The organism is Phenylobacterium terrae, from assembly GCF_042681205.1.
GTDB lineage: Bacteria > Pseudomonadota > Alphaproteobacteria > Caulobacterales > Caulobacteraceae > Phenylobacterium > Phenylobacterium terrae.
The window spans coordinates 164521-217803 of the sequence record NZ_JBHUEY010000012.1; the positions used below are offsets into that span (position 1 = coordinate 164521).

General features: G+C 65.1%; 69 protein-coding genes (1 of these 69 only partly in view). 50 read left to right on the plus strand and 19 right to left on the minus strand.

The genetic code is table 11. The annotated features are described in order from the left end of the window. Positions 1-18: 18 nt before the first annotated feature. The 5 genes from rodA to ACFSC0_RS20295 form a co-directional block, all read right to left on the minus strand. A complete protein-coding gene (gene rodA, locus ACFSC0_RS20275; RefSeq protein WP_377281774.1) occupies positions 19-1170 on the minus strand; it encodes a rod shape-determining protein RodA in 1152 nt (383 codons plus the stop codon). Further along, a complete protein-coding gene (gene mrdA, locus ACFSC0_RS20280; protein ID WP_377281775.1) occupies positions 1167-3164 on the minus strand; it encodes a penicillin-binding protein 2 in 1998 nt (665 codons plus the stop codon). The genes rodA and mrdA overlap by 4 nt, the downstream gene beginning before the upstream one ends. Before the next feature lie 4 nt (positions 3165-3168). Beyond that, positions 3169-3684, minus strand: coding sequence for a hypothetical protein (locus ACFSC0_RS20285; protein WP_377281776.1), 516 nt, complete (start codon positions 3682-3684; stop codon positions 3169-3171). Next, on the minus strand, positions 3681-4865 hold the full coding sequence (mreC, locus tag ACFSC0_RS20290) for a rod shape-determining protein MreC (RefSeq protein ID WP_377355255.1): 1185 nt from the start codon (positions 4863-4865) through the stop codon (positions 3681-3683). Before mreC ends, ACFSC0_RS20285 begins: the two co-directional genes overlap by 4 nt. A gap of 68 nt (positions 4866-4933) precedes the next feature. After that, entirely contained in the window at positions 4934-5977 is a 1044-nt protein-coding gene (locus ACFSC0_RS20295) for a rod shape-determining protein (protein ID WP_320355567.1), read from the minus strand. A 307-nt stretch (positions 5978-6284) separates the two neighbouring features. Between ACFSC0_RS20295 and ACFSC0_RS20300 the strand changes: the two genes are divergently transcribed. Then, positions 6285-6653: an MmcQ/YjbR family DNA-binding protein gene (locus tag ACFSC0_RS20300; protein WP_377283323.1), complete on the plus strand. Its 369-nt coding sequence runs from the start codon at positions 6285-6287 to the stop codon at positions 6651-6653. Here ACFSC0_RS20300 and ACFSC0_RS20305 read toward each other — a convergent pair. The 8 genes from ACFSC0_RS20305 to ACFSC0_RS20340 form a co-directional block, all read right to left on the minus strand. Then, positions 6622-7341 carry a class I SAM-dependent methyltransferase gene (locus tag ACFSC0_RS20305; protein WP_377283324.1) on the minus strand — a complete coding sequence of 240 codons (720 nt, stop codon included), beginning with the start codon at positions 7339-7341 and terminating at the stop codon, positions 6622-6624. The two genes, ACFSC0_RS20300 and ACFSC0_RS20305, sit on opposite strands and share 32 nt — an antisense overlap. A gap of 11 nt (positions 7342-7352) precedes the next feature. After that, on the minus strand, positions 7353-8123 hold the full coding sequence (gene modA / locus ACFSC0_RS20310) for a molybdate ABC transporter substrate-binding protein (RefSeq protein WP_377283325.1): 771 nt from the start codon (positions 8121-8123) through the stop codon (positions 7353-7355). A gap of 3 nt (positions 8124-8126) precedes the next feature. Next, entirely contained in the window at positions 8127-9113 is a 987-nt protein-coding gene (locus ACFSC0_RS20315; RefSeq protein WP_377283326.1) for a Kelch repeat-containing protein, read from the minus strand. 14 nt (positions 9114-9127) lie between these two features. Continuing rightward, positions 9128-10009 carry a DMT family transporter gene (locus ACFSC0_RS20320; RefSeq protein WP_377283327.1) on the minus strand — a complete coding sequence of 294 codons (882 nt, stop codon included), beginning with the start codon at positions 10007-10009 and terminating at the stop codon, positions 9128-9130. Between the two features lie 98 nt (positions 10010-10107). Beyond that, positions 10108-11688 (minus strand): 2-isopropylmalate synthase, encoded by a 1581-nt coding sequence (locus ACFSC0_RS20325; protein WP_377283328.1) that lies wholly within the window; start codon positions 11686-11688, stop codon positions 10108-10110. A gap of 255 nt (positions 11689-11943) precedes the next feature. Next, positions 11944-12762 (minus strand): trypsin-like peptidase domain-containing protein, encoded by an 819-nt coding sequence (locus ACFSC0_RS20330; RefSeq protein WP_377283329.1) that lies wholly within the window; start codon positions 12760-12762, stop codon positions 11944-11946. 31 nt (positions 12763-12793) lie between these two features. Further along, positions 12794-13546 carry a TVP38/TMEM64 family protein gene (locus tag ACFSC0_RS20335; protein WP_377283330.1) on the minus strand — a complete coding sequence of 251 codons (753 nt, stop codon included), beginning with the start codon at positions 13544-13546 and terminating at the stop codon, positions 12794-12796. An 86-nt stretch (positions 13547-13632) separates the two neighbouring features. Next, entirely contained in the window at positions 13633-14058 is a 426-nt protein-coding gene (locus ACFSC0_RS20340) for a hypothetical protein (protein WP_377283331.1), read from the minus strand. A 136-nt stretch (positions 14059-14194) separates the two neighbouring features. On the opposite strand from ACFSC0_RS20340, the gene ACFSC0_RS20345 reads away from it, so the two are divergent. Both ACFSC0_RS20345 and pyrE read left to right on the plus strand, forming a co-directional pair. Beyond that, positions 14195-15397, plus strand: coding sequence for a pyridoxal phosphate-dependent aminotransferase (locus tag ACFSC0_RS20345; protein ID WP_377283332.1), 1203 nt, complete (start codon positions 14195-14197; stop codon positions 15395-15397). Then, entirely contained in the window at positions 15397-15918 is a 522-nt protein-coding gene (gene pyrE, locus ACFSC0_RS20350) for an orotate phosphoribosyltransferase (protein WP_377283333.1), read from the plus strand. Before ACFSC0_RS20345 ends, pyrE begins: the two co-directional genes overlap by 1 nt. Before the next feature lie 195 nt (positions 15919-16113). Here the strand turns inward: pyrE and ACFSC0_RS20355 are convergent, their stop codons facing one another. Together ACFSC0_RS20355 and ACFSC0_RS20360 are read right to left on the minus strand one after the other, a co-directional pair. Then, positions 16114-16353 carry a DUF2171 domain-containing protein gene (locus tag ACFSC0_RS20355; RefSeq protein ID WP_377283334.1) on the minus strand — a complete coding sequence of 80 codons (240 nt, stop codon included), beginning with the start codon at positions 16351-16353 and terminating at the stop codon, positions 16114-16116. A gap of 100 nt (positions 16354-16453) precedes the next feature. Further along, the gene (locus tag ACFSC0_RS20360) at positions 16454-18139 is read right to left on the minus strand and encodes a CHASE domain-containing protein (protein WP_377283335.1); all 1686 of its coding nucleotides are present in this window, start codon (positions 18137-18139) and stop codon (positions 16454-16456) included. An 86-nt stretch (positions 18140-18225) separates the two neighbouring features. On the opposite strand from ACFSC0_RS20360, the gene ACFSC0_RS20365 reads away from it, so the two are divergent. Next, on the plus strand, positions 18226-18402 hold the full coding sequence (locus ACFSC0_RS20365; RefSeq protein ID WP_377283336.1) for a DUF4169 family protein: 177 nt from the start codon (positions 18226-18228) through the stop codon (positions 18400-18402). Here the strand turns inward: ACFSC0_RS20365 and ACFSC0_RS20370 are convergent. Then, positions 18399-19166 (minus strand): Coq4 family protein, encoded by a 768-nt coding sequence (locus ACFSC0_RS20370; RefSeq protein WP_377283337.1) that lies wholly within the window; start codon positions 19164-19166, stop codon positions 18399-18401. The genes ACFSC0_RS20365 and ACFSC0_RS20370 overlap by 4 nt on opposite strands. 120 nt (positions 19167-19286) lie before the next feature. Here ACFSC0_RS20370 and ACFSC0_RS20375 point away from each other — a divergent pair, with 120 nt between their 5' ends. Continuing rightward, positions 19287-19505 (plus strand): ribbon-helix-helix domain-containing protein, encoded by a 219-nt coding sequence (locus ACFSC0_RS20375; protein WP_377283338.1) that lies wholly within the window; start codon positions 19287-19289, stop codon positions 19503-19505. On the opposite strand, the gene ACFSC0_RS20380 is transcribed toward ACFSC0_RS20375, so the two are convergent. From ACFSC0_RS20380 to ACFSC0_RS20390, 3 genes are read right to left on the minus strand one after another with little or no spacing between them, the layout of a single operon-like run. Beyond that, the gene (locus tag ACFSC0_RS20380) at positions 19502-19753 is read right to left on the minus strand and encodes a hypothetical protein (protein ID WP_377283339.1); all 252 of its coding nucleotides are present in this window, start codon (positions 19751-19753) and stop codon (positions 19502-19504) included. The two genes, ACFSC0_RS20375 and ACFSC0_RS20380, sit on opposite strands and share 4 nt — an antisense overlap. Next, positions 19750-19950, minus strand: a complete 201-nt coding sequence (locus tag ACFSC0_RS20385; RefSeq protein ID WP_377283340.1) for a hypothetical protein — start codon at positions 19948-19950, stop codon at positions 19750-19752. The genes ACFSC0_RS20380 and ACFSC0_RS20385 overlap by 4 nt, the downstream gene beginning before the upstream one ends. A gap of 3 nt (positions 19951-19953) precedes the next feature. Continuing rightward, complete coding sequence (locus tag ACFSC0_RS20390) at positions 19954-20172, minus strand: hypothetical protein (protein WP_377283341.1); 219 nt, start codon at positions 20170-20172, stop codon at positions 19954-19956. An 890-nt stretch (positions 20173-21062) separates the two neighbouring features. Between ACFSC0_RS20390 and ACFSC0_RS20395 the strand changes: the two genes are divergently transcribed. From ACFSC0_RS20395 to ACFSC0_RS20615, 45 genes are all read left to right on the plus strand, one after another. After that, on the plus strand, positions 21063-21287 hold the full coding sequence (locus tag ACFSC0_RS20395) for a hypothetical protein (protein ID WP_377283342.1): 225 nt from the start codon (positions 21063-21065) through the stop codon (positions 21285-21287). Beyond that, positions 21284-21565: a hypothetical protein gene (locus tag ACFSC0_RS20400; protein ID WP_377283343.1), complete on the plus strand. Its 282-nt coding sequence runs from the start codon at positions 21284-21286 to the stop codon at positions 21563-21565. Before ACFSC0_RS20395 ends, ACFSC0_RS20400 begins: the two co-directional genes overlap by 4 nt. Beyond that, positions 21562-21891: a hypothetical protein gene (locus ACFSC0_RS20405; RefSeq protein WP_377283344.1), complete on the plus strand. Its 330-nt coding sequence runs from the start codon at positions 21562-21564 to the stop codon at positions 21889-21891. Before ACFSC0_RS20400 ends, ACFSC0_RS20405 begins: the two co-directional genes overlap by 4 nt. Before the next feature lie 677 nt (positions 21892-22568). Further along, on the plus strand, positions 22569-23579 hold the full coding sequence (locus tag ACFSC0_RS20410; protein ID WP_377283345.1) for a hypothetical protein: 1011 nt from the start codon (positions 22569-22571) through the stop codon (positions 23577-23579). 7 nt (positions 23580-23586) lie between these two features. Next, complete coding sequence (locus ACFSC0_RS20415) at positions 23587-25011, plus strand: VapE domain-containing protein (protein WP_377283346.1); 1425 nt, start codon at positions 23587-23589, stop codon at positions 25009-25011. A gap of 580 nt (positions 25012-25591) precedes the next feature. Next, the gene (locus tag ACFSC0_RS20420) at positions 25592-25831 is read left to right on the plus strand and encodes a hypothetical protein (protein ID WP_377283347.1); all 240 of its coding nucleotides are present in this window, start codon (positions 25592-25594) and stop codon (positions 25829-25831) included. A 99-nt stretch (positions 25832-25930) separates the two neighbouring features. Then, positions 25931-26155 carry a hypothetical protein gene (locus ACFSC0_RS20425; RefSeq protein ID WP_377355256.1) on the plus strand — a complete coding sequence of 75 codons (225 nt, stop codon included), beginning with the start codon at positions 25931-25933 and terminating at the stop codon, positions 26153-26155. Next, positions 26152-26337: a hypothetical protein gene (locus ACFSC0_RS20430; RefSeq protein WP_377283349.1), complete on the plus strand. Its 186-nt coding sequence runs from the start codon at positions 26152-26154 to the stop codon at positions 26335-26337. The genes ACFSC0_RS20425 and ACFSC0_RS20430 overlap by 4 nt, the downstream gene beginning before the upstream one ends. Continuing rightward, positions 26337-26699, plus strand: coding sequence for a hypothetical protein (locus ACFSC0_RS20435; RefSeq protein WP_377283350.1), 363 nt, complete (start codon positions 26337-26339; stop codon positions 26697-26699). The genes ACFSC0_RS20430 and ACFSC0_RS20435 overlap by 1 nt, the downstream gene beginning before the upstream one ends. Next, entirely contained in the window at positions 26696-27022 is a 327-nt protein-coding gene (locus ACFSC0_RS20440) for a hypothetical protein (protein WP_377283351.1), read from the plus strand. Before ACFSC0_RS20435 ends, ACFSC0_RS20440 begins: the two co-directional genes overlap by 4 nt. Then, complete coding sequence (locus tag ACFSC0_RS20445; protein ID WP_377283352.1) at positions 27019-27231, plus strand: hypothetical protein; 213 nt, start codon at positions 27019-27021, stop codon at positions 27229-27231. Before ACFSC0_RS20440 ends, ACFSC0_RS20445 begins: the two co-directional genes overlap by 4 nt. After that, complete coding sequence (locus tag ACFSC0_RS20450; RefSeq protein ID WP_377283353.1) at positions 27228-27584, plus strand: hypothetical protein; 357 nt, start codon at positions 27228-27230, stop codon at positions 27582-27584. The genes ACFSC0_RS20445 and ACFSC0_RS20450 overlap by 4 nt, the downstream gene beginning before the upstream one ends. Positions 27585-27879: 295 nt before the next feature. Beyond that, a complete protein-coding gene (locus ACFSC0_RS20455; RefSeq protein ID WP_377283354.1) occupies positions 27880-28425 on the plus strand; it encodes an HNH endonuclease in 546 nt (181 codons plus the stop codon). 566 nt (positions 28426-28991) lie between these two features. Continuing rightward, positions 28992-29192 carry a hypothetical protein gene (locus tag ACFSC0_RS20460; protein ID WP_377283355.1) on the plus strand — a complete coding sequence of 67 codons (201 nt, stop codon included), beginning with the start codon at positions 28992-28994 and terminating at the stop codon, positions 29190-29192. Beyond that, the gene (locus tag ACFSC0_RS20465; RefSeq protein WP_377283356.1) at positions 29189-29554 is read left to right on the plus strand and encodes a hypothetical protein; all 366 of its coding nucleotides are present in this window, start codon (positions 29189-29191) and stop codon (positions 29552-29554) included. Before ACFSC0_RS20460 ends, ACFSC0_RS20465 begins: the two co-directional genes overlap by 4 nt. After that, positions 29551-29820 carry a hypothetical protein gene (locus tag ACFSC0_RS20470; RefSeq protein ID WP_377283357.1) on the plus strand — a complete coding sequence of 90 codons (270 nt, stop codon included), beginning with the start codon at positions 29551-29553 and terminating at the stop codon, positions 29818-29820. Before ACFSC0_RS20465 ends, ACFSC0_RS20470 begins: the two co-directional genes overlap by 4 nt. After that, on the plus strand, positions 29817-30170 hold the full coding sequence (locus ACFSC0_RS20475) for a hypothetical protein (RefSeq protein ID WP_377283358.1): 354 nt from the start codon (positions 29817-29819) through the stop codon (positions 30168-30170). The genes ACFSC0_RS20470 and ACFSC0_RS20475 overlap by 4 nt, the downstream gene beginning before the upstream one ends. Next, positions 30167-30598 (plus strand): hypothetical protein, encoded by a 432-nt coding sequence (locus tag ACFSC0_RS20480; RefSeq protein ID WP_377283359.1) that lies wholly within the window; start codon positions 30167-30169, stop codon positions 30596-30598. Before ACFSC0_RS20475 ends, ACFSC0_RS20480 begins: the two co-directional genes overlap by 4 nt. Beyond that, on the plus strand, positions 30595-30810 hold the full coding sequence (locus ACFSC0_RS20485) for a hypothetical protein (RefSeq protein ID WP_377283360.1): 216 nt from the start codon (positions 30595-30597) through the stop codon (positions 30808-30810). Before ACFSC0_RS20480 ends, ACFSC0_RS20485 begins: the two co-directional genes overlap by 4 nt. After that, entirely contained in the window at positions 30807-31148 is a 342-nt protein-coding gene (locus tag ACFSC0_RS20490) for a hypothetical protein (protein ID WP_377283361.1), read from the plus strand. The genes ACFSC0_RS20485 and ACFSC0_RS20490 overlap by 4 nt, the downstream gene beginning before the upstream one ends. 74 nt (positions 31149-31222) lie before the next feature. Beyond that, a complete protein-coding gene (locus ACFSC0_RS20495; protein ID WP_377283362.1) occupies positions 31223-31465 on the plus strand; it encodes a hypothetical protein in 243 nt (80 codons plus the stop codon). Between the two features lie 261 nt (positions 31466-31726). Beyond that, on the plus strand, positions 31727-32068 hold the full coding sequence (locus tag ACFSC0_RS20500) for an HNH endonuclease signature motif containing protein (protein ID WP_377283363.1): 342 nt from the start codon (positions 31727-31729) through the stop codon (positions 32066-32068). Between the two features lie 251 nt (positions 32069-32319). Continuing rightward, on the plus strand, positions 32320-33063 hold the full coding sequence (locus tag ACFSC0_RS20505) for a hypothetical protein (RefSeq protein WP_377355257.1): 744 nt from the start codon (positions 32320-32322) through the stop codon (positions 33061-33063). A gap of 342 nt (positions 33064-33405) precedes the next feature. Continuing rightward, entirely contained in the window at positions 33406-33849 is a 444-nt protein-coding gene (locus ACFSC0_RS20510) for a phage terminase small subunit P27 family (RefSeq protein ID WP_377283365.1), read from the plus strand. Positions 33850-33860: 11 nt separating this feature from the next. Beyond that, a complete protein-coding gene (locus tag ACFSC0_RS20515) occupies positions 33861-35513 on the plus strand; it encodes a terminase large subunit (RefSeq protein ID WP_377283366.1) in 1653 nt (550 codons plus the stop codon). An 8-nt stretch (positions 35514-35521) separates the two neighbouring features. Next, positions 35522-36805, plus strand: a complete 1284-nt coding sequence (locus ACFSC0_RS20520; protein ID WP_377283367.1) for a phage portal protein — start codon at positions 35522-35524, stop codon at positions 36803-36805. After that, positions 36798-37463 carry an HK97 family phage prohead protease gene (locus tag ACFSC0_RS20525; RefSeq protein WP_377283368.1) on the plus strand — a complete coding sequence of 222 codons (666 nt, stop codon included), beginning with the start codon at positions 36798-36800 and terminating at the stop codon, positions 37461-37463. The genes ACFSC0_RS20520 and ACFSC0_RS20525 overlap by 8 nt, the downstream gene beginning before the upstream one ends. 69 nt (positions 37464-37532) lie before the next feature. Continuing rightward, positions 37533-38756, plus strand: a complete 1224-nt coding sequence (locus tag ACFSC0_RS20530) for a phage major capsid protein (protein ID WP_377283369.1) — start codon at positions 37533-37535, stop codon at positions 38754-38756. 281 nt (positions 38757-39037) lie between these two features. Next, the gene (locus ACFSC0_RS20535) at positions 39038-39628 is read left to right on the plus strand and encodes a head-tail connector protein (RefSeq protein ID WP_377283370.1); all 591 of its coding nucleotides are present in this window, start codon (positions 39038-39040) and stop codon (positions 39626-39628) included. An 8-nt stretch (positions 39629-39636) separates the two neighbouring features. Then, positions 39637-39840: a hypothetical protein gene (locus ACFSC0_RS20540; protein WP_377283371.1), complete on the plus strand. Its 204-nt coding sequence runs from the start codon at positions 39637-39639 to the stop codon at positions 39838-39840. Next, positions 39840-40202: a head-tail adaptor protein gene (locus ACFSC0_RS20545; protein ID WP_377283372.1), complete on the plus strand. Its 363-nt coding sequence runs from the start codon at positions 39840-39842 to the stop codon at positions 40200-40202. Before ACFSC0_RS20540 ends, ACFSC0_RS20545 begins: the two co-directional genes overlap by 1 nt. Next, the gene (locus tag ACFSC0_RS20550) at positions 40195-40596 is read left to right on the plus strand and encodes an HK97-gp10 family putative phage morphogenesis protein (RefSeq protein ID WP_377283373.1); all 402 of its coding nucleotides are present in this window, start codon (positions 40195-40197) and stop codon (positions 40594-40596) included. The genes ACFSC0_RS20545 and ACFSC0_RS20550 overlap by 8 nt, the downstream gene beginning before the upstream one ends. Continuing rightward, positions 40593-40979 carry a gp17 family tail completion protein gene (locus ACFSC0_RS20555; protein WP_377283374.1) on the plus strand — a complete coding sequence of 129 codons (387 nt, stop codon included), beginning with the start codon at positions 40593-40595 and terminating at the stop codon, positions 40977-40979. The genes ACFSC0_RS20550 and ACFSC0_RS20555 overlap by 4 nt, the downstream gene beginning before the upstream one ends. An 86-nt stretch (positions 40980-41065) precedes the next feature. After that, complete coding sequence (locus ACFSC0_RS20560; protein ID WP_377355258.1) at positions 41066-41458, plus strand: phage tail tube protein; 393 nt, start codon at positions 41066-41068, stop codon at positions 41456-41458. Next, complete coding sequence (locus tag ACFSC0_RS20565) at positions 41458-41895, plus strand: gene transfer agent family protein (RefSeq protein WP_377283376.1); 438 nt, start codon at positions 41458-41460, stop codon at positions 41893-41895. The genes ACFSC0_RS20560 and ACFSC0_RS20565 overlap by 1 nt, the downstream gene beginning before the upstream one ends. Before the next feature lie 180 nt (positions 41896-42075). Then, a complete protein-coding gene (locus ACFSC0_RS20570; RefSeq protein WP_377283377.1) occupies positions 42076-44685 on the plus strand; it encodes a tape measure protein in 2610 nt (869 codons plus the stop codon). Positions 44686-44707: 22 nt separating this feature from the next. Further along, positions 44708-45283, plus strand: a complete 576-nt coding sequence (locus ACFSC0_RS20575; protein WP_377283378.1) for a hypothetical protein — start codon at positions 44708-44710, stop codon at positions 45281-45283. Continuing rightward, complete coding sequence (locus ACFSC0_RS20580) at positions 45283-45948, plus strand: hypothetical protein (protein ID WP_377283379.1); 666 nt, start codon at positions 45283-45285, stop codon at positions 45946-45948. The genes ACFSC0_RS20575 and ACFSC0_RS20580 overlap by 1 nt, the downstream gene beginning before the upstream one ends. Before the next feature lie 27 nt (positions 45949-45975). Further along, on the plus strand, positions 45976-46440 hold the full coding sequence (locus ACFSC0_RS20585; RefSeq protein WP_377283380.1) for a DUF6950 family protein: 465 nt from the start codon (positions 45976-45978) through the stop codon (positions 46438-46440). Then, on the plus strand, positions 46440-50204 hold the full coding sequence (locus tag ACFSC0_RS20590; RefSeq protein ID WP_377283381.1) for a hypothetical protein: 3765 nt from the start codon (positions 46440-46442) through the stop codon (positions 50202-50204). Before ACFSC0_RS20585 ends, ACFSC0_RS20590 begins: the two co-directional genes overlap by 1 nt. Beyond that, on the plus strand, positions 50201-50674 hold the full coding sequence (locus ACFSC0_RS20595; protein ID WP_377283382.1) for a hypothetical protein: 474 nt from the start codon (positions 50201-50203) through the stop codon (positions 50672-50674). The genes ACFSC0_RS20590 and ACFSC0_RS20595 overlap by 4 nt, the downstream gene beginning before the upstream one ends. Beyond that, positions 50674-51090, plus strand: coding sequence for a hypothetical protein (locus tag ACFSC0_RS20600; RefSeq protein ID WP_377283383.1), 417 nt, complete (start codon positions 50674-50676; stop codon positions 51088-51090). The genes ACFSC0_RS20595 and ACFSC0_RS20600 overlap by 1 nt, the downstream gene beginning before the upstream one ends. 66 nt (positions 51091-51156) lie before the next feature. Beyond that, entirely contained in the window at positions 51157-51603 is a 447-nt protein-coding gene (locus tag ACFSC0_RS20605; protein ID WP_377283384.1) for a hypothetical protein, read from the plus strand. Between the two features lie 78 nt (positions 51604-51681). Continuing rightward, on the plus strand, positions 51682-52125 hold the full coding sequence (locus ACFSC0_RS20610) for a hypothetical protein (RefSeq protein WP_377283385.1): 444 nt from the start codon (positions 51682-51684) through the stop codon (positions 52123-52125). Between the two features lie 6 nt (positions 52126-52131). Beyond that, positions 52132-53283 carry the beginning of a beta strand repeat-containing protein gene (locus tag ACFSC0_RS20615; protein WP_377283386.1) on the plus strand. It continues 2994 nt past the right edge of the window, so the window shows 1152 of its 4146 coding nt (coding positions 1-1152); the start codon lies at positions 52132-52134; its stop codon lies off the right edge, out of view.

A 53283-nucleotide genomic window follows, 5' to 3' on the forward strand; every position in this document is an offset into this window, starting at 1 on the left:
GTCACCGCGCAAGGTTCGCTAGAACAGCCCCTTGCTGCTGCCGACCTCGGAGTAGCGGTGCACCCGCACCGACTGCACCAGGCCAAAGCCGATCATCACCGTCATCGCCACCGTGCCGCCGTAGGACAGGAGCGGCATCGGCACGCCCACGACGGGGGCCAGCCCCATCACCATCGCCCCGTTGATCAGCACGTAGCAGGCGAAGGTGGCGGTGACGCCCGCGGCGGCCAGCCGGCCGTAGTGGCTGTGCGACAGCGAGGCGGTGCGCAGGGCCATGAAGATGACCGCGGCGTAGAGCGTCAGCAGGAAGGCGCAGCCGACGAAGCCGAACTCCTCGGCCAGGGTGGCGAAGATGAAGTCCGTGTGCTTCTCGGGCAGGTAGTCGAGCTGGCTCTGCGAGCCCAGGCCGTAGCCCTTGCCGAGCAGGCCGCCCGAGCCCAGGGCGATCATCGACTGCAGGATGTGGTAGCCCGACCCGGAGGGGTCGCTCTCCGGGTCGAGGAAGGTCATGACGCGCTGGCGCTGGTAGGGGTGCAGCACGAACATGACGATCGGCGGGATCGAGACGAGGAAGCCCGCCACGCCGGCGATGATGATCTTCCACGACAGGCCCGCCAGGAAGACGACGGCCAGGCCGGTGAACAGGATCAGCATGGCGGTGCCGAGGTCGGGCTGGTGGGCCACCAGCGCGAACGGGACGGCGATCATCAGGCCCGGGATCAGCAGCCGCCAGGAGAGCCGCGCCGTCTGGGCCGAGGCGCCGTGGTAGAAGCGGGCCAGCGCCATCACGATGCCGACCTTCATCACCTCGGAGGGCTGGAAGCTGAACGGCCCTATGGACAGCCAGCGCTGGGCGCCCATCCGCACGTCGCCCACCGCCTCTACGGCCACCAGCAGCAGCAGCGCGACGGCGTAGACCGGGTAGGACAGGGCGAACCAGACCCGGATGTCGACCAGCGCCAGCACCACCATGACGCCGAAGAACAGGGTGTAGCGGACCAGGTGGTTGGCCGCCCAGGGCGTCCAGGAGCTGCCCGCCACCGAGAACATCATCAGCGCGCCGAAGCAGGCGATCAGGGTGACGAAGAAGCAGAAGGTCCAGTCGATCTGGGCGATCTTGACCGTCGGCCGGTCGCGCTCGCCCGGGCGGGTCAGGGCGCTGGCGCTCATGCGGGTGCTCCCGGCGGGGCGGCGATGGGCGTGTCGGGCGCCGCGTCCGGCGCAATGACCGAGGGCGGATCGGGGATGTCCACCTCCCCCTCGGGCGGCAGCTCGGGCATGGGCAGCGGCTGTTCGATGCGCGCCCGGATTTCGGGGTCCTTCAGCAGGGCCACGCGCATGATCTCGCGGGCCCGCGGCGCGGCGGCCGTCGAGCCGCCCATGCCGTGCTGCACGATCACCGACAGCGCATAGCGCGGCTCGTCGAGAGGCGCGAAGCAGACGAAGAGGCCGTGGTCACGGTACTTCCACGGTCCGCCCTTCCCGCGCGAGCCCCCGGCGGTGTAGTTGCGAACCTGCGCCGTGCCGGTCTTGCCCGCCATCAGGATGTCGCCGAGACCGAGCTGGCTGGCGCGGAAGCCGGTGCCCCCCGCCTCGGTCACCGCGGCCATCCCCTCGCGCACATAGTCGATGTGCTCGCGCTTGAACGGCAGGTCCGGGACGTCCGAGCCGGCCTTGAGCACCTGGTCGCCTACCGACTTGATCAGCCGCGGATTGAGCGCCTTGCGCCCGTTGGCCAGCCGCGCGGTCATCACCGCCAGCTGCAGGGCGTTCACCTGCAGGGCCCCCTGGCCGATGCCGTAGCTCAGGGACTCGCCCGGCATCCACTCCTGGTTCGCCGGGTTCTTCTTGTAGTAGCGCCGCTTCCACTCGCGGGACGGCACGATGCCCTTCTTCTGGCCCGAGATGCCGATGTCGAAGATCTGCTCGAAGCCGAAGGCCTTGGCGACCTTGGCGATCTGGTCCGGGCCGATGCGCAGGGCGACCTGGTAGAAGTAGACGTCGCAGGAGTTCTTCAGGGCGTCGCGCATGGTCTGCGGGCCGTGCCCCCCGCGCTTGTGGCAGTGGAAATAGCGGCCGAAATGCCAGCCGCCGCCGCAGAAGATCCTCACGTCGGGGTCGATGCCCGCGTCCAGCGCCGCCAGCGCCGTGATGGTCTTGAAGGTCGAGCCCGGCGGGTAGAGCCCGGACAGGGCCTTGTCGAGCAGCGGCCGGCGCTCGTAGTTGGCCAGCGCCCGGTACTCCGGCCCCGAGAGGCCGCGGACGAAGCGGTTGGCGTCGAACGACGGCGCCGAGGCCAGGCACAGCAGGTCGCCGGTGCGGCAGTCCATCATCACCGCCGCGCCGCTCTCCTCGCCGAACACCTCGATGGCGCGGGTCTGGACGTCCACGTCGAGGGTCAGCTGGATCGGCTTGCCGGGGACGGCGGGGATGTCGCCGTCCGGGTCGTGGCGCACCTCGCGGCCGTTGGCGTCGACCTCGACCTTCTGGGCGCCGGGCTTGCCGCGCAGCTCCAGGTCGAAGGCCTTCTCCACGCCCTGCCGGCCGATTCGGAAGCCGGGGTGCAGCAGGATGGGATCGGCGTTCGGCCCGGTCTCCTTGATGTCTTCCCGGATCGGCTTGGCCACGTAGCCGATCACGTGGGCGAAGGCGCCGCCGTGCGGATAGACCCGCACCTCGCCCATGTCGGCGACCACCCCCGGCAGTTCCGGGGCGCGCAGGTTGATCGCCGAGAACTGCTCCCAGCTCATGTCTTCCATGACCTGCACCGGCACGCGCCGGGGCGAGCGGTCGATCTCCTTCACCAGCCGGGCCTGCCGCTCCGGGTTCAGCGGCACATAGTTGGCCAGGGTCTTCAGCGTGGCCTCGTGGTCGAGGTCCTCCTCGCGGCGCACCAGCAGGCGGAAGTTGGGCCGGTTCGAGGCCAGCACCACGCCGTTGCGGTCGAGGATCACGCCGCGGGGCGGCGGCACGAGCTTGAAGTTGAACTGGTTGGAGGCGGCGAGCTTCTGGTAGCGGCCGGATTCCACCAGCTGCAGGTACCCGAGCCGGGTCGCCAGGGCGAGGATCCCGCCGCCGGCCAGCCCGCCCAGCAGGAAGGTGCGCCGGTGGAAGGCGCCCTGCCGTTCGTTGACGTCGGAGAAGTAGATGGCGGTCTGCGGCATGCGGCTACCGGAAGCGGACGTCGGCGTCTTCGAAGCGGTCGATCAGGCGGTGGACGAGCGGATAGAGCAGCACCGTCCAGAACCACTGCCAGGCCAGCGGCCGGAAAGCGGGCGCGGCGTCCAGCTGCATCAGCGTGAACATCGACCCGGCCGCCAGGGTCAGGGCGCACATCGCCCCGTACCAGCCCCACAGCACCGCCCCGCTCTGGCCGACCATGAAGCTGCGGGCCGACAGGGTCACGCCGTAGGCGATCAGCATCGACAGCGCCCACAGCCCCAGTGGCGAGCCCCAGAAGATGTCCAGGAACAGGCCCAGGACCAGCACCGCGAACGGCGCCAGGATCGAGGGCCGGATCACCGCCCAGGCGAACACCAGCGCCAGCGGGAAGGCCGGCTCGGGCAGCTGCAGGCCGAACACCCGCAGCGGAACCGCGAACAGGATGGTGGCCGCGATCGCCCAGAGCATGGGCAGGCCGATCCAGGTTCCAGGGTCCAGCGGTCGCGCGCCGCCGGGGCTCATTGCGCAGCTCCGGCCTCGGCAGGCGCCGGCGCGGCGGGCGCTGTGGCGGGCGGCGGGGCTGCGGCCGTCGCGGGCGCATCGGCGACGGGCGTCGTGCGCAGCGGCGCGGGCGCCGCCGGCCGCGGGGCCGCCGCCGGGGCGACGGTCGTGGGGGGAGCCGCAGGCGCGGCCCGGGGCGCGGCGGGCGCCGGGGGCGTGGCCGCGGGCGCCGGGCGCAGCGTCACCGTCGCAGGCGGGGCGGGCGTGGGCGCGGCGGGCGCGCCGGCCGGCGGTGCCGCGCCCGGGGCGGTGATCAGCGGCGGCGGCGTCATCTTGTTCAGTTCCTGGGTGTTCACCAGCTGGGAGAAGTCCTGGAACAGCAGGATGCGGACATAGTCGATCGGCGCGGAGTCCGAGGCCAGCGCGACCCGCCAGCGGCCGTCGAGGCCCTTCACCGCCACGCCCACCGGCAGGCCGCGGGGCAGCATGCCGCCGTCGCCCGAGGTGACGACCCGGTCGCCCTCCTTCACCGGCTCATGGCCGCGCAGGTATTCGAGCCGCGGGTTCGGCCCGCCGTCGCCGGTCAGGATGGCGCGGGCGTTGGTGCGGTCGATCATCACCGGCGTGCGCGAGGCGATGTCGGTCAGGGTCAGAATGCGGCTGGCGCCGTCGGTGACGCCGACCACGCGGCCGACCAGCCCCTTCTCGCTCATCACCGGATGGCCGGCCTGGATTCCCTTCTCGCGCCCGGCGTTGGCGATCCGCGCCTGGGAGAAGGGCCCGCGCGAATCCTGCACCACCCGCGCCGCGACCATCGGGATCGGCGGGTCGGTCTGCAGGCCGAGCAGCGTCTTGTAGCGGTCGTTGGTGTCGCGCAGCGCCACCGCCAGGTCGCGCCACTGGCGCATCTCCTGCAGCTCGGCCTTGAGCCTGCGGTTCTCCGAGACGGCGAAGAAATAGCCCCTGACGGTGTCGACCCCGGAGCCGACCCAGCGCAGCGGGGTCGACAGCACCCCGCCCACCGGCGCGGCCACCTTGTCGCCCACCTCGCGGGTGACGCTGTAGGCGCCGGCGGAGATGTCGCCGCGCCGATCGTTCATCAGGAGGGCGAGCGCCACTATGGAGGCGATGACCACGGCCACCGTCGCCATCCAGGTGAGCGGCACCTTCAGCTCGCCGAACGTCGAGTCCCGCAAGGACACTGGTCGCCTCCAATCAGCGACTTACGCCGTCAGCCCCCCGGCCGACGCGAATCGTTGAACTTCAAGTCTTAAGCCAGCGTGGACTCGAGGACGCCCTTCATCCACTTCGGATGTTCGAGCACCTTGCCGCACCCCAGCGCCACGCAGGACAGCGGATCGTCGGCGACGGTCACCGGCAGGCCGGTGTGGTCGCGGATCTCGGAGTCCAGGCCGCGCAGCAGCGCGCCGCCCCCGGTCAGCATGATCCCCTTGTCGGCGATGTCGGAGGCCAGCTCCGGCGGCGTCGCCTCGAGCGCCAGCTTCACGGCGTCGACGATCTGGCCGACCGGCTCGGACAGCGCATCCGAGGCCTGCTTCTCGCTGATCCGCACTTCGCGCGGCACGCCCTGCATCAGGTCGCGGCCCTTGACCTCGATCGACAGGCCCTCGCCGTCGGACGGGGCGCGGGCGGTGCCGATCTCCTTCTTGATCCGCTCGGCGGTGGTCTCGCCGATCAAGAGGTTATGGTTGCGGCGCATATAGCTGATGATCGCCTCGTCCATCTTGTCGCCGCCGACGCGGACCGAGCGCGAGTAGACGATGCCCGAGAGCGACAGGACCGCCACCTCGGTGGTGCCGCCGCCGATGTCGACGACCATCGAGCCGGTCGGCTCGTGGATCGGCAGGCCGGCGCCGATCGCGGCGGCCATCGGCTCGTCGATCAGGCCCACGCGGCGGCCGCCGGCGTTGAGGCAGCTGTCGTTGATGGCGCGGCGTTCAACGGCGGTGGCGCCGGACGGCACGCACACGATCACCTTGGGGTTCACGAAGCCCTTGCGGTTGTGAACCTTGCGGATGAAGTACTTGATCATCTCCTCGGCGACTTCGAAGTCGGCGATGACCCCGTCGCGCATCGGGCGGATGGCTTCCATGTGGCCCGGCGTGCGGCCCAGCATCTGCTTGGCCTCGATGCCGACGGCGTGGACGACCTTTCGTCCGCCGACGTTGCGCAGGGCCACCACGGACGGCTCGTTCAGCACGATGCCCTTGCCCTTCATGTAAATGAGGGTGTTGGCGGTGCCGAGGTCGATGGCGATATCGTTCGAGATGGCGCCGAAGAGGGACTGGAGCATGCAGGGCCCTAAGCGAGATGCGGCTGACGATTGTGTTCTTTGAAGTCGCGTAGAAAGGGTCCCCAGAACCCCTGAGCGTCGGCCCCTTACGCTTCGAATCGAAGCGCTCGACCCCCAGGACTCGCTGACAGGACAGTAGCTCGTGTGCCTTGCCGTAGAGTCGAGATCAAGGGTTATTCAAGGGGTGCGCGCCCCCGCCGCGCGGCGTTCTGCCAGTACAAGGGGCATATCTCTGTGGGCGAATCGCGCAAGGCCGGATTCGCCTGTGGCGTGCAGGCCTAAACCGCGAATCGCAGGGGAGATTCCGATGGCCCCCGAAGACCTTGCCGAGGCGCTGCGCCGGTTCGGCCTGACCTATCCGGAAGCGCACCTGAAGAGCCCCTGGCCGGGCCACCTGGACCTGGCCGTCAGGGACAAGACCTTCGCCTACCTGCCGCCGGCCGGTCAGCCGTTCAGCCTGTCGGTGAAGCTGCCCTTCACTGGGCCCGAAGCGCTCGAGCTGCCGTTCGCCAAGCCCGCCGGCTACGGCCTGGGCCGTAGCGGCTGGGTGAGCTTCGATCCCGCGCCGGACGAGGTCCCGCCGCTCGAGACGCTGAAGTCCTGGATCGACGAGAGCTACCGCGCCCAGGCGCCGAAGAAGCTGATCAAGTTGATCGGCGGTGGCGGCACGGCCTGATGCTGCCCGGCGCCGGCCGCGCCTCGAGCGCCGGCGGCTCGAAGATCGCCAGGTAGCCGAGGCCGCCCTCCAGCGTGATGAAGTCGGTCTGGCGGTAGCCCACCGCCTCCAGCTCGCACTTCAGCAGCGCCGGCGGGGTGCCGTGGTGCTCGGGCAGCCGATCGACGTCGAGGACGCCCACCCTGGCCCCGGGCTTCAGCGAGGGGACCAGGTTCCACATCAGGGCGTAGGGCTGGGCGATCTCGTGGTACATGTGCGCCAGGATGGCCCGGTCCACCGAGGCCGGCGGCAGCTTGGGATCGTCGCCCGCCCCGACCACAGTCTCCACGTTGGAGATGCCGCGCCGGGTGAGCTCGCGACGGAGCTCCGCAAGGTAGGCTTCGGTCACGTCCTGGGCGTAGACCCGCCCCTCCGGTCCCACCACCGGCGAGAGCCGCAGGGCGTGGTAGCCCGACCCGGCCCCGATGTCTGCCACCGCCATGCCCGGCCCGATGCCGAGCGCGCGGATGATCTGGCCGGACTCGTCGGCCTTGTCCCGGTCCGGCCCCGATGACCAGGTCGAGCTGACGATCTCGGCGATCGGCCGGTCGGGCTCCGGGAACCGGCCCTTGGCCGTCGGCTGGCCCGCGCTCGGCTGGCTGCAGGCGGCCGCCAGCAGGGCGGCGGCGACGGCGGCGATGAACTTCATGCGGCGCGGACTCACCGTGGCGGCGTGACGCTGAAACCATGGCGCCGGAAGATCGCGCTGGCCTCAGGTCCCGATAGATAGGCGAGGAATCGCCCCGCCGCACGGTTTCCGGCGCCGCGGCCGGTGAGCGCGGCCGGATAGACGATCGGCGGATGGCTCTCGGCCGGGAAGGCGCCGACGATCCGCACCCGCCGGTCCGCCTTGGCGTCGGTCTCGTAGACGACGCCCAGCGGGGCCTCGCCGCGGGCCACGAACTGCAGCGCCGCCCGCACGCTCTCGGCGGGGGCGACGCGGGCCTCGACGCTCTCCCAGACGCCCAGGCTCGTCAGGGCGGCGCGTCCGTAGCGGCCCGCGGGGACGTCCGGCGCGGCCATCGCCAGCCGGCCGTCGCCCAGCGCGGGGGCCAACGGCATGCCGGGTCCGATGGCGATCTGCGCCTCCGACCCCGCCGGGGCGATCAGCACCAGCCGATTGGCGAGCAGGTCGCGCCGGCTGGCCGGCTGGATCAGCCGCCGTTCGGCCGCGTAGTCCATCCAGTCGCGGTCGGCGGAGACGAACAGATCGGCGGGCGCGCCCTGCTCGATCTGGCGGGCGATGGCCGACGAGGCGGCGTAGGAGAAGCGCACCGGCTGGCCGGTCTGCCGGGTGTAGGCGCCGCCCACCTCGTTCAGCGCGTCCTGCAGCGAGGCGGCGGCGAACACCGTCACCGTCTGCTCCCGCCCGCAGGCGGGCAGAGCCGCGAGGAGCGGCAGCGACAGCAGCAGGGCTCTGCGGCGCAGCAAGCGTCAGCCCAGGACCAGGGCTTCGTTGACGGCGCTGACCTGTCCGCCGGACTCCTTCACCCCCCCGCCGATGGCGTAGACGCGGCCGCCGACGGCGGCGCCGGCCAGACCGTGGCGCGGCGTGCGCATGGCCGGCTCGGCGGTCCATTCGTCGGTCTTCGGATCGTAGCTCCAGCACTCGGGGATCATGCCCGGACCGCCCTCGCCGCCGAACACATAGAGCTTGCCGCCGGCCGCCGCGCCGGCCAGGCCGCCGGCGCCCTTGGGCATCGGCCGCAGCGTCTCCCAGGCGTCGGTCCTCGGGTCGTAGCGGTCGAGACGGGCGCTGTTGCCCTCCCCCACCCGACGCCCTCCGGCAAGGTAGAGGCGCCCGTCGATCACTGCGCCCGTGGCGCTGTTGCGGGCCTCGGGACACGGCCGCGCCGTCGTCCAGCGGCCGGAGGCGGGCTCGAACACCTGGTGCAGGTCGATGTCGCCGTGGTCGCGCCAGCCGGCGTTGGCCGCCCCCTTGGGCGCGCGCCCGCTGACGACGTGGACCCGCTCCCCCAGCCCCAGGGCCACCGTCTCGCACTGCAGGCGCGGCATGGCGGCGACAGGCGTCCAGGTCTCGTCCAGGCGCAGCGCGTCGGGGATGGCGACCCAGGACCCGGCCTCGGTCTCCCGGAAGCCGCCGAAGGCGTAGACCTTGCCCCCCGCGGCCGCGAGCGCCGGATGGTGGCGCGGGAACGGCAGCCGGGGCCCCTCGCGCCAGCGGTCGGCGGCCGGATCGTAGATCCCCGTGCGGTCCTGCGGGTTCACCGCCCCCTGCGACGGCGCCATGCCGCCGGCGATGACGACCGTCTCGCCCAGCGCCGTTCCGTAGACCTCCTGCACGGGCCAGGGGATGTCCGCCCGCGGCTCCCAGCGGGCGCCCGCGGCGCAGGCGGCGGAGGGTCCGAGCATCGCGGCGAAACCGGCGGCCAGCGCCGTCCTTCTGTCGAGGTCAGCCATGGCCGCAACCTTACTCAGGCCAGCGCCGTCGTCACCACGCCAAGTCCGGTGGCCACTCCGCCGACGATCTGGCGCAGGCTGAGCCTCTCCTTGAACAGCCGTCGGCCGGCGGCGGCGGCGATGGGCAGTTCAACGACGCCGACCGCCCTCACCTGCCCGGCCGGCGCGATGGCCAGGGCGCTGAACCAGCAGGCCGAGGCCGCCGCCCCGCAGAACCCCGCGCCCAGCGACTCGCGCCACGAGACCGCCACCGCCTTGAGGGCCGCGGGCTTGGTGACGGCCAGGATCAGGGTCAGGCCGAGCGACTGCAGCGCCTGGGCGATGCAGACCGCCGCCGTGCCGGCATAGATCGGATGGTCCGGCTCCAGCGCCAGGCCTGCCTGCCGGTAGGCGTTCAGCACCACCGCCATCGCCGCGCCCGAGGCGACGCCCAGGACCGAGCCCAGCAGGCCGCCCGACTGGAAGCCGCCCTTGGGCCAGGAGAGGATGCACAGCCCCGCCGTGGCCGCGGCCAGCCCGGCCCAGGCCCCCGGCGCCATCACGTCGGCGAACACCAGCCAGCCGAACAGGGCCGAGAGCGGCAGGTTGGTCTGCTGCATGAAGGTCGCCACGGCGAAGCCCGAGCGCCGCATGGCCAGCAGCAGCAGGGCCGTCTGGATCACCTGGCCGAACGCCCCGACGGCGACGGCCAGCCAGAACCGCCCCGAGGCGTGCGGCTCGGCGCCGGGCGTGAGCAGCGCCACCACCGCGAAGATCGCCACCGAGAACGGCAGGCCGAACAGGAAGCGGACCAGGGTCGCGCCCCACGGCCCGGCGTCGCCCACCAGGCCGCGCTGCAGGGCGTTGCGCGCGACCTGCAGCGGCGCCGCCGCGGCCGTCAGGAATATCCAGAGCATGTGAGCCCCCGCTCATGCTCGTGCAGCCGGGCGCGCACGCGACGGCCCGCTGGTACGGAGAAACTGCTTTCCCCGCACCCGCGGGGAACGGGCGGGAATCAGAAGCCGCTGGCGACCTTGGCGTCGTCGGGCGCGCTCTTCTCCTTGCGGGCGAAGAGGTTGTTCAGCGCGTTGACGTAGGCCTTGGCCGAGGCGGTCAGGGTGTCGGTGTCGGCGGCCTGGCCGGTGGCGATCCGGCCGTCCTCCTCCAGACGCACCGAGACCTGGGCCTGGGCGTCGGTGCCCTCCGTCACCGCATGCACCTGGAACAGGCGCAGGATCGCCGTGTGCGGGACCACCTCGTGGATCGCGTTGAACACCGCATCCACCGGCCCGTCGCCCGTGGCCTTGGCCGAGCGCTCCTCGCCGTCGACGGTGACCGTCAGGTTGGCTTCCTGCGGGCCCTCGGTGCCGGCCAGCACGCGCAGGTGCTTGACCTGGATGCGGTCGGTCCCGTGCGCCAGGGCGTCGTCCACCAGGGCGATGAGGTCGTCGTCGTAGACGTGCTTCTTCTTGTCGGCCAGGTCCTTGAACCGCTGGAACGCCTCGTTCAGGGCGTTCTGACCCAGCTCGTAGCCCAGGTCCTTCAGCTTCTCGCGGAAGGCGTGGCGGCCGGAGTGCTTGCCCATCACCAGGTTGGAGCTGCCCTGGCCGACGTCCTCTGGAGTCATGATCTCGTAGGTGCCGCGGTGCTTCAGCATCCCGTCCTGGTGGATGCCGCTCTCGTGGGCGAAGGCGTTCTTGCCGACGATGGCCTTGTTGAACTGCACCGGGAAGCCGGTGATGGCCGAGACGTAGCGGCTGGCGCGGGTGATGTGGGTGGTGTCCACGCCGGTGTGGTAGGGCAGCCGGTCGCCGCGCACCTTCAGCGCCATGACGATCTCTTCCAGCGCCGCGTTGCCGGCCCGCTCGCCGATGCCGTTGACCGCGACCTCGACCTGCCGGGCCCCGCCCTGCACGCCGGCCAGGCTGTTGGCGACGGCCAGGCCCAGGTCGTTGTGGCAGTGGGTGGAGAAGATCACCCGGTCCGCGCCCGGTACGTTCTCGATCAGGTCGCGGAAGATGTCGGCGTATTCGCTGGGGTAGGTGTAGCCGACCGTGTCGGGGATGTTGATCGTCGTCGCCCCGGCCTTGATCGCCGCCTCGACGCAGCGGCGCAGGAAGTCCTGCTCGGTGCGGGTGGCGTCCTGAGCCGACCACTCGACGTCGCCGCAGAAGTTGCGGGCCATGGTCACCGAGCCGGTGATCATCTCCAGGATGTCCTCCTGGCTGGCGCGCAGGATGTGGTCCCGGTGCGAGGGGCTGGTGGACAGGAAGGTGTGGATCCGCCCGCGCTTGGCCGGCTTGATCGCCTCGGCGCAGCGCTCGATGTCGGCCACGCCTGCCCGGGCCAGGCCGCAGACCACGCTCTCGGTGACGATCTCGGAGACCTGACGGACGGCCTCGAAGTCGCCGTTGGAGGCGATCGGGAAGCCCGCCTCGATCACGTCGACCCGCATCTCCTCGAGGATCTTCGCCAGCTCCAGCTTCTCGTCCAGCGACATGGAGGCGCCGGGCGACTGCTCGCCGTCGCGCATGGTGGTGTCGAAAACGATGACGCGGTCGCGCTCGGAGGCGGCGGTGTTTTGTTCGGTGCTCATGGGAGGTCTCTTCGCGGGAGTTCTTAATCCGATCGGGCGGTCAGGTCATCCCCTGAAGCGCCCGGCCGCGAAGAGGTCGCGCAGCCTAGTAAGGCGCCCAGGGGCGGCTAAGCCGAAGCAGAAGAGACAGGCTTTGGGGCCAGGTGCGCATGGAAAGCTTGATAGCCGATCGGGCACGCTCGCGCAATGGTCGTGCCGTGAAGCTCGTCAGATGTGGCTTTCGCGCAAGATCCTACCGGCCAGACGCATGACCAATCACTCAGTCGAACCGAGCTGCTGGCCGTCAATGATCTCATCAATGACCGGTGCCTTCCAGATGAACCCAAGCTGCGCACCGACGGCTCCGTCAGGTTGCAGCCGACCTGAATAGATACCGATGAACCGCGTCATGGGGCCGAGCATCATCACGCGCGAACCGTCGTCCCTCTCCCCGAGCGTCGACCGGATGATGACGGGCGAACCAGACATCCCCGCCGAAGTCGCTGTGTCCACGTACATCAAGGGGAGGTTTTCGACATCAATGTCTGGTTCGGTCGCGATGCTTGCTCGTTTCCAGATTGCCATACGACTTGGCCCCACGCCCATCGGGAACCCGAGAATAAACGCGTCGCCTCCAATCTGCGCCCTGATACTTCCAACCGCCAATTCATTGATTGGGTAGACCCATTTCGGATTGAGGGATCCCAATTCGAGGGCTACGACGTCCACCCGCTTCCGATGCACCGGGTGCTCAAGCCAGAGAGGCTTACCTTGAGCGTCGCGAATCTGACCAATGGCCGCTCGCCTCCGGTTGATGTCCCCCCCTTCGAACACGTCAAAGCTCAGGGAATTGGGTTCAGCGGCCGTCGGAGAAAGATGAACTCCGGTCCTCGGATTCTTGCCGCTTACATTGTGCCAGTTCGTAATCAGGTATGTGCGGTTGTTGCGCCGCCAAAAGAATGCGGTTCCTGATGAAATGACTTGGCTCTGGAAGGTCATCTGAAGGGGCGTCGCGGTGACGGAGTATGGATCAACCTCAATTCGTCTGCCTGGGGCAAACTGAGGCATCACTGGGCGAAAATCTTCTGTTGCCATTCTAGCGATCCGGCTTCTTCAGCATCGCGCCTTAGGTGTCGTGCAGAGGTGGGTCTGCCTCGACAACCAACCCTTGCCGCGCCGCCGCCTCTCGCGACTTCAGCCACCGGCGCGCATACCAGCCGATGATCAGCCAGGCGGCGGCGACGCCGACCAGCATCGGCAGGTGGGCGGCCCATTCCCCGCGCATCACCTGGACGATGGAGTTCCCGGCGAAGGCGGTCAGCGCGATCTTCGGGACGATGCCCAGGCCGGTGCCGGCCAGGAAGCTGCGCAGCCGCATGGGCGTCACGCCCGCGGCCATGTTGACGACGATGAACGGCGCCGAGGGCACCAGGCGAACGATCAGGCTGGCCCAGAAGCCGTTGCGGCCGACCAGCTCGATGAACTGCTTGACGCTGTCGCCCGAGAAGCTCTCCAGCGTCCGCGCGCCGGCCAGCCGGCCGACGCCGAACCCGACCACCGCCGAGACCATGGTGCCGATCCAGCTGTAGGCGAATCCCGTCCAGGGCCCAAACGCCACCACCGCCGCAGCGATCAGCACGAACTGGGGCACGCCCAGGAAGGCCAGCAGGGCGAAGGCGGCCACCGCCGCCGGCAGCGCCCACGGCCCGTCCGCCGCCAGCCCCAGCCACTCCTCGACGGTCGCTTCGCCGTCGAAGCCCAGCACCTGGGCGCCGAACAGGAACACCACCCCCACCCCGCCGAACAGCACGAAGGAGACGGCCAGCGCCCGCCAGGCCTTGGCGTCCATGTTCGTGAGGAACAAGAGGAGGCGGCGCATCGGCGGAGGCGTCGCTTATCGGGCGAGCCGGGTCAAGCTCGGGGGCCGCAGACGCATGGCCCGGATGTTGAGACGCGACGCCCTTCCTACGGCGGGCAGCGCATCAGGGTGATCGGCCCGTCCCAGGCGCCGCGGGAGACGGTCATCGAGCGCGGCGGGGCCGGATCGGTGAGCGTCAGGCTGAACTGGTAGGGCTTGGTCTCGCCCTCGGCCGAACAGGTGGCGGTGACCTGGTAGCCGGAGCTGGTCTCGCTGACCTGCTGGAACTCGCACGCCACTTCGCCGGCGGTCACCACCTTGTCGCGGTCGAACACCCAGGCGCCCTGCGGACAGAGGTCGGCCTTTGCGGCCCACAGCCCCACGTAGGGCGGCGGCGGCGGCTCGGGCGGCGACGGCGGCGGCGCCGGCGGGGCCTGCGCGGTCTTGGCCGGCGCGGGCGGCGGCTCCTCCTGGCAGCCGGAAAGGCCGGCGGCGATCGCCAGGCCGACGGCGAGCGATCGGACGGGTCTCATTGAACAGCTCCCCTGTTGCCTTTGGGCAAACGCCTGCGGCGAAGCTCCGGTTCTTTGCGGGCCCCGGGTTCCGTCGAGTGAGGCCTTCAGGTAAACGGGCGCCCCGACTTCCTTCCACTTCTGGAGCCCCCTGGCCATGTCGCTGCAATCCGCCGCGCTCTCCCGCGTGAAGCCCTCCGCCACCCTGGCGGCGGACCAGAAGGCGCGCGAGCTGAAAGCGCAGGGCCGCGACGTCATCAGCCTGGCGGCCGGCGAGCCCGATTTCGACACCCCGGACAACATCAAGGAAGCGGCCATCCAGGCGATCCGCGCCGGCAAGACCAAGTACACCAACGTCGACGGCATCCCCGAGCTGAAGGAAGCCATCGTCGCCAAGTTCAAGCGCGAGAACGGGCTCGAGTACAAGCCTGCCCAGGTCAACGTCTCGCCCGGCGGCAAGCCGGTGATCTACAACGCCATGGTCGCCACCCTGAACCCGGGCGACGAGGTGGTGATCCCGACGCCCTACTGGGTCAGCTATCCGGACATGGTGCTGCTGGCCGGGGGTGTGCCCGTGCCGGCGCCCACCAGCGCCGAGACCGGCTTCAAGCTGCAGCCGGAGGCGCTGGAGCGGGCGATCACGCCGCGCACGCGCTGGATCATCCTGAACTCCCCGTCGAACCCGTCGGGCGCGGCCTACACCAAGGCCGAGCTGCGCGCGCTGGCCGACGTCCTGCTGCGCCACCCGCACGTCTGGATCCTGACCGACGACATGTACGAGCACCTGGTGTTCGACGACTTCGAGTTCTGGACCATCGCCCAGGTCGAGCCGGCCCTCTACGAACGCACCCTGACCATGAACGGGGTCTCCAAGGCCTACGCCATGACCGGCTGGCGGATCGGCTATGCGGCCGGCCCCGAGCCGCTGATCAAGCTGATGGCCAAGGTGATGAGCCAGTCCACCTCCAACCCCTCGTCCATCTCGCAATGGGCGGCGGTGGAGGCGCTGAACGGGCCGCAGGACTTCATCAAGCCCAACGCCAAGCTGTTCCAGGAGCGGCGCGACCTCGTCGTCTCGATGCTCAACCAGGCGCGCGGCATCAACTGCCCGACGCCGGAAGGCGCCTTCTACGTCTATCCCTCGGTGGAGGGCCTGATCGGCAAGAAGGCCCCCTCGGGCAAGGTGATCCAGAGCGACGAGGACTTCGCCGTCGAGCTGCTGGAGACCGAGGGCGTGTCGGTGGTGTTCGGCGGGGCCTTCGGCCTCTCGCCCTTCTTCCGCATCTCCTACGCCACCTCCAACCAGGTGCTGGAGGAGGCCTGCAGCCGCATCCAGCGGTTCTGCGCCTCGGTCGGCTGATGGACGCGGCGGCCCGCAAGGTGCTGGGCGGCGACCTCCACGCCGCCGCCCACCTGACCGGCCGCTTCACCCTCCGTTCGGGAAAGGTCTCCGGCGAGTACTTCGACAAGTACCGCTTCGAGGCCGATCCGAAGCTGCTGGCCCGCGTCGCGGCCGCCATGCTGCCCCTCGTGCCGGCGGAGGCCGAGGTGCTGGCGGGCGTCGAACTCGGCGGCGTGCCGATCGCCACCGCCATGTCCCTGGCCAGCGGCAAGCCGGCCGCCTTCGTCCGCAAGGAAGCCAAGACCTACGGCACCTGCCTGGCTGTGGAAGGCGGCGACCTGCGGGGCCGCAAGGTCGTGCTGGTCGAGGACGTGATCTCCACCGGCGGCGCGATCCTCGACGCCAGGCGGCACCTGGACCATGCGGGCGCCCAGCTCGTGGCCGTCCTCTGCGCGCTCTGGCGCGGCGAAGGCGAGCCCCGCATCCCCGGCCTCGACGCGCCGGTCTTCGCCGCCCTCACGCGGGCCGACCTGCCGTAGCCTTCTTCCTTTCCCATTCATGGGAAAGGGGGACCGCGCGCCGAAGCCGGCGCACGCCGGCTGAAGAGCGTGTGGTGGAAAGGGAAAGCCCCAAGCGCGGCGCTGCGTCCCGCTCCAATCTGCACTTCTCGTTCCGCTGCGCGGGCGGCTCGCCCTCTCCCCCACCCCCGCTCCGCAGGGGAGGAAGGGACGATCCTAATGCTTCTCGCGCCAGGCGGTGGTGGCGGCCTGGCCGGTCATGTTCAGCCAGACCCGGTCGTTGTCGATGTGGTCGACCCAGGTCATCGGGATGTAGTGGTGCTTGAACCCTGACGACCGGTCGAGCCTGGCCAGCTCGATCTCCTCGCCGAGCACGTGGTCGACCTTGCCGACGTGACCGCCGTCGGAGCCGACCACCTCCATGTGCTCTTTGATCAGCGAGTGCAGGAGCATCATTCCTCGTCCTCCGCATCGCCCCCGCGGCCACGCCGCCGGGGTCTGCGGATTCAACACTCCAGCCTTCGGCGCGGTTTCGCCGTCGCGGCCGCCGCTCGGGCTAGTCCTCCGGCAGAGGCATGTCGATGGTGCAGCGCACGCCGGCCGGATCGAAGATGAGGTCCACCTGACCGTTCAGCTGACGGCGCAGCCCGGTGGTGATCAGCCGCGCGCCAAAACCCTTGCGGGTCGGCGGCGCCACCGGCGGCCCGCCGATTTCCTCCCAGCACAGCTCCAGGCGACGCTCGGCCCCCTGGCCCGACAGCCGCCACTCGATCTCGACCCGGCCGGCGTCGGTGGAGAGCGCGCCGTACTTGACCGCATTCGTGACCAGTTCGTGCAGTGCCATCCCGAGCGCCACCGCCAGGTTCGGCGACAGCCACACCGCAGGTCCCTTGGCGGCCACCCGGCCGGTGCGGGCGCTCTCGTAGGGGGCCACCTCCACCTGCACTAGGTCGGCCAGTCTCGCGCCGCGCCAGGAATCGCGCGTCAGCAGGTCGTGAGTCTGGCTGAGCGCCACCAGCCGGCCCTCGAACTCCTCGCGGGCCTCGTGCGGCGCCTGGCCTTCGCGCAGCGTCTGGGCCGCGACCGACTGCACGGTCGCTAGGGTGTTCTTCACCCGGTGGTTCAGTTCGTCGAGCAGCAGCCGAAGCTGGCCCTCCGCCGCCTGGCGCGCGGCCACCTCGTGCTCGGCCGCCAGGCGCGCCCTCACCTGGGACCAGGTGGCCGCCGCCACCAGCAGGGTGGCCAGCATGCCGCCGCCGAGGAACAGCAGCGGGAAGCTGCGCCCGGAGCCCAGCTCGAACTCGGGCCGGGTGAAGAAGCGCAGGGTCCAGGTCCGCCCGGCGATGGTAATCCGCCGTTCGCTGGTGAACCTGGCGTCGGCTGCGCGCGCGGCGACGCTCCCGCTGAACGAGCGGTGCAGCAGGTTTTCCGGCTCGGGCGCCCCGTCGTAGACGGCGAAGTCGACCCGCGGGTTCTGCTGGTCGCTGTAGATGCCGTGCAGGAGGTCGTCGGCGCGAAAGGGCGCGTAGACGAACCCGTCCAGCAGCCGCCGGCGCTCCTCGACCGCCGTCGGCGTCGCCCCGCCCCGGTAGACCGGCTGGTAGATCAGGAAGCCGGCCTGCTTGTCCTCGGTGATCTCCTGCACGAGCTCCACCTTGCCCGACATGACCGGCTCGCCGGCGTCGCGGGCGGCGGCCATGGCCGCGCGTCGGACCGGGTGGGTGAACATGTCGAAGCCGATCGCCGCCTCGTTCCGCGCGTCCCGCGGCTCCAGGTAGACGATGGCGTGCACCTCCTCGCGCGGCGTGTCCGGCCGGATGGTGAAGTCGGGATCCCCCTGGCGGCGGATCTCGGCGATCAGCGCCGCCTTGTCCGCGGCGGCGACCTTGCGGCTGAAGCCGATCCCCTGGATGCCGGGGTAGACGGCGGGAAGCTCCAGATGGTCCGCGAAGGCGGTGAACTGGGCGGCGTCCACCTCGCCCTTGAAGGCGTGGAACAGCCCCTCCCCCGCCTTCAGGATGGCCACATAGGCCTGCATGCGGGCGGCGATGTCGCCGCTGGTCTGGTCGGCGGCGTGCTGGAACCGCTCCATGTCCTTGGCTTCGACGAGCCAGCGCACCTGCAGTGAGGCGGCGGTGGAGGCGACCATGCCGATGATCAGCACGAATACGGGGAGCGACCTGGGGAGGCCCAGGCGGCGCCCCATGGCGCTGGCGCCGATGCGACCGAGCAGTCCCCGCATTTCCGAGGTTAAGTGCCTAATGTTTGGGCGATTGTCGAGCGCTCGGCTATTCTGGCGGGCGTGACGCGAGGTGGAGGCCCCGGGGCGTGAGCGAGATCGTCAACCTGAACAAGGCGCGCAAGGCGAAGGCCCGCTCGCAGGCCAAGGCCGGCGCAGCGGAGAACCGGGTCAGGTTCGGGCGCACCAAGCTCGAGAAGACCGCCGCCAAGGCCGAGGCCGCCAAGCTGGAGCGGCGGCTCGACCAGGCCCGGCGCGAGGATTAGGCCGGCAGGATGTCCCGGTTGGCCGGCGGGATCGATTCGTAGACCTTGGCCGGAACGATGCCGAGCCGGCGGCGCGCCGACTCCAGCGGCTCGTTCAGCACCCGCTCGTAGTCCTCGCCCAGCAGCCAGGCGGCCGCCTTGCCGCGCCGGTAGCCCTCCAGGATCGCCTTCTTGAACGGATAGGCCCCGTTGCGGCCGGAGCGGAACGCCGCGCCGAGCGCGATCAGCGCCCAGCCCAGGCCCTTGGTCTGGGCGTAGGAGAAGGCCACCAGGCAGGCCTCGCCCAGGGCGTCGCGGCCGTAGCCGGTCAGGATGTGCCAGATGTCGTGCACGTCGCGGGTGCGCCGGCCCATCCAGGCGTAGGGGTGCGGGTTGTCGATGTCGCCCACGCCCTCGCGGCTGACCATCGCCAGCCCCTCCGCCGACAGCTGCTCGGAGCGCACGAAGGTGCGGTAGGCCGCGCCCACCGAGCCCTCGGGGAAGCTGTCCAGCCAGGCGTCGTCCATCAGCTTGTGGGCCAGCTCGACCCGCTCGTAGGCCAGCCGGCCGCCCTCGGTGGTGGTCAGCAGGCGCTGGTACGCCTTGGCCGTGGAGTCCCCGTTCAGCGCCCGCATGATCTCGAAGACCTGGCGGGTGTCCTCCTTGTCGGCCAGCAGGCGCTGCAGCGCCTTCAGGGCCGGACCCCATTGCAGCTTGTAGGAATAGGCCCGCGGCTGGGTCTTCTCGGCGGGCGCGAGGGCGGGATCGAAATCGACGGCGGTCATCGCGGCGGCTCTGCCAGAGTGAGATTGATGATCCATGAAAATGACGCAGGCGTCATTTTTTCGCAAGACCCGCCCCTCGCTCTTTTCGGCGGGGCGGTTATGCGGGCATGTATCGCTCCCATGCCACGCCTTTCCAAGCGGTCCCTGCTCCTCGCCGGCCACGCCACCTCCGTGGCGCTGGAGCCGGAGTTCTGGGCCGTCCTGGAAGAGATGGCCGCGGCCCGCGGCGAGAGCCTGGCCGGCTTGATCACCCGCCTCGACGAGGGCCGGGGCGCCAGTTCGCTGGCCTCGGCCTGCCGACTGGCGGCCCTCGCCCACGCCAGGTCCGCGCAGCGCTAGCTGGGGTTGGCGGTCTGCGGCGTGCCCGGTGCGGCCGGCGTCACGGGCGTGGCCGGAGCGACGGCCGGCGCCTGCTCGGCGGTCGGGTGGGTCCCGCCGGACGGCGTCTCGACCGCCCCTTCCCGCTGCACGAAGAAGATGACCGCCCAGCCCACGAAGATCGCGACGATGATCCACACCAGCGGCGGGATCTTCCGCTTGGGGTAATGCGGCTTGGATGGGGAGTCGTGGGGTCGGTCTGAGCTCATGAGCCTCTCTTGGGTTCAGCGTCGGGAAGCGGCGTCGGCGGCGGCGCCCTGGGCGTCTGGACCACCGGCCCCGAGGCGGCGATGTCCGGTGCGCTGGTCCGCAGCGCCGCAAAGCCGAACGTCAGCGACAGGGCGATCAGCACGGTCAGGCTCAGCCACACCAGCGGCTGGGGCCGGGAATGTCCGGGGCCAGGCATGGCTCACCTGGGCGCCGGCACCGGCGCCGGCGGCAGGTTGGGCGCGTCCGGCAGGCTGGACGGGCTCGGCAGGTCCACCGCCAGGTCCGCCGGCCGCGGCAGATCGGCTTGCTGGGCCCGCGCCGCGAACATGTAGGCGCCGATCACCACCAGGGCGATGACCAGGCCGCCGACCAGCCACCAGATCCAGTTGCGCGGTTGCTCGCGTGAGCTTGTGGCCATGCTCGCCTCCCAAGAACCCCCGCTGCATGCGAAGGGTAACGACGCCCTTTCGTCGCGGTTCCTGCCCTTTGGCCGCCGCGCTCGTGTGCTACATATGTTTCGTTGTCGCGAGCAAGACACCCGAGTTGGTGAACCAATTCGCTCGGGCTATAGTCGGGCGTCACGCGCCGCTCACCACTCAGAAAGGCACGGCGGTCGGGCGCGGCCGATGCAGGGGTTATCCGCTAACCAGTGCCCCTGCCGTGACGCTCATTTCTGAGAGCGCAGACCGGGAATCCGGATGTCCCGAATATGGCGGGGGATCGCCACGCCGACCTTCACCCAAGAGGGACCTGCGGCGTCGCAATAGCGACAACGGGCGATCTCGCGAGCGCGGGTGAACGTCGTGGTCTCGCCGAAGCGCAGGAACGCAGCGAGCGGATCGAGATACTCCCGCCGGGCGCAATTCCGGCAGTCCACCTCTAGCTCTTTGTCGGTGTCTCGGAGGATGGCGAGGGTGGGCTCTGGCCTTTGCATCCGTTAATCGTAGCTCGAACACGACGAGAACGAAACAGGACCAAACGCAAAGAAGCCCACCGGCTGGAGACGGCGGGCTTCCCTACGAACCGGGCAACCGGGCAAAATGGACTCCTTCCCGACCGCCCACACCTACTTATCGGCGTGATTTCAACGTCCGGCCGTAAATAGCCGTATGACATTCCTGCTGATGACGTCAGCGCAGGGGTTCCCTGCCCTACTCTGATCCCTCCGCTCGCCGCGAAGCGCGGCGCCGCTACCGAGAACGCCACCCGAAGAGGCTCCTACTCTCCGCAGCCCGAACCCGCGCCGAGCGGCTCGGCGTCCCGTTCGATCTCACCGAAGATGACTTTGAGATCGGCGACGTCTGTCCGGTGCTCCACATTCCCCTACTGACCGGAGAGAATGCGATTTGGGACTACAGCCCCACGATTGACCGGGTCATCGGCGACCTCGGTTACATCAAGGGCAACGTCCGGGTGGTGTCCGCGAAATCAAACCGCATCAAAAACAACGGGACCGCCGACGAACTCCAGCGCGTCGCCACGTGGCTTCGTGAGAACGAAGACCTCGCCCGCTATGGGAGGCGCCGCAAATGACGCCCCTGGAGAACTTCCTCATCCATGCCCGGCTCCTGGGCGCCGATCCCCTGGAGGTGTTCGAAGCCGCTTACGAGGCGGTCGCGAACATCATGAAGAGGATCGGGATGAAAGCGCGTGAGCCCGTCCCGAGCCTCAGGGATTGGGCCACCGCCGTGACGATCCTCGTGGAACAGAACCCCGTCGTCTTCCTCACCATAGAAGAGTCGTTCCGCGCCATCGCTGAGGCGGGCGAAGACGTGGCTGACCTGTTGGCCAGATGCGAGGCGGTGCAATGAGCGCCGTCACGACCTTTCTCGTCGCCGCCCGTCTCTGCGACGTGCCCGTGGAATGGGTGGAGTCGGAGTCGCAGTGGATCAGCCCTGACCTCTATCCCGGTCTCCTGCTGATGTGCGGCGACTATCAGACCGCCGTTGACCTCGTGGCATGGGCTAGAGCGGTCAACTGGCTAGCCTTCTGCCGGGAAGACGACGACGCCATTCAGATGTTGAAGCCGCTGTGGGATCGCGTCGTGGACGAATGTCCGGCGCTCGACGTCGAATGGGTCGAATATACCGTCGCGCTGTCTCGGGACGGGCAGAAATTAGCCACCCGACTTCGTTGATGGCATGCTCCCCACGGGGGGACCATGCGAACAGCCATCACCACGATCATGCTCGTCGCTGCGCTAGGCGGTTGCGCGAGAAAGCTTCACGATCCCTGCACGGGCAAGATGATCTCGGAGCGTCTTAAGGACAGCGACTACGTCCTCGAACGAGCAACGTATTGGCGCGCCCGTTCTGCGGAGCTTGGCCAACCGTTACGCTGCCCGACCAGCGAAGAGATCGGTGAAATCGGGACCACTACGGTCCAAGAACGGGAACTCCGCGAGCAATGGCGTCGGGACGCCCTGAAATGAAAGAGCCGCCGGGCTGGAGGTCCGACGGCTCTAACACACGCTACTATTCAAGGAACCCAAGGAGTGGGCAAGAGGCTACCCCGACCACTCATGAATATTTATACAGGATCGGGCGGCTGATATAAATATCTGGCTGTTGTTGACCACAGTTTGGCTCCCCTCGTCCCATGAAGACTTGAGCCAATGAACCCCCGGCTCGCGCATGGTCGGGGGTTCTTCATTTCAATTTTCCGGCCTGACGACCTGCTGTGATAAATAATGTTTAGAACAGAGATCGTCGCGGGTCCACGTTCACGGATTTCCTTTAACTCCAGCCGTCGGGATGGCGCTGAGTTCAACTGAAACCCCTCACTTGGCCCGCGACCCGAGTGAGGGGTTTCTTTATGCACGTCAGTTTCTTTGATGATGTTCACGATAACCGGCCAAAAACGGTTGACGCAACCTTTGACGAATACGCCGAACTCCTCCGCTATGCTTCAGAGCTACCGTTCGCGCGTGACACCAAGACCGCCGCGATGTGCAGCGTCCCGGCGCTGTTCGATCCACCGCAGCGCGGGTCCATCAACGTTGTTCAGCGCTACGCCTTCACCGGCGACGTCGATGGTGACAAGCCGGGCGATCCTGGCTTCGACGGCATGGTTGCCCTGTTGGCCCGTGTCGGGTTCCGCTTCGTCGTCCACACGACCACGAATTCGTCTCTGACGACCAACCGCTACCGGGTCATCATCCCATTCACGAAACCGGTTGATGGTCCCACCTACGAGGCGCTCTGCACGAGCATCAATCAGATGCTCGGCTCGATCTTCGACGAGTCCACCTTCGACGTTGGGCGGCTGAGCATCGTCGCGCATCGCTGGCGCGGCGCCTCAGACAAACTCCCGAACGAAAGCGACGGTCACCACGGCTTCGCCGCCGTGTTGGAGGGCGATGATCTCGATCCCGAGATCATCATGTCGGCTTACCCGCCGGTCATCCGAGAAAAACCCGACGATGCGGCCACGACGGCATTCCTCGCCGAATACGTGGCCAGCGTGGAAGACCACGACATCTTCGCGCTGATGGATTTCGACCGCTCGCCCTTGGTTAGACCCGAGTTCATCGACGCCTACCTGATGAGCCCCAGCGGTGGGCGCTTCTACTCTTTCATGGTCAAGGTCGCGGGCCGCGCCTTGGCCAAGGGTCTGCCCTGCACACCCGAAATCGTTCTCGCGCTCGGGCTCGAAATGAGCCGCAGAGGCGGGAAGTCGCATCGGCCCTACGCGCGCCACGAGGCGCAAAACGCTGTCCGCTTTGCGGCTCAGCGTCACGTCGCCTCAGGCAACTCAATCAACCCCGATGAGCAAAAAGAACAACGCCTTGCTGCCATCATGAGAAGACTGTCGAAAACAGCATAAGGAAGAAATGAACGATATCATCGCCATCCTCAACAACTGGGCACCCGACTACCGCGCTGGACAGCGCGAGATCGCAGAGTTGATTTACGCTGCTGAGCATGCAGAAGGCATCTCACCCGGCGACTACACGTGGAAGCGGCTAGAAGAGGCTCTCGTGACCAACGCGGGGATGTCCGAAAAGAAAGCCCGCGCGGAAGTCCGTCGGTGTCGAATTCAGAGCGATCTCGGCACCGTGCCGCAGACCGCCGAAGACTTCATCCCGCTGTTCATCCGGAGTCGCGGTTACTCGCTGGACTACAACGGCAACTTTCGCAGCCGTGAACGAGAGCGCGACATCAACTACGTGCTCCGTGAGATCGCCCTTTGGTGCGGGAGCTACAACCACCTGACCCGACGGGACGCCGAAGCCGCCTTGCTCAATTGGCAGGCTGACGAAGTTCTGCGCGTCATGCAGCGGCGAGTTCAACATCTCGCTTACGATCCGGACCTCGGCGACCGGTTCGAACTTAAGCGGCTGGCCCATTATCTCGTGACAGATACCGGCGACGCCGCCCTCAACGACCGGAACCGCCAAGCGGCCGAAGTCGCCCTCGCGAACTTCATTCACCGGGTGAAGAACCACATGCGGGGTCGCTGGAGCCACGGCAGTCACCTCATGCCGGTGCTGTTCGGACCGCAGGGGTGCGGCAAGTCCACGCTCATCACCCACCTGCTGACGCCGCTGGAGGATTTCTACGTCGTCGCCGACTTCGGAATGATGGAGCACACGAGCACGGCCTACGACCTCACCCGCATGCCCGTGATGTTCTTCGATGAGATGCCGGGCATCGGCAAAGCCGACCTCGAAAAACTCAAGGGTCTGATGACCTCGAAGGTTCGGCAGGTCCGGCAGTCCTACGAGAAAGCAAGCCTCAAGACCCTGATGAGCACCTTCATCGCGGCCACGAACAAAGAGATCGATCTCACCATTCGCGACGAGACCGGGAACCGGCGGTTCCTCCAAATCGACGTCGGGCAACTAGATCGGGCCACGATCCTCGGCTTCGACGCCTTGGCGATTTGGCGCTCCATCGATGAAGACGCCGACGCCCCGCTTTTCGCCGAAGCCGACGGGCTCGCCGCCGTGCAACAGATTCAGACCGAGCAACGCTACCGCGACCCGGTGGAACGCTGGCTCAGCGAATGCAGCACCATCCCTCGTGGCGAGTGGATGCGGTCTAGCCAGATCATGGAAGCAAGCTTCCGCCCGTGGGCGGAGATCGCCGACCCCACGGGGACTCGCTACGTCAACGAAATGACCTTCGGGCGGAGCCTCTCCCGCTTGGCGGGTGGGCTTTACCACGATGTCGTGTCCAAGCGGACGCGAGCCAACACCACCGAATACCGCTTTGTCGGTGAACGGAGCCGAGTGCTGCCATTCCCGAAGCAGTAAACCCCATCAACCCCAACAAACCCCACTAGCTCAATTCATCCATTCCTTCAGTAAAAACAAAGATGATGTTGAGTTGGTGGGTATTGGTGGGAAGAAGTTGAAGAGTTGTTGTTTAGAGTCGATGATTGAATTGGAAAGTTTGAAAGTATGACCCCAACCCCCACCACCCCATCCAACCCCAACCGGTTCTACGTCACTACTAATGGCGGAGAGACAAAATTCGACGTGTGGTGTCGCCTCAATGGCGTCAAGCCGGTTCGCTCGCTACGCGTTGGCCCCTCTGGGCGGCACCGCCTGCATGTTTTCGAGCATCGACTAGACGAGTGCTTTCCGGCGCTTGAGACGCTCGGGGATTTCGTTCTCGGATGCTTTGAAGGTCCGCCGAAGTGAGGATCATCATGACACCCGAGATCGCGGAGTGGCTCCGCTCCGAAGTAGGCTCGCGTTGCCGGGTCACTCAGGAGTGGATTGTGACGAAGGGAATGCGTTCCTGGCGGGAGGCTGACATCGTCTTCGATGACGACGCCGACGCGGTAAAGTTCTCGCTCTGCTGGCTGTAATGTCCGTCCTAAATACCACCATGGACTCAAAACTCATCATTCGCGACATCCGCGATGGCCTCGTTCTGTTGGTCGTAGCCCAACTCCTACACCTCGGCGCCGCCTTCCTGATCGAATTCGATCTCTCCCTCATCTACCGGCTCCACACCGTGGCGCTCGGCGTCATCGTCCACGTGACGGCGTCGGCGCTGACCGTGCTCGGTTTGTCGTCGCTGTGGATGGGAATTAGGGCGGCTGTGAAGCCGGAGGTGGCGAAATGAGCCTGCCGCCCATCACCACCATCCCGGCGGCGATGCTGGCCAACTCCGCAGCGATGCTCACCACTTCAGACGCAGGTGAACGCGCTCCACCGCGCCCCCGTGGCGAAGACCCGGATCACCGAACGCAAGACCTTCCGCGTCAGCGGCGCGACCGCCGAGACCGTGCCGATCATGGCGTGGATCGTCGAGAACACGCCGTCGTTCGCCCTGAGCAATCAGGAAGGTCCGACGCAATGGAGCCGGGGGTCTTCCTTCGCCTTCGACGTGAGCTTTGGGGAAGACCGGGACGCGGTGGCGTTCAAGCTGCGGTGGATCGAAGAATGACCACCCTCCCCTATTCGTTCGCAGGCTACGCGCCCCGCGGTGAGATGCGGGAGTGGATCGGCGGCAACATCCGCACGCCCGGCCCCTACGTGATCGTTGATGGTCCGGAAGGTCGCGAACTCTACTGCATCACGCTCGTGGAAGAACGGGACGTCATCGCGTTCAAGATGAGGTGGCTGTGATGACGAAGCCCATCACCATCTCGCCTGCCCTGTTGGCCACATCGCAAGTGACCGGCGCCCACATCGTTCGGGGAACGATCCGGGCGAAGATCGGCTTCAACCCTTTCTTCGATGAACTCACGCACGAGGGGTTCATCGTCTTCAGTCTCTGGAACATGCCTGAGGCTGCGTCAGAGGCGCTGACGTTCTGCAAGTCGCGCGGGCTCCCCTGCAACATCGATCCGGACCGTGGCGACCACTCCCTTTGGACGGAGCCCGGCTTCTACCAATGGCGAAGCTGGGGGAAAGCGATGGTCGTCTTCGCGCCCGAGCAACACGCCCTCGCCGTCGAGTTCAAGCTTCGGTTCGGGGGTGAGGAATGACCGTCGCGCTCGAAATCGTCGTGCCGCCGGAGACCTACCTTCCGGCTTTGGTGCAGGTCTCGTCGCGTTGGGACGAGCGCCCGAAGTTCTTCAGAACGGCAATTGAGACCGCCCTGGAGCCTCTCAGCACGTGGCTGAAGGAATGCGCTCCGACGTCCACGATCAACGCTCTGCCCACTTACGATCAGATTATGGACGCCATTAAGCGGGTTCCGCCTGCGCGGGCTCTTCGTTGTGGTTTCGCCTTCAAGACCGCCGCCGACGCCGTCGCGTTTAAGCTGCGGTGGAGCGACGAGTTCGAAATCGTGGAGGTGGAGGCGTGACCGTCGCGCTCGACATCGTCTTGGAGACCGGAGAAACGCTCCCCGACGTTATGGAGTGGGCCTCTCAACGCGGCATCCCATACGAGAGCGGCGCGCCGCGGGGTTTCTGGGGCGGCTCCACGCGTCGCTTCACCTTCAAGACCGCCGCTGACGCCATCGCCTTCAAGCTCAGATGGTCGGACGAGTTCGAGATCGTGGAGGTGGTATGACCGTCGCTTTCGAGATCGTTGCGCCGATCAATCAGGTGAAGTTCTACGCCGTTGGTGATCTCGACGACTATGCAGCGCCGCTGAGGGCCATCTCGTTCGGCCAGTATGACGGCGAGATCGAGACCCGCCGTGCGATCTTCAAGCACGCGATCCGACGCGTGCTCACTCCAGTGGTCAACTGGGCAACGGAGAACGCGTCCGCGACGATCAGTGAGATCGTCGAAATCAGAGGCACGATGTTCAAGTCGGCGCGAGCCTGTCGATGCAGGATCGAGTTTGAGAGCCTCACTGAGGCGACCGCCTTCATGTTGAGGTGGTGTGATGAATACCCCATCGAAAGGGTAAATGACTGACCTCATCCCGCCTTCCGGCTCCCACCATCTGCGGATCACGGCGACCTTCGCCGACGCCTACCCGTTCATCCAAGCCATTAGCCAGTTGCCCGGTTGGGGGATGATCGCGACCCACGCTGAGGGTTCGCCCACCTGGACCTTTGACATCACCCTCCCCTACACGCCGCCCCCGCCCGATCCGCTGGCAGGAGCAAAGTCCCGCCCTATAGGTGAGGGTTAGTAAAGGACGGGATGTCGCACCCACCAGACCACGCGAATAATGACTAGCCTCTAGTCCGTGTGGATAAATAGGTTCATGGGACTCACTCATGAACACGTCAGGGAACTGTTGGATTACTTCCCTGATACTGGCGAATTCCGCTGGAAGAAAATCCCCCATCCGGCAACCGGCATGCAGCGTCGTCACAACACGATGCGGGCTGGCAAGATCGCCGGTGGCAAGCACAACGCCGTCGGCTGCATCGTTCGGATCGAGGGGCGCTACTACCCGGCTGGACGGCTGGCGTTCTTTTGGATGACCGGCCGGTGGCCTCGTTCGATGATCCGCCACCGCAATTTCAACGCCAGCGACAACCGGTGGGACAATCTCGTGGAGGCGACGCCTTCGCAGATCAGCCGCGCCGCTCGCCCCCACCATGACGGCAGCAGCCGCTTCAAAGGCGTCTACCTGCGGAAGAACGGCTACATCTGGACGTCGCAGATCACGCTCAACGGCGAGGTCCATTTCATCGGCAACTTCCCCGACGAGGAAACTGCCGCCCGCGCCTACGACGTCGAAGCCCGCAAGCACTTCGGCGAAGACGCGTTTTTGAATTTCGGCGACGAGGGGTCAGCGCAATGATCCCCGGCTCTCCCGAATACCACGCCCGCGAATACGTCCACGGGATCATTCAGCGCGAATACCTGCGCCTGAACGGTCGCCCGAGCCTTCGCCGCCGACTGTTCGGCTGCATGGCTGACCTCCCGCTTTTCAACCTCTGAAAGGAACACCTGTGAAGAACATCATCGCCGTAGCGGCAGTAGCCGTCCTCATGATCTCCACCCCCGCCCTGGCTCAATCGGTGTCGGGCTCTAGCAGCGTCTCGACGTCCACGCAGACGAGCACGAGTGGCAATCAGACCGCGAGTTCGTCTTCGAGCGCCAGCCAATCGAATTCGTCGTCTCAGACGTCCACGACGGTCCTGCCCGCTTGGATGCTGTTCCTGCTGGGGTGGCGGTGATGGGCGATTTCACAGACATGCTCGATGTCGCTCTCGTTTTCTTGTTGGCGTTCCTCGGCTTCGTCATGTTGGTCGCTGGCTACCTGGGCTCTGGGTTGAGCGACGCCGCACGGTTTTACGCCCTAGGCCATGGCTCGCTGATGTGGGTCTCGGCCGCCCGGCTGGTGTTCCTCCTTCGGAGACACCCATGAGACCCGCCCTCATCCTCCACATCCTCTTCGGCCTGCTGACCCGCCGCTACCGCATGGTGGTGCTGGATTGGGATCGGCACGGCGAGTCCGCTCTCGACGCCGCCCTCGAAGGCGTGAAGGTCGAAGACTTCATCCTGCAACGCACCTTCGGTCCGAAGAACCGGTGGCTCGTGAACATTCATCGGGTGGCGCGATGAGCGTGACCCTCAAGCTCGCCGACGGCCTGAAATGGCAGAAGGCAGTCCATTTCGCGAAAGACTTGGACAAGATCAAATTCGAGACGCTCAGGGATGACTATCTGAGTGACTGCGTGAAGAAAGCCATCGCGGACGTCGAACAGTTCGTCCTAAAGGACGAGAAGGCGACGGAGTGGTTGGCGGCGAGACCTTGTCGTTTCGAGCATAGCCACGATCAAACTTGGTCAGGTATGGACGCGCTCTTCGCCGGGCACGTCGCCTTCATGCTGACCCTTCGGATCACAACTCGGCTTGAGTTCGACCGTGACGAAGACGCCATCGAGTTCCGGCTCACCTTCCCCGACGTGGTGGTGGTCGAATGATCCCGATCCTCTCCCGCATCGCCAAGGTCTTCAGGCGCGAGCCGAAGCTTCCTGAGCGGGCTCGTCCCGCCATTCCGCTCGTGATCCCGGCCGACGTCCTGGCCATTTTGGCTGACGGGTCTCACCGCCTCGAAGTCCTGAAGTTCGACGCGGAGAAATACCCCAACGGCGCACCGCCGCCCTACGAGATGCCGCCATTTCAGACCACGGCCGGTGTCGAACACGAATTCCTCTGCCGGGCGATCAAAACTGGAGACGATCAATGACCGTCTCGCTCATCGACCGTCTGTTCTCGATCTTCCGGCGCGAGCCGAAGGTTGAGCCGAACCTGTCCGATCTCAGTGACCGGCTCGTCGTGAGAGCGTGCAACTATGGCTACCAACCTTCCGGTTACTCAGAATTCGCCCTCAACTGGCTCGAACGACACGATGAGCAAATCATCGTTGCTTGGGCGCGGGCCAATCGTCTCCGCGTGAGGCGCCAGAACTGGTGGGACATCGGTAAGTCGGGTCTCTACCTGATGAGCGGTTCTCATCCAAACGGTCGATTGGTGTTGGGTCCAAGCCAATCCCACGCCGCCGTCGAGTTCACTCTCCGCTGCGGAGGCGATCAATGAGCCGTCCCTCGCTCGCCGACGTCAAAGCCATGCTCGTGGACGCCCTGAGCAAGAGTTGCTTCCACGGCGACATCTACGTGGTGGACAACGAGATCGGCTGCACGAACGACTTCAGTGCGTTCGACGCCGACAAGCTCGCCGAGACCGTCTTGGAATGGGCGGAAGCGCGAGAGGCTCAGCGCAACGCAGTCGCGTGGGTTTGGGATTGCCCCGAGATCACCGCCGATTGGTTGGCCAACAACGGCATCACCTATCACCAAGACTGTGATCCCGGTGACTGCCACTACCACGCAGACTATGCGCCCTTCCTGAAACCCGGCGCCTACGACGCCTATGGCGAACTCCACATGGTTGTTCTGCCGCCGCACGACGCGCGCCTCGTCGCATTGAAGCTGATGGGCTGCAAGGTCGAAGGCGGTGACCAATGAACGTCGTCATCTCTGAGGTTCAGGCGATGCTCGTGGAGGCGCTGAAGGCGTGTGCCGACGAAGAGACCCACGTCGGACTCTTGGTCAATTCCGATATCAACATCTACTCGGACACCCACGCGACCGGCTCGTCTACCTTCAACTCGTTCAGGCTCGCCGTGATGATTGCCGACTACTTCACCCGTTTGGAACAACAGCAAAGGACCCGATGACCACTCAGACCTACGACTTCACGAAAGCTGAATCTGCCTTTCTGATCGCCTACAGCACCGTCCGCGCCCTCACCCCGGCAACCACCATCACAATGAAGGGTCAGGACGTCACCGACATCACCCCGCACCTCGCCGCCGCCGATCCCGAGACCCGCGCCGCGCTCTGGCGCATCGCCGTCTCCCACGCCGTCAACTCTGCCCGCACGAGCCGCGAGATCGCCGTGATGATCGATCAGCCGCTTCGCGACCTCTTGTGGGAAAAGCCTGACCTGCAAGCCCGCTACTACCATCGTGCCGGTGGGTTCGCCGAAATCCGCGCCGCGTGGGGTATCCGGTGATGGAAATCCCACCCGATTCCCCAGCCCGTCCCTCACCGGCGCCTGCACCCCAGCCCCGGCCCGTCACATCTCAATTGGTCGCCAAGGTCGAAGCCCTGATGCGCGAGTTCCCTACGGTGGGTTGGCGCGACGGTAAGAAATATCTCCACTGCTACATCGACCACCGCACTGGCGAAGGTCGCTTCATCATGGGCTACGGCCCCGACGACGACACGATCCTGATGACCGTCGTCGATCCGCGAGAGAATTTCGAACTCGCAAACCAAACCGCCGTGCCGGTCCTGGCTGAAGTGCTGCGAATGGCGGTGCGGCGGTGACTGCGTTCGTTCTGCGACCGGACCGGTGCGACGGACAGCGTCAGGTGGGATGGACGATACCGTCAGCACCGGCGCCCGATGTCTGGACGTGGCTCGCAGAGACCCCCTCTCATGCGCCCCACAGCGTCCGGTTAGCTGACGAGCCACTACAGATCGCGATCCCAAACGGTTGCGCTTACGTGATCCCGGTTGTCGTCAGTTTCGAAGATGAGCGGGACGCGGTGGCCTTCAAGCTTATGTGGACAGACCACATCGTCGCTGATGCGTAAGCGCTACGACGACCGCAGCCCTGAGGCGAAGGAATGGAGGAAGCTTTATTCACGTGCTTCCTGGCAACGACTGAGGATGGCTCGCCTCAGGGCTGAGCCATTCTGCCGTTTCTGCATGGACGAAGGACGGGTCAAGCTCGCGACCGTGGTTGATCACATCAATCCACACAAAGGCGACGAGGAACTGTTCTTTGACTACGAGAACACGCAGTCGCTCTGCCGCCACCACCATGATGGAATCAAAGCGCAAATCGAGCGACGCGGCTATCACACCGGCACCGATCTAACTGGCTGGCCTACCTCACCGGACCATCCTGCAAATCGGAGGCGCTAATGGCAGACGTCATTCCATTTCCCGGTCAGCCTAAGCGGAAGCCGCAGCGCACCGCGGCGTGTCTCTGCGGCTGCATTCTCTTCATAATCGTGGAGGGATCGAACGGCGAGTATATCGCCAAGTGTTCTCAATGTCATGGCGAGTATCCCATCGGTCAATAGTGAAACCGACCGGCCACCCGTCTACAATGAGGGATGATCACTCACGAGGAACTACTCTCTATCATCCACTATGATCCTGACACTGGAATCATGACGTGGAAGCACCGGCCCCGTTTTCCCGCAGGCGGTAAGCCAGTTGGCCTGTTGTCCCACCAAGACGGTTTCTACCGGGTCCGCATCCGGCGAAAAGACTATCGCCTTCACCGGCTCAGTTTCTTCTACATGACCGGCCGATGGCCTGAGCGTGTCCGCAACATCAGCGGCGATAAGGACGACAACCGCTGGTGCAACCTCGAAGAGTCCAGTTGGGACCACGAGCGCGAACGCAAAGCCCAACAAGCGGCAGAGCGACAGGCACAGCGAAAGGCTGAGCGTGCCGTAGCCAAGGCCACCCGAGACGCTGAGAGAGCCAAGACCAAAGCAGAGAAGGAAGCCAAGGCTGCGGCCGATAAGACCGAGCGCGATGCGCGGCGGGCTGAGCGGCAGGCCACTGCTGCACAACGAAGAAAGGAAGCAAGACGCGCTTACTACAAGGCGAACCCACACCTACGGCGAGCGGCCAAGTCTAAGCGGCGAGCGAAGATCAGAGGCGCGAAAACAGAGGACGCAGACAGCCAGAAGATCGCGTCCATCTACGAGATGCGCGAGCGCATGGAGCGGCTACTCGACACTCCCTACCACGTCGATCACGTCATTCCGCTCAGCAAAGGCGGACTGCATCACCAAGACAACCTCGTCGTCATGCGAGCGGATTTCAATCAGTGGAAGTCAGATCGGATACTCGAACAGATCATCCGTCATTTCACTCCCTACGAGCCGCCCGAAGATAAATAACTGTGACCCCAGCGGGTCTCCCCTTGAAGAGAGTGACGGCGGCGAACGCGCCGTCACTCATCTCGGGTCACCCCGGAGGGGTCTTCGGATCGCTAGAACCACCCGCTCGCGCCGACCCCCGGCGCCTCAAATTTTCTAGACCGCAATATTTTGAGTGTTTTTCGTGATGATCCACAACATATAGTGTGGTGATTTCGAATATCCGAGCCGAACTCTAAATATCGGCATGGAACGTCTCAACCAAATCGCCAACTCCACTCTCGCTGTTCTTCGCTACCGCGTTCCCGTCTACGCGATCCTCATTGGGCTCGCCTTCTACGGGCTAGCCGTGAGGGCATTCTGATGCCAGCCGGTAGACCTCGCATCCCCACGGCGCTGAAGGAACTCGCTGGCAATCCCGGCAAGCGGGCGCTGAACAAACGCGAGCCCAAGCCCACCAACACGCCCAAACCCCCTTCGACCATCAGCCCTGGCGCCCTGGCTGTGTGGAAGCGGATCGTCTCGACCATGCCCGCCGGTGTCTACGCGGCCACCGATGAGAACCTCTTGGCTGCCTACTGCGAGGCTGTCGCCGGATGGCGCGAAGCCACTGAGGCGATCAAGACTCAGGGTCGCTACGTCAACGGGTCAACCGGGCAACTGGTCATCAGCCCGGCGGTGAAAGATCAGAACACGCAAGCCGATCAGATGAATCGTCTCGGCGCGCGGCTCGGACTCGACCCCGTATCTCGGCAGAACATCAATGCTCCCGAGACCGAAGAGGATAACGAGTTCAACATCCACTGATAAATCTCTGTGTGACTCTAGAATTCGAACACATTGAGATCGTCAGAAACAAAGAGCGCGCTGACCGAGTCATCGACTTCATTCAGAAGCTCAAGATCACCGACGGCAAGCGCGCTGGCCAACCCTTCATCCTGACGGATTGGCAAGAGAAATACATCAGGGACGTCTATGAGCCCGCTGACGCCCGCACTCCAGACTCCCGCCTAGTCACCAAGGGCATTTTCTCGGTTGGGCGGAAGAACGGGAAGAGCGAACTCGCCGCCGCCCTGGTGCTCGTCCACCTCATCGGTCCTGAGGCGGAAGCCAACGGTCAGATCATCAGCGGCGCGACCACGGCCGAACAAGCCCGCGTGGTCTTCGACAAAGTGGTGGCGTTCATCTACGCGTCGCCCGCGCTGCTCAAGTATCTGCGGATCGTTGACACCCGCTCAACGATCCACGTTCGCCCCGGAACGTCGAAGCGCGCCGTTGGCTCGAAGTATCGCGCGATCTCGGCAAAGCCCAACGCGGCCCACGGTCTCCACCCCTCGTTCGTGATCTTCGACGAACTCGCCCAATCCGTGGGGCGCAAGTTCTTCGACGCGTTGATCTCGGCTCAGGGCGCCCGCGGCGAGCCGTTCTTCATGATCATCTCGACGCAGAACGAAGACCCCAACCACGTCATGAGCACGCAGATCGATGACGCGCTCAGGACGCAGAACCCCAGAACCGTCGTCCACCTCTACGCGGCGAAGGAAGGCTGCGACCTACTCGACGAAGAGCAATGGTATGCGGCCAACCCCGCTCTCGGAGCGTGGATCAACTACGACCGGTTCAAGGCTGAAGCCATCGAGGCGAAGCTGTCACCGGCCGAAGAGGCGCAATTCCGTCTCTACCGTCTCAATCAGAGAGTCTCGGCAAGCACGCCGCTGGTCACGCGCGAGAGTTGGAACGCCTGCCTGATGCCGGACATCCCGGCGCCAGCGGTCCACACTCAGACGTGGTTCGAATTCGAGCCGGGTGAACGCCTCTACGGCGGTCTCGACCTCTCTCACCGCACCGACCTCACGGGTCTCGTGCTCGTGTCGGCCGAGCGCATGCACGTGAAGTCGTGGTTCTGGAAACCCAAGATCGACATTCCGGATCACACCCTCACCGACGGCTTCCCCTACGACGTCTGCGAGCGGCAGGGCTGGCTCACCGGCACGCCCGGCTTGACGATCAACCTGGGCTTCGTCGCCGCCAAACTCGCCGAGCTACACGAGCGCTACAACATCGTCGGCATCGCCTACGACCCCTACCGGATGAACGAACTCCTGACCGTCATGGAGCACTCGAACATCGATGCTCAGGAAGGCGACGGTCCCGGCATCCGGTTCGTCAAGTATAAGCAGAGCTACGAGCGCATGGGCATCGGGGTGGACGCGCTCGAAGACGCCGTCCTGAACCAACGCCTTCGCCACGACGGGAATCCGATCCTGACGTGGAACATGGCGAACGCTGCGCAGGACCCGCACCCGGCCGGACGCAAGCTGATCAAGCTCGTGCCGCGGGCGAGGATAGATGGCGCTGTCTGTTTGACTATGGCTCTCGGCTATATGTCTGAAGATCGCGGAAATGCCGCTAGTCTCTGGAACACTGATCTTGTCAGCATCTACAAGTCTCTGGGAGTGGGCGCCGCATAAATACCGGCATGGCCCTATTCGGAATTCTCGGAAATCTTGGCGAAACTCGCGCTGCTCCGGTAAATCTCAGCGATAAGAACGCCCGTATCGTCCTTTTTGGCGGTGGAACAAAGAACGCCGCGGGCGTTACGGTCAACCGTCACACGGCGATGGGCATCCCGGCGTTTCGCTCAGCCGTGGATTTCCTCTCCGACACTGTCGCGAAGCTTCCCTTCCACACCTTCAAAGAAACGGCGAAGGGTCGGCGTCGCAGCACCAAGAAACTCTACTCGATCCTCCACGACTGCGTGAACGACGACTTCCTGACGTCGTTCGAATGGCGGAAGTGGATGATGACGCAAGTGCTGACCACGGGTCGCGCACTGACTTTCATCGAACGTGACGCCACGGGCGAAGTCTCTAACCTCTGGCCAATCGTCAACCCGGTCGAAGTCTCCATCGGGTCCACCGGTCGCAAGGTCTACGAAGAGACGCTCCCGAACGGCGGTAAGCGGCGCTACTCCGCGGCTGAAATCTTTGACCTCGTGTGGATGCCGGGGGAAGACAACCTCGGCCATATCGACCCCATCGTGAGCGCCGCTTCGACGCTCGGGCTCGCCATCGCGGCCGAAGAATACGCCTCGATCCTCTTCCGGAACGGCGGCGTCCCCCACCACATCGTGACCGCGCCTGCCCATGGCGCCAAGTCCATCGAACAAGCCGTGGGCAACCTCAAAGCGGTGATGAAGCTCATCCGCGAGGAAGAGCGGAACGAGCTTGTCCTGCCCGAAGGCGTGGACGTCAAAACGCTCGGGCTCGATCCCGACAAGACGCAACTCCTAGAGCTTCAGAAATTCATGGTGGTGCAGATCGCGCGGCTGTTCCGCCTGCCGCCGGTGTTTCTGCAAGACCTCACGCACGGCACGTTCACCAACACCGAACAGCAAGACCTCGCGTTCGTGAAGCACAATCTGACCGGTTGGCTCACCCGCATTGAACAGCAACTCAACGCCAAGCTCTTCAACGACTCCCGCAGCAAGGCGCACTTCGTTGAGATGAACGTCGATGGTCTGCTGCGTGGCGATTTCACCACCCGCATGACCGGCTACGCGACGGCGATCCAAAACGGCATCCGGACGCCCGATGAATGCCGTGCGCTCGAAACCCTCCCGGCGATGGGCGGCAACGCCGCCAAGCTGATGATCCAAGGCGCGACGCGGTTGCTCGAAGACGCGGGCGCCGAGTTCCAAGGCGATCAGACCTCCAACCAAGACGAAGACCCGGTCGAACCGGGCGGAGACGACAGTGAATAAGCGCGTTGCCCCTGAGGGCGCGGAGTTCCGCCTCTCGACCAATCTCAAGATCAACCACAAGCCCGAAGTCCGCGCCGACGGTCAGGAAGCCGTCAAGCCGCTGATCGAAGGCTACATCGCCGTCTTCAACAGCGCCTCCGTGGACCTCGGGTGGATCGAACAGATCGCGCCCGGCGCCTTCAAGCGCGCGCTCGAAGAGAACCTCATCCATTTCTTCTGGCAGCACGACAGCACCCAAATCCTGGGCTCGAACATCGCCAAAGAGAGCGGCGTTCTGACCCTGGAGGAAGACGACACCGGCCTGCGGTTCACCCTCGAACCCTCCCGCCTGACCAAGGCGCAGTTCGACGCGGTTCGCGAGGGCGAGCTTCAATGCTCGTTCGGGTTTTTCGTGAAGCGGGACTCGTGGGTCTTCGCCGACGAAGAGGGCGAGCACGACCGCCGCACCATCCTCGAAGCCGACATCTTCGAAGGCTCGCTGGTCACCTACCCGGCCTATCCCGAGACCTCTGCGGGCGTTCGCTCGCGCGAGGAAGCTCGTGCGGCTCACCAACCCACCCCGGAAGTTGAAGAGACCCCGGAAGAGGTGGTTGCTGCTGACAACTCGGCGGCTCGCGCTCTACGCGCCGAGTATTTGATGCGTCTACTCAAAGACTAGCTGGCGTCCGACCGGCCTTTCTACTCTGCTCGATAAATACTTCGAAATCCTCTTTCGGAGTAAACACTAATGAGCATTGAGAACATCAATTCGCAGATCGCCGATCTCAACGACGGCATCGAAGCGAAGCTGGCTGAAATGGAAGCCGAAGGCACCACTGAAGAGCGTGCCGCTGAAATCGAAGCCGAAGTCCGCGCCGATTTCGCCAAGATCGAAAAGCTGAAGACCCGCGCCGCTGACTACGCCCGCGTCGCCGAAGAGCGCGCCCGCCTGACGGCTGCCGATCCCCGCCGCCCGACCGAAGAGCGCTCGGCTCGCATCACCCCGGTTGCGACCTCGGACGCCGAAGAGCGCGCCACCAACTTCCTGCGTGTCGCTGGCACCCGCGAAGTCGAATTCCGCGCCCCGCAATCGGTCGGCACGAACACCGCAGGTGGCCACACCGTCGCGACCCCGACCCTGATCACCAAGGTCATCGAGACCCTGAAGTTCGCTGGCCCGATGGCTGACCCGTCTGTCGTGACCGAATACGTCACCGACCGCGGCGAACAGATGAAGTTCATCACCGACGACGACACGGCCAACTCCGCGTCCGCCGTTGCTGAAGCCGCTTCCATGGGTTCGGCTGAACTGGCTGTCGGCGAAAAGCTGCTCGGCGCCTACAAGCGCGCGACCGGCGTCGTGAAGATCACTCACGAACTGCTGACCGACTCCAGCATCGACATCGTCAGCCACGTCGCTGACCGGCTGGGCAAGCGTATGTCGCGCAAGGTCAACACCGACCTGACCACGGGTGACGGCTCGGGCGATCCGACCGGCATCATCACCGCGCTGGGCACCCCCGCTCTGGAAACGGCTGCGGCCAACGCCATCGCCTACGCCGACCTGATCGACCTCATCCACTCGGTTGATTACGAGTATCGCAAGGGCGGCAACAACGCCTTCATGATGCACGACGCCCAAGTGGCTCGCCTGCGCAAGCTGGCCGATTCCAACGGCCTGCCCATCTGGCAGGACAGCAACATTCAGAGCGGCGCCCCGGCCCGCCTGCTGGGCTACCCGGTGCTGGTCAACAACGCGATGGTCTCGACGGTCGCTGACGACGTGGTTCCGATCATCTTCGGCGACTTCAAGGCTTATGCCTTCCGTCGCGTGGGTGTCGTCCAAGTGCAGCGCTTCGACGAACTCTACGCTGCTGACGGCCAAGTCGGCTTCAACCTGTGGCTCCGCTACGACGGCAACCTGCTCTCCACCGGCGCCGTGAAGGGCCTGAAGATCAAGCCTGCGGCCTAATGCGAGCCAAACTGACAGTCTCGCTCGCCTTAGAGAACGGAGTTCTCGGGGCGGGTGAGATCGTCGAAGGAGAGTTGGCCCGCCGTTTCATCAGAGACGGTGTGGCCACCCCTCTCCCCGACGATGCGGCAGAGCCCGAACGGGCCACAGTTAGCGCAAACCGCGCCATCCGCCGCAAACCCTCGAAGTAGTCTCACGGATTGCTTCACGAGCCCCGCAGGTAATCCCTGCGGGGTTTTTGCTTTCCGAAGGCCAATACCCCTCCGCGCCTAAATACAGGCATGTTCTGGACGAGATTGACCCGAGTTACGCCGCCCACTGAGACGGTGGTTAGCCTCGACGAGGCAAAGCTGCACTTGCGGATCGGCGATAGCAATTCCGACGATGACGAACTCGTCGAAAGCCTTATCGCCTCGGCGACCGCCATGGTGGAAGGACCGCAGGGGATCGGCGTCGCCCTTCTCGAACAGACGTGGCGGCTGAGCGTCGATGAACTCGACGACGAAATCCTCATCCCGTTCGGTCCGGTGCAGTCGGTCACGTCAGTGACCTACCGCGACGAGGATGGCGCCACGCAGACGCTCGCCACGAGCCTCTACGGCGTCGATACCGACCGCCAACCTGCTGCGATCTATCGCAAGCCCAATCAAAGTTATCCGGAAGTTGAGGGAACAAGCGGATGCGTAAAGGTCACCTTCGTGACCGGCGCCGCGTCCGCCGCTGAAGTCCCCGCAGACCTCCGACACGCGGTTTTGCTTCTCGTGGGTCACTACTACGAGAACCGCGAAGCCACTTCCGCCACCAGCCTCAAAGATATTCCGCTCGGCGTCTGCGCTTTGCTCGACCGCCATCGCGTCTCTTCTCTGGCTTAAGGAGCCCGATGACCACAGTCCACTTCCTGCATGACTTCGACTTCACCCCCGAAGGCAACCGCAACGTCACCATCGCCTACCGGGCGGGCACGACGATTGAGGTCTGCGCTGAGTGCGCGGCGAAAGCCATTGCGCGCGGCGCTGCGGAGGAAGTCGTCGTCGATGCAGAGGCCATCGAGATCGAGGCGGGTGACGAGCCCGGCGAAGACTGATGGCGCCCCCTTCGATCACCGCCGGTCAACTGCGAGAGCGCGTGCGTGTGCAGCGGCGCCCGAACACGTCTGACGGCATGGGCGGCACGGTGGACACGTGGCGCACCCTGGTGAGCGACATCCCGGCGAAGATCGGACCCACCCGCGGCGGCGAAGAGGTTCGGGCCAACCGGCTAAGCGGCATCTCGCATTTCGACGTCTGGATTCGGAGCGACTCCACCACACGCGGGATCACGACGGCTGACCGGCTCGTGGATCAGCGCAGCGGCCGGACCTTCAACATCCTGTGGATCGGCAATCTCGATGAGAAGAACCGCTTCCTCACCCTGACGTGTGAGTCCGGGGGTGTGCTCGATGGCTAGGCGGACGAAGGCGTGGAACGCCGAGCGCTTCAATCGGCAGATCGGCAGGCAGCCTGAGGCGGTCCGTCAGGTCGCCCGCGAGCAAGTCGAGAAAGCCGCCGAAGAGATGAAGGCGCTGGCTCAGAAACTCGCCCCGGTCCACCCGGAGGCGCCGCACATCCGCGACAATATCCGGATCGAGAAGGAAGACGAATACACGTCTTACGTTCTCGTCGGTGATGAGAACAACGAATACGCCCCGGCGCTGGAATTCGGGAAGAACAAGAATGGCGTCCACATGGATGCCCAGCCCTTTTTCTTCGTCGCCGCCAAGGTTCTTCAGAAGCGTATTGGCCAACGGCTCCGGAGAGCCGTGCGGAAGGCGCTTAAGGCAACCTGGGGAGGCACGAAATGAATGATCCGTCTCACGCCCTTCAACAGGCGATTTTCGACGCCTTGGTGGCTGCTAACGTGGCCAACGCCAAGGTCTATCACCGCGTCCCACCGGCAACGCCCCTGCCTTACGTTCAGATCGGGCAAGACCTCATCACGGCCGATTTCGCACCGGGTGAGTTCTACGAGTGCGACGCCACGGTCCACGTCTTCGCCGCCTCGATGCCGCTCGTGAAGGCGCTCGTCGGCGACGCGGTCACCACCCTGAGTAAAACCCTCACGATGGCTGGTTTCCGCTGCCATTTCGGCAGGCTTGAGCGCGTCCGCTACATCAACGACTCCGCCCCTGACGTCGCCGCTCATGCAGTGATTGAGTTGCTCTACAGAGTCCAGCCCGAGGAATAGTCACCCTCGAATAAATACTCCGAACATCCAATTCGGAGTAATTACACATGGCATATGTTGATCCAGTTGACGCTGGCTCTATTCTCGTGAAGATCGGTGACGGCGCCGCTACTGAGGTCTTCGCTCACCCCAACGCGATCAACCTGTCTCGCGGCATCACCTTCAACGTGAACGCTGACCCGGTTGAACTCACCAACCTCTCTGACCAAACCCTTCCGGCTCAGACGACCCGTAAGGCTCGTTCGTTCGATTCCAACATCGAAGGCACCGGCCGCCTGGACTCGACTGACGTCGAAGATTGGCTGGATTGGTCGCTGAGCGGCGCGAAGAAGAACATCCGCTTTGAAGTCGGCGGTCGCATGATCACCGGCCCCTACATCCTCACCTCGTTCTCCATCACGGGTGAGGCGGGCGACTACGCCGAGTGCAGCGTCTCGCTGGCTCAGGCTGGTCCGATCACTCACGCCGCGGTGTCCTAATGACGGGCACCCGCACGGGTAAAGTCATTGTCGAAACAGGCGAAGGCGAAGTTCATCTTTGCCTTCGCATCGGCGAACTGATCGACCTCCAAGACAAGCTTGGTCTTGGACCTCAAGCGCTGATCAACCGGCTGAGTTCAGGCGAGTGGTTTGTTCAGCACGTCGTTGAGACCGTCTATTTCGGTCTTCTGGGTGGCGAGACGATGAAGCAAACGGAAGCCCGCGCCTGGGTCCGTCGCAACATCAAAGAGGGGTATGTTCTCGATTACGTCCCCATCGCCCTCACCGTTCTCTACGCCGCCATGGTCGGCGCACCGGAGGATGATCCCGTGGGGGAGCCGGAGGCGGCTCTAGCGGAGACGGCTACGCAGATGAGCGATCTCTCATCCAATGGTCTGTCATCTACGGAAACGCCCGAGCCGCCGACATCAGCCTAGCTGACCTGAAGGCGATGTCCCTGTGGGAGCTTAACGCTTCCATCCGGGGGAAGACCGCCGATTACGGCGCGTCGAGTAAGCCCAAGGCGCCATCAGCAGACGACTACAAGAGAATGGTCGCGAACGCGAAGTTCTGACCTGGGCCACCGCTCCAAACCGGGCGGTGGCCTAAATATCGTTATGTCAAATGACGAAATCCTCAAGGTTCGCTACTCGGCGACGATTATCGACTTCGACCGCGAAGTCAAAAAGATGCAGCGGCTCAACGCCAAAGTCGCCAAGCAAATCGAGGATGACCACAACCGAGCCTCAGACAGCGTCTCGAAAGCGTGGCGGAAAGCCAACCTCTCACAGGCGATCAGCGGGCAGGTTGGAGCCATCAATGGGCTGAAGGGCGCTCTGATGTCGCTGGCGCCCGCCCTGGCTGCGGCGCTGAGCGTTCAGGGCGCCATCGCCGCCGCCGACACCTACACGCGCTTCAGCAACAGCCTGAAGACCGCCGGGCTTGAGGGCGAGCAACTCGCTCAGGTTCAGAGCCAACTCTTCGACATCGCTCAGAAGAACGGGCAGGCGCTCGAACCGCTGGGTCAACTCTACGGGCGCGCCAGCCAAGCGGCGAAGGAACTCGGCGCCAGCCAAGCGCAACTCGTCCTCTTCACCGACGCTGTGGCGTCGGCAGTCAGGGCGCAAGGCGGATCGGCAGAGTCGGCGCAAGGCGCCCTGCTGCAACTCTCGCAGGCGCTCGCGGCCGGAACGGTCCGAGCCGAAGAATTCAACTCGATCAACGAGGGTGCTCTACCGCTCCTGCAAGCTGCTGCGAACGCCTCTGAGAAATACGGCGGATCGGTCGCCAAGATGCGGGCGGCGGTTCTCGACGGGAAGCTGTCGTCGCAGGAGTTCTTCAACCTCATCCTTCTGGGCTCGGAAGAGCTTCGTCGGAAGGCGGCGAGCGCGCCGCTGACCTTCGCGGCCTCCATGCAGACCCTTCAGAATTCGCTCGTCCAATACATCGGGCAGGCGGACGCGACCCTTGGGGTCACGGAGAAACTCGCTCAGGGGATCAAGCTCCTGGCTGAGAACCTCGATGTCGTCTTCGAGGCCATCGTCATCGTCGGCACGGCGCTCGCGGCTCGGATCGCGGCTCCGGCTATCATCGGCGGCGTTGCTGCGGTCGGAACAGCCATCGCAGGCATGACGACCGCTGCTGGTGCGAGCGCGGTGGCCATGCGGGCTCTCGGTGGCGCCATGGCGTTCTTCGGCGGTCCCCTCACCCTCGCGATCACCGCTGTGGGTGCGGCGCTCGGTGTGTTCGCAGCCAAGAGCGCGGGCGCGAGCATTGAAGCCGCCGCCCTGAAAGCTGAGGTCGATGCCGCTTGGCAAGCGATGGAGCGGGAAGAAACCGCAGCTAAGAAAGCTGCGGCCGAGACCGGCTTTCTCGACGAGACCCACAAGCAGGCGGTCACCGCCGTCGCCAATCTCACGGGCGAAGCCCACCTGTTGGGCGACGCGTGGTTCCGGGTCGCGGCGGAAGCGAAGCGGGCTGCCCTCGAACAAGCGAAGGCGGCTGCCGTCAAATCGATGACGCGGTATCGCGCCGCCGAAGACGCCTATCAGGACGAAATCCGTTCCGGCATGCGCGTCCCGCTCATGGGCTACAACGGCAACCCGCAGCTTGGTGGCGCGCCGCTCACGCGCGAGACCTACGACCAACTCCGCGCCGAGATCGAAGGCAAGGTTTTGAAGGGAGAGACCGGGCAGACGCGCACCCGCGCCGCTCAACTCTACCTCCGTGACTACAACCTCTATCAGGGCATGAAGGATGACCCGCTAGAGAAATTCAACAGCCGCACGACCGCCCCGGCTGGTGATGGCAAGGGCAAAGGCGGCAAGAGCGCTAAGGACAAAGCTGAGCGCGAAGCCGAACAGAAAGCTCGGCGTGAAATCTTCGATCTAGAGCAAAAGCTCAACACCGCTCGTCTTCGGAACGACGAGGTTGAGGCCAAGCACCTCGAACGGAAAATCCGTTACCTCCAGACGGTCGCCCAACTGCGTCAACTCGGCTCGAAGAACGCCGAGGCGGAAGCTCGCGCGCTTCTCGATGAAGTCGAGTTGCTCGAAGACCTCGCCGAGAAAAACAAGATCGTCGGCGTCAAGCTGCCCGGCAATGTCGATGGGTTGAAGACCATCGAAGACACCGATTTCCACGAGGTGGGCGAAGCCCTTCAGAAGCAAGTTGACGATATGCGCGAGAAAATCCGCGACGCCGTCGCCGGTGGGCTTGAAGCGGCGATCAACGGCGGTTGGCCCGGCCTCGTCGAGTATATGGCCAACACGCTGAAGCGCCGTCTCGTCGAGAACCTCACCGACACGCTCACCGACCTCATCATGAAGGCTGGCGGCGACTCTGCCGCTCGTGGTGGTGGTGGCGGCGTCATGGGCTCGATCATGAACTTCGTCGGATCGATGTTTGGCGGCGGACGTGCGGCCGGTGGCCCGGTTCAGCCCGGCATGGTCTACCGGATCAACGAGAAGGGTCAGGAACTCTTCATGCCGCACACGGCCGGTCGGATCGTGCCCAACAACCTCGTCGCCGGAGCCATGGGCGCCGCGGTCGGCGGTGGCGCAACTGGGCAACCGGTCCAACTCGTCACCAACGTCTACGCCAACGACGCTGTCATGACCGAAACTGTGAAGCAGTGGATCGCCGCCGCTCACATTCAGGCAGTGCAGAAGGCGCGCAACCTCACACAGCAGGACATCGCTCAGCGCGGTCAGCGTCGGCTCTACTAGGGGGTAACCGGCTAAATAGCGGGTGACCGTTCAACTCCCCACAATTGTCGGCTCGTCTTCTACTTTCGAGCTTATGACGAACGCCGCTCACCTTCGTCCGGTGTTCGGTGGACCTGAGCAACGTGTGGCCCGCTTGGGCGACCGCTGGGCTTGCGACACGACCTGTCGCGCCTTCGACGCCGAAGACGGCGCCGCCGTGGTCGCCAAGCTCATCCAAGGCGTGACGGACAAGGTCCGCTTTCCCGTTCAGCAGCATCTCGACATCGGCAGCCCTGGCTCCCCAGCGGTGTCGAGTGGTTCCGGCCGGACCCTGAGCGTCAGCGGATTCACGTCTGGCTACGCCGTGAAGGCTGGCCAGTTCTTCAACGTCATCAAAGACGGCAAATACTACCTCCACATGGTCACTGATGCGGTGACCGCGAGCGGCGGCAGCGCGACGCTCTCCATCGTCCCGATGCTGAAAGTCGATGTCGCCGGTGCGACGCTCAACTTCGCATCACCCCAGATCGAAGGCTTCCTCGCAGGTAACAGTCAGAGTTGGACGGTCGATTACGCTGAGAGCGTGGGTCTGACCTTCAAGATCGTGGAGAGCAACTGATGGCTCTCGATCCGACCCTTCTCACAGCCGTCCAACAACAAACCGTCCGTGGCTTCGTCGCCTTGCGGATCGAGCTTCCGGCTATCCCCGACGCACCTGCCCACACCATCCGCCTCATTGATGGCTCGGGTGTCGTGACGTTCAACGCCGAGACCTTCACGGGCGAAGACCCGGTCTTCGGCACGTGGCAGACCGTAAGCTCGATCACCGAAGAGGTCAGTCAGTCTGCGCCTGCCCTCACCGTTACCCTGTTGCCCTCTCAGGACGGCAGCACCGGCTTGATCATGAGCCCCCTCTATCAAGGCGCTCCAGTGCGGATGTGGGTCGGAGCGATCAACGAAATCGACGGTTCGGTCATCGGCGCGCCAGAACTCCTCTGGGCAGGCGTTCTCGACGTCGGCGTCATCAATACCGACCACGGCGTTCGGACGGTCGAACTCCAGATGAGTTCGGTGTTCGAGCGCATGATGCAGGGACGCGAGGGCATCCGGCTCTCGGACGCGTGGCATCAGAGCATTTGGCCCAATGAACGCGGCCTCGCCCTCATGACCTCGTCCACGGACCGGCCGGTGTGGGGCAAAGACGCCCCGGCTCGCAACACCACTGGAGTTTCCGGTGGAGGCGCCACGTGGTCAGGCAACCCTTGGGACCTCGTTCGGCGCTAGGTTTCAGAGCCTCCGATAAATATCGGCATGGAGCCAATCAAGCGCCGGAACGCCGCTCAAGCGGTGTTCGACAAATACTTCAACACGCCTTTTGAGCTTGGAACGCATGACTGCGTCCACCTCGCTGCGTATGACCTCGTTCAGCTTGGTCATGACGACCCGCTGATTTCGATTGGCCCGTATGAAACCGTCAGAGGTGCTCGCAAAGCGCTGAAGAAAGCGGGTTGGTCATCGCTCGAAGACTATCTCGACGCGCGCGGCTTTCAACGCATCCCGCCTGCCGCGGCCCTGCCCGGCGACATCGTTGGTTTCAAAGAAACCCGCAGCGTTGCAGGGCTGGCGCTCGGCGTCGCTCTCAGCGGCGGCAAGGTGATGGCCTACGTCAACGGCGGCTGCTGCTACGGCCCACCTGACGACGGGATGACGGCGTGGCGCATCCCGCCCGCTGAAGCCCATCCGCCCGTGTCCCCTGGCTCGGAGGGCGCGGCCTAATGGAAGCTGTAGTCGCCGTCGCCGCTTGGGTCGGCAACGCCCTTATGACCGTCGGCGTCAGCGCGACCGTCGCCGCGGGAACGGCCAACGCCATTGTCGCCGTCGGCGCCGCCGTGACCTCGTGGAGCGGGATCATGGCTCTCGGCAGCCTCGCCGTCTCGATGAGCCAGAAAGTCCCACGACCGGAAAGCACCGGCGTTCAGCTTGAGGCCAAAATCGATCCGACGGCGCCGGTCCCCATCGCCTTCGGGCGGACGGCGACGGCTGGCTACGTCTACTATCAGGCGGCCTACGATGGCGGCGGTGGCGAGCCCAATGCTTGGTATCTCCTGGGCAATGTTCTGTCTGCTGGCGGCCCCATCGAGGGCTACGAGAGCTTCACGGCTGACGACTACCCGCTGACCTTCAATATCGGCGGCAACACGGTCGATCAGGCGGCTCAGACGCCCGGTGTGGGTGGTGGGTCGAAGCTCTTCATCCAACCGCACCTCGCCCTACTCCAGCGTCCTGGCTCCACGCCTGAGACGCAGGACCCACTCACCCGCGCTGGTCACCAAGCTCTCGCTGAACCGTGGAAGAGCGGAACGGCCGGTTTCTCGATCACCGACTTCCGGCTGAGCGGCCTCGCTCACACGATGCTCTACCACAGCTTCAACGAAGAGGCGTTCCCGCAGGGTCCGCCGAAGCCGCTGTGGGTGATCAAAGGGATCAAGTGCTACGACCCCCGCCTCGACTCCACCTACCCCGGCGGCTCGGGCTCCTGTCGGGTCGCTGACCCCTCGACTTACGTCTACAGCGAGAACCCCTACATCCACGCGCTGGCGTGGGTCCTGGGTCGCTACGCGGGTCCGAGCAACACCGCGAAGGTGTTCGGCATGTTCGCGCCGTGGGACCTCGTCGATGTCCCGGCGTTCGTCGCAGGCGCCAACCTCGCCGATCTCAACGAGTGGAAATGCGGCGGCGTCGTCACCACGGACGACAACCCCTACTCGGTTCTCACCACTCTGCTGTCCTGCGGCGGCGGCACGCCGATGAGCCTCGGCGCTCGCCTGTCCTGCATCGTCGATGACTACAAGGTCGCAACGGACCTCATCACTGAGGCGGACATCACCGGCGCGATGCGGGTGACGAACTCGACGGCGTTCCGCGAACGGAAAAACACCGTCCGGCCGCTCTACCGCGAACCCTCGCAAAAGTGGGAGATGATTCAGGGCGAGACCGTCACGGCGACGGTCTACGTCGATGAAGACAACGGCGAGACCAAGTCCGTCGAAGTCTCCTACCCCTTCGTCTCGTCGGCTAAGCAGGCTCACCAGCTTGCCACCTACGAGATGCTCAAGAGTCGGGAGTTCCTGACCTTCGAGATCACAGGCGGGCTGCGCTTGCTGACCGACCGGGTCGGCGACGCCGTCACACTCCACATTCCTGAGATCGGCGCCGACAACCAACTCTGCACCATCGTGGAGCGGAGCTTTGATGCTCAGAGTTTCCAAGTTCGCCTCGTGCTCCGCGCCGATATGGGTCAGGCGAAGCACGACTTCGCCCTTGGTCGCACCAACGTGGCGCCGCCGTCGCCGTCGCTCGAAGGCAGCTATGATCCCAGCAATCCGGGTGGTCCTGCCCACGCCAATGACTGGTCAGCCGTCGGCACCTACACCGAGAAAGATGGTCTGCGCCAACCCGTGATCCTAGTGCGCGGGGGCATGGATGAGATCGACCGCGTCAACAACAAGACGATCATCGTCGAGTTTCGAGAATACGGCGACGGTGACGACGAATGGATTCATCACGCCGAGTCCCCGAAAGACGAGACGGCCTTCAACATCTTCGGTGTCAAGCCGCAAACCGCCTACGAAGTCAGCATCCGCTACCGGAACAATCACGACGTGTTGGGTGAACGGCTCATCCTGGCTGTCGTCACAACCGGTGACTTCCAAGTTCCGTCCACCAACGTCGATCACCTCGGCACCTTGCTCAACTTGCTCCTGGCGCAGTTGCAGCAAGACCTCATCGACCTGAACGACGACCTCGAACAGCTAAACAACGACCTCGCTAACATCGACACGGGCATCCCCGGTCACGCCTCCGAGCCTAGCCCGAGCGGCTTCGCTGAGGGTGACTTCTACTACAACACGACGGAGAAAAAGCTCTATCGCCTTGAGGGCGGAGTGTGGGTGAAGCTCAACACGGGAATCCCCTATTTCGCGAGTGCGCCCGCCACGACCGGCTACGCGGAAGGGGACTTCTACTTCAACACCACCGACGGGAAGCTCTATCGGCTGACGTCGGGGGCGTGGGTCGCTCTGCAAACGGGGGTTCCCGGTTTCTCTGCTGCGCCTGCGACCACCGGCTACAAGGAAGGCGACACCTACTACAACACCACCGATGGCAAGCTCTACCGGCTGACCGGTGGGGTGTGGAAGGCGGTCGAGGCTGGCATCGACACGCGCTCGTCGGCGCCGACATCGGGCATGGTGGAGGGCGACCTCTACTACAACACGACTGACAAGAAACTCTACCGCTACAACGGCACCGCGTGGACTGCGGCGGTTCCGGCCGCCGACATCTCGGGCACGCTGACGGATGCCCAGATCGCCGCCGTCGCGGCCTCGAAAGTCACCGGCCAACTCACCAACGCGCAGATCGAGGCCATCGCGGCTGCGAAGCTGACGGGTCAGATCACGAGCACGCAGATCACCGATGGTGCGATCTCAACCCCGAAGCTGGCGGCTGGGTCGGTCACGACTGAGAAGCTCGTGGCCAACGCGGTCACGGCCAACGAACTCGCGGCCAATTCGGTCACGAGCGCGGAGATCGCAGCCGGTGCGGTGATCGCTGGGAAGCTGGCGGCCAACGCCGTTCAGGCTGGCAACGTCGCGGCTGGAGCCATCGTCGCCGGAAGTCTGGCGGCCAACTCGGTTACGTCCGTGGAGCTTGCGGCGAACTCTGTGACGGCGAACGAAATTCTCGCAGGCGCCATCAATGCGGGCCACCTTTCGGCGAACGCCGTCACGGCAAACGCCGTCGCCGCCAACGCGATCACGGGCGGCAAGATCGCGGCCAACCAGATCACCGGCACGCACATTCAGGCGAGCACGATCACCGGCAACAACATCGTCGGCGGCACGATCACGGGCGCGAAGATCGCGGGTTCGACGATCACGGGCGACCTGATCGCGGGCAACAGCATCGCGGCTGGGCATATCCAGTCGAACTCGATCTCGTCTGAGAAAATTCAGTCCGAAGCGATCCTGGCCAGCCACATCGGCGCGGGCCAAATCACCTCAAACAAAATCGGCGCCGGTCAAATCATCGCCAACCATATCGGCGCCGGGCAGATCGTCAGCAATCTGATCGCCGCCGATACCATCGTGGCCAACAACATCCGCGGTCACGCGATCACGCGCGTCACTGTGACCTCTCAGGGCTACTTCAGCGCTATCGGAGGACAGACGAACGTCTGCAACTGCGGTCACACCACGGAGGTCGGAGGCGCGACCCACCTCATCACCGTAGACGCAAACCTCAGCAATCAGAACGGCCTTAATGGCTGTGTGATCGACGTCTACCGGAACGGCTCGCACATTGGTCAACGCGCCATTCTGCTTGAGCAATCGTTCTCGTTCTCAGGCTCTTTCGTGTTCTTCGACAACCCGCCTGCCGGGACGAATACATATCAGGTCTATGCTGCTCGCTCCGGCGGATCGAGTGGGAACTTCACCTATCAGGCTACCTACATGACAGTTACGGAATTTAAGAGATGACAGACAAGATCATCATCACATATCGCTCGAATGGACAGCCTCTCGGCGTGCAAGACTGCGACGAGGATCACATCGCCAACACTGTCGCCGCCCTGGCCAACGCGGTGGGCGAGACCCTGCAATATGCTGTGGTCGAGACGTGGCCCGACATCATGAGCCTGACGCCCATCGACGGCATCAACGGCCCCCTCGACTACGCCATCAGCAGCACGTCGTTCACGTCGAACTCCGTGACCTACAACGCCGCCCGGCTCGATCACTTCGCCAACGGCTGCACCCTCGTGATCGACGACGTCGATGTCACGAGTTCGATCACCTGGGTGGACGAGACGGTTCAGAACCGCGTGGACATCACGCCGACTGAGATCGGCACGTGGACCGGCACGCTCTCTAAGGACGGCTACACCCCTGTGGTCTTCACGGTCACGAGAACCGCCAACAGCGTCTCGGCGAATGCGGTGAGCGGCTGATGGGTATCGCGTTCATCTCCAAGGTCAGCGACTACGCGGCCTACCGGGTGGCGGCGAAGGCGCTCGTCAACACCGCGGCGGGCGAGGCGCAAGCCAGTCTCGTCTCGTCGAGCCCGATGCAGTCCTACGTCGATGCCCAACTCTACACAGAGGCGAAGGCATACGAGACGGCGCCTTTGGCCTCTTACCCGTGGATGCAAGCCATCGCCGACGAGATGGGGACCACTAAGGCCACGGTCTACAGCCGGATCATGACGCAGAAGACGCTCGCCGACGCGATCCTACAGGCAATCGAGGCGGTGCGAATGAGCACGATGAAGCAAATCGACGACGCCGACGATAGTCAGTTGGCAATCGATGCCATCGTGACTGCGGCGCAAACTTCCATTGCGGTGATCGTAAGCACTTACACTTAGGGTCTACGGGCGAACAACACCCCACAGCGGCTAAATACTCCTAAACCTCTTTAGGAGTATTGAAAAATGGCTGCTTCGGCATGGGCGGTTCTGAACCGCGCAAAACCCAAACTACTGACCGGTGGTCTCGACCTCGACTCCGGCACTTGGAAGATGGCTCTCTGCACGAGCGCCCAATCCATCACCGCTGACTTCGCCGGAACGTCCACCGACGCCCGCTACTCGGACCTCACCGGCCAAGTGGCTAACGGCAACGGCTACACGACTGGCGGGCAGACCATCACCCTGACGGTTACTCGCAGCACCGGCACCGTTACGGTCGATACCTCGGACGTCTCGTTCACGTCATCGACGTTTGACGCCAAATATGCCGTCATCTACTGCGACTCCGCGACGAACAAAGACATTCTTTGCTTCTGCGACCTCGAAACCGGTGATGCTGACGGCCTTTCGCCGAACAACGGCACCCTGAGCGTCACCATCCACGCGAGCGGCCTCTTCACCCTGGCCTAACGCATCTCAAAGCCGCACAACAGCGCCGGTAGGGAAACCTACCGGCGTTCGTATTTCCGGCTTCCGATAAATATCGGCATGCCGGAATTCCAGATTACTTCTGACGATCTCGACACGACTGACGTTCAGAAGTGGATCGACTTTTGCCTGACGCAGAACGCCTGCGATCCGGCCCAAGCCTACTTCGAAGCTTGCCGCGATGGCGGTCTGACGATCCGTCAGACGATCTACGGCGCCATCGACGCTGCGCCTGACCTCTATCAGCCGTGGGCCATGTGGGGTCGCGAGACCTTTGGTGGACTCGTGGCGCCGGAAGTCCTCGCGGTCCTGTCCGACGTGGTGACGTGGAGCGATCCCCGTCAGGCGGCGACCTACGACATCTACCTCACGGATGCCTCGCTGGCTGAACACGCGATGCTGAGGGCCAAATGGCATTCCGCCCATAATGGCGGAACGGTCCTCTTCCCGACCATCGAACATGAAGTCGCGACCGGCGTGCTTGCGCTGATCCCGCTGGAGTAGCGCGGGATGGCGACGGTTCTCATCACCACCACGGGCACGGGAACGTGGTCAGTTCCCGCAGGCGTGACGTCCCTCGAAGTCGAGTGCTGGGGCGCTGGAGCGGGCGAAGCCTACACGTCTAGCACCTTCGACGTCTCGGGCGGCGGCGGCGGTGGCGCCTACTCGAAGGCGACCTTCACCGTCACGCCCGGAGCGTCCCTGCCCTACAGCATCGGCGCAGGCGGCGCAGTGGGCGTTGCGGGTGGTGACACGTGGTTTGGTCACGCGAGCTTCGCGAGCGCGAACGTCGCGGCCAAGGGCGGGTCTGTCACTAATTCTGGCGGCGCCACGAGCGTAGGCGGGCAGGCTTCAGCCGGGATCGGCGACCTCAAATACAGCGGCGGCAACGGCGGCGTCGGCAACACCGGTCAGGGCTCCTACATGGCTGGCGGCGGCGGCGGCGCGAGTGCGTCGCCGAGCGGCGATGGCGGCAATGGCGCTAACAGCGCCGCTGTTTCTAATGGCGTCTACAACGGTGGCGCAGGCGGTTCATCTCCTGGCGCTGGCGCTGGCGGCGCGGGCGGCGGGACCTGGGCTTCGGCGCAGGGACAAGACGGAACGTCGAACGCCAACGGCGGCGGCGGCGGCGGCGGCGGCGCAGTAGAGACGTCCCTGACCACCTATACTGGCGGCAACGGTGGCGCCCCTGGTGGCGGCGGTGGTGGCTCCTCTCAGACAGGAGGCCAAGGCGCGCGTGGCCAAATCCGCATCACCTACACGCTGCCGCCCCCGCCTACGAACACGTCCGTTCCCACGATCAGCGGGACCAACACGGTGGGGTCCACCCTCACCGCGAACCCCGGCACGTGGACGGACTCGCCGACGTCCTACCACTACACTTGGTATTACCGCGCGAACTCTGGATCGACAGCATCACCGCGCACTTCGGGCGACGGCGTTTCGACCTACACAATCACGACCGCTGATAACGGCGGTCAGATCGCGGTCGCCGTCAGAGCGACGAACGCGGGCGGGCAATCGTCGGCTGTGTGGTCCGACTACATGGACATCGAGGCGATCCCCGTGCCGTCGAACACCGCGCCGCCCTCGCTTTCGGGCACGGCCACCGTGGGAGCGACACTAACGGTGAGCGCGGGCACATGGTCCAATTCGCCCAAC

Excerpts from the sequence above, each read along its gene's own strand:
- ACFSC0_RS20330 (WP_377283329.1), bottom strand. The coding sequence starts at position 12,762 with ATGGCAACAGAAGATTTTCGCCCAGTGATGCCTCAGTTTGCCCCAGGC.
- ACFSC0_RS20550 (WP_377283373.1), top strand. The coding sequence starts at position 40,195 with ATGGCTAGGCGGACGAAGGCGTGGAACGCCGAGCGCTTCAATCGGCAG.
- ACFSC0_RS20455 (WP_377283354.1), top strand. The coding sequence starts at position 27,880 with ATGGGACTCACTCATGAACACGTCAGGGAACTGTTGGATTACTTCCCT.
- ACFSC0_RS20315 (WP_377283326.1), bottom strand. The coding sequence starts at position 9,113 with ATGGCTGACCTCGACAGAAGGACGGCGCTGGCCGCCGGTTTCGCCGCG.
- ACFSC0_RS20410 (WP_377283345.1), top strand. The coding sequence starts at position 22,569 with ATGCACGTCAGTTTCTTTGATGATGTTCACGATAACCGGCCAAAAACG.
- ACFSC0_RS20565 (WP_377283376.1), top strand. The coding sequence starts at position 41,458 with ATGACGGGCACCCGCACGGGTAAAGTCATTGTCGAAACAGGCGAAGGC.
- ACFSC0_RS20340 (WP_377283331.1), bottom strand. The coding sequence starts at position 14,058 with ATGAGACCCGTCCGATCGCTCGCCGTCGGCCTGGCGATCGCCGCCGGC.
- ACFSC0_RS20320 (WP_377283327.1), bottom strand. The coding sequence starts at position 10,009 with ATGCTCTGGATATTCCTGACGGCCGCGGCGGCGCCGCTGCAGGTCGCG.
- ACFSC0_RS20345 (WP_377283332.1), top strand. The coding sequence starts at position 14,195 with ATGTCGCTGCAATCCGCCGCGCTCTCCCGCGTGAAGCCCTCCGCCACC.
- ACFSC0_RS20375 (WP_377283338.1), top strand. The coding sequence starts at position 19,287 with ATGCCACGCCTTTCCAAGCGGTCCCTGCTCCTCGCCGGCCACGCCACC.
- ACFSC0_RS20505 (WP_377355257.1), top strand. The coding sequence starts at position 32,320 with ATGACGTGGAAGCACCGGCCCCGTTTTCCCGCAGGCGGTAAGCCAGTT.
- ACFSC0_RS20465 (WP_377283356.1), top strand. The coding sequence starts at position 29,189 with ATGAGCGTGACCCTCAAGCTCGCCGACGGCCTGAAATGGCAGAAGGCA.
- ACFSC0_RS20460 (WP_377283355.1), top strand. The coding sequence starts at position 28,992 with ATGAGACCCGCCCTCATCCTCCACATCCTCTTCGGCCTGCTGACCCGC.
- ACFSC0_RS20590 (WP_377283381.1), top strand. The coding sequence starts at position 46,440 with ATGGAAGCTGTAGTCGCCGTCGCCGCTTGGGTCGGCAACGCCCTTATG.
- ACFSC0_RS20470 (WP_377283357.1), top strand. The coding sequence starts at position 29,551 with ATGATCCCGATCCTCTCCCGCATCGCCAAGGTCTTCAGGCGCGAGCCG.
- ACFSC0_RS20530 (WP_377283369.1), top strand. The coding sequence starts at position 37,533 with ATGAGCATTGAGAACATCAATTCGCAGATCGCCGATCTCAACGACGGC.
- ACFSC0_RS20360 (WP_377283335.1), bottom strand. The coding sequence starts at position 18,139 with ATGCGGGGACTGCTCGGTCGCATCGGCGCCAGCGCCATGGGGCGCCGC.
- ACFSC0_RS20520 (WP_377283367.1), top strand. The coding sequence starts at position 35,522 with ATGGCCCTATTCGGAATTCTCGGAAATCTTGGCGAAACTCGCGCTGCT.
- ACFSC0_RS20540 (WP_377283371.1), top strand. The coding sequence starts at position 39,637 with ATGACCACAGTCCACTTCCTGCATGACTTCGACTTCACCCCCGAAGGC.
- ACFSC0_RS20385 (WP_377283340.1), bottom strand. The coding sequence starts at position 19,950 with ATGCCTGGCCCCGGACATTCCCGGCCCCAGCCGCTGGTGTGGCTGAGC.
- mrdA (WP_377281775.1), bottom strand. The coding sequence starts at position 3,164 with ATGCCGCAGACCGCCATCTACTTCTCCGACGTCAACGAACGGCAGGGC.
- ACFSC0_RS20570 (WP_377283377.1), top strand. The coding sequence starts at position 42,076 with ATGTCAAATGACGAAATCCTCAAGGTTCGCTACTCGGCGACGATTATC.
- ACFSC0_RS20435 (WP_377283350.1), top strand. The coding sequence starts at position 26,337 with ATGACGAAGCCCATCACCATCTCGCCTGCCCTGTTGGCCACATCGCAA.
- ACFSC0_RS20475 (WP_377283358.1), top strand. The coding sequence starts at position 29,817 with ATGACCGTCTCGCTCATCGACCGTCTGTTCTCGATCTTCCGGCGCGAG.
- ACFSC0_RS20440 (WP_377283351.1), top strand. The coding sequence starts at position 26,696 with ATGACCGTCGCGCTCGAAATCGTCGTGCCGCCGGAGACCTACCTTCCG.
- ACFSC0_RS20450 (WP_377283353.1), top strand. The coding sequence starts at position 27,228 with ATGACCGTCGCTTTCGAGATCGTTGCGCCGATCAATCAGGTGAAGTTC.
- ACFSC0_RS20400 (WP_377283343.1), top strand. The coding sequence starts at position 21,284 with ATGACGCCCCTGGAGAACTTCCTCATCCATGCCCGGCTCCTGGGCGCC.
- ACFSC0_RS20305 (WP_377283324.1), bottom strand. The coding sequence starts at position 7,341 with ATGAAGTTCATCGCCGCCGTCGCCGCCGCCCTGCTGGCGGCCGCCTGC.
- ACFSC0_RS20380 (WP_377283339.1), bottom strand. The coding sequence starts at position 19,753 with ATGAGCTCAGACCGACCCCACGACTCCCCATCCAAGCCGCATTACCCC.
- ACFSC0_RS20485 (WP_377283360.1), top strand. The coding sequence starts at position 30,595 with ATGAACGTCGTCATCTCTGAGGTTCAGGCGATGCTCGTGGAGGCGCTG.
- ACFSC0_RS20595 (WP_377283382.1), top strand. The coding sequence starts at position 50,201 with ATGACAGACAAGATCATCATCACATATCGCTCGAATGGACAGCCTCTC.
- ACFSC0_RS20430 (WP_377283349.1), top strand. The coding sequence starts at position 26,152 with ATGACCACCCTCCCCTATTCGTTCGCAGGCTACGCGCCCCGCGGTGAG.
- ACFSC0_RS20420 (WP_377283347.1), top strand. The coding sequence starts at position 25,592 with ATGGACTCAAAACTCATCATTCGCGACATCCGCGATGGCCTCGTTCTG.
- ACFSC0_RS20480 (WP_377283359.1), top strand. The coding sequence starts at position 30,167 with ATGAGCCGTCCCTCGCTCGCCGACGTCAAAGCCATGCTCGTGGACGCC.
- ACFSC0_RS20415 (WP_377283346.1), top strand. The coding sequence starts at position 23,587 with ATGAACGATATCATCGCCATCCTCAACAACTGGGCACCCGACTACCGC.
- ACFSC0_RS20390 (WP_377283341.1), bottom strand. The coding sequence starts at position 20,172 with ATGGCCACAAGCTCACGCGAGCAACCGCGCAACTGGATCTGGTGGCTG.
- pyrE (WP_377283333.1), top strand. The coding sequence starts at position 15,397 with ATGGACGCGGCGGCCCGCAAGGTGCTGGGCGGCGACCTCCACGCCGCC.
- ACFSC0_RS20285 (WP_377281776.1), bottom strand. The coding sequence starts at position 3,684 with ATGAGCCCCGGCGGCGCGCGACCGCTGGACCCTGGAACCTGGATCGGC.
- ACFSC0_RS20580 (WP_377283379.1), top strand. The coding sequence starts at position 45,283 with ATGGCTCTCGATCCGACCCTTCTCACAGCCGTCCAACAACAAACCGTC.
- ACFSC0_RS20355 (WP_377283334.1), bottom strand. The coding sequence starts at position 16,353 with ATGATGCTCCTGCACTCGCTGATCAAAGAGCACATGGAGGTGGTCGGC.
- ACFSC0_RS20500 (WP_377283363.1), top strand. The coding sequence starts at position 31,727 with ATGCGTAAGCGCTACGACGACCGCAGCCCTGAGGCGAAGGAATGGAGG.
- ACFSC0_RS20490 (WP_377283361.1), top strand. The coding sequence starts at position 30,807 with ATGACCACTCAGACCTACGACTTCACGAAAGCTGAATCTGCCTTTCTG.
- ACFSC0_RS20300 (WP_377283323.1), top strand. The coding sequence starts at position 6,285 with ATGGCCCCCGAAGACCTTGCCGAGGCGCTGCGCCGGTTCGGCCTGACC.
- ACFSC0_RS20600 (WP_377283383.1), top strand. The coding sequence starts at position 50,674 with ATGGGTATCGCGTTCATCTCCAAGGTCAGCGACTACGCGGCCTACCGG.
- ACFSC0_RS20610 (WP_377283385.1), top strand. The coding sequence starts at position 51,682 with ATGCCGGAATTCCAGATTACTTCTGACGATCTCGACACGACTGACGTT.
- rodA (WP_377281774.1), bottom strand. The coding sequence starts at position 1,170 with ATGAGCGCCAGCGCCCTGACCCGCCCGGGCGAGCGCGACCGGCCGACG.
- ACFSC0_RS20510 (WP_377283365.1), top strand. The coding sequence starts at position 33,406 with ATGCCAGCCGGTAGACCTCGCATCCCCACGGCGCTGAAGGAACTCGCT.
- ACFSC0_RS20295 (WP_320355567.1), bottom strand. The coding sequence starts at position 5,977 with ATGCTCCAGTCCCTCTTCGGCGCCATCTCGAACGATATCGCCATCGAC.
- ACFSC0_RS20535 (WP_377283370.1), top strand. The coding sequence starts at position 39,038 with ATGTTCTGGACGAGATTGACCCGAGTTACGCCGCCCACTGAGACGGTG.
- ACFSC0_RS20555 (WP_377283374.1), top strand. The coding sequence starts at position 40,593 with ATGAATGATCCGTCTCACGCCCTTCAACAGGCGATTTTCGACGCCTTG.
- ACFSC0_RS20545 (WP_377283372.1), top strand. The coding sequence starts at position 39,840 with ATGGCGCCCCCTTCGATCACCGCCGGTCAACTGCGAGAGCGCGTGCGT.
- ACFSC0_RS20405 (WP_377283344.1), top strand. The coding sequence starts at position 21,562 with ATGAGCGCCGTCACGACCTTTCTCGTCGCCGCCCGTCTCTGCGACGTG.
- ACFSC0_RS20370 (WP_377283337.1), bottom strand. The coding sequence starts at position 19,166 with ATGACCGCCGTCGATTTCGATCCCGCCCTCGCGCCCGCCGAGAAGACC.
- ACFSC0_RS20325 (WP_377283328.1), bottom strand. The coding sequence starts at position 11,688 with ATGAGCACCGAACAAAACACCGCCGCCTCCGAGCGCGACCGCGTCATC.
- ACFSC0_RS20335 (WP_377283330.1), bottom strand. The coding sequence starts at position 13,546 with ATGCGCCGCCTCCTCTTGTTCCTCACGAACATGGACGCCAAGGCCTGG.
- ACFSC0_RS20585 (WP_377283380.1), top strand. The coding sequence starts at position 45,976 with ATGGAGCCAATCAAGCGCCGGAACGCCGCTCAAGCGGTGTTCGACAAA.
- ACFSC0_RS20605 (WP_377283384.1), top strand. The coding sequence starts at position 51,157 with ATGGCTGCTTCGGCATGGGCGGTTCTGAACCGCGCAAAACCCAAACTA.